This window comes from Pseudoxanthomonas kaohsiungensis, from assembly GCF_010211765.1.
Taxonomy (GTDB): domain Bacteria; phylum Pseudomonadota; class Gammaproteobacteria; order Xanthomonadales; family Xanthomonadaceae; genus Pseudoxanthomonas; species Pseudoxanthomonas kaohsiungensis.
The window spans coordinates 55758-112910 of the sequence record NZ_PDWO01000013.1 but is presented as its reverse complement, the minus strand read 5'-3'; the positions used below and the strand labels follow the sequence as shown (position 1 = coordinate 112910).

At 70.7% G+C, this 57153-nt stretch carries 48 protein-coding genes, 1 tRNA gene and 1 pseudogene (2 of these 50 running past the window's edge); 29 read left to right on the top strand and 21 right to left on the bottom strand.

Annotated features, from left to right (window positions below; all coding sequences use genetic code 11):
• On the bottom strand, positions 1 to 485 hold the 5' portion of the coding sequence (locus CSC66_RS13570) for a response regulator transcription factor (protein ID WP_162377934.1). 268 nt of this gene lie to the left of the window's left edge; only the first 485 of its 753 coding nucleotides appear in the window; the start codon lies at positions 483 to 485; its stop codon lies beyond the left edge, outside the window.
• Positions 486 to 642: 157 nt separating this feature from the next.
• Between CSC66_RS13570 and CSC66_RS13565 the strand changes: the two genes are divergently transcribed.
• Positions 643 to 1854: an NAD(P)/FAD-dependent oxidoreductase gene (locus tag CSC66_RS13565; RefSeq protein WP_162377933.1), complete on the top strand. Its 1212-nt coding sequence runs from the start codon at positions 643 to 645 to the stop codon at positions 1852 to 1854.
• A gap of 120 nt (positions 1855 to 1974) precedes the next feature.
• Here CSC66_RS13565 and CSC66_RS13560 read toward each other — a convergent pair whose 3' ends face one another.
• Together CSC66_RS13560 and CSC66_RS13555 are read right to left on the bottom strand one after the other, a co-directional pair.
• Positions 1975 to 2217 carry a hypothetical protein gene (locus CSC66_RS13560; RefSeq protein WP_162377932.1) on the bottom strand — a complete coding sequence of 81 codons (243 nt, stop codon included), beginning with the start codon at positions 2215 to 2217 and terminating at the stop codon, positions 1975 to 1977.
• Positions 2218 to 2254: 37 nt separating this feature from the next.
• On the bottom strand, positions 2255 to 2452 hold the full coding sequence (locus CSC66_RS13555) for a hypothetical protein (protein ID WP_162377848.1): 198 nt from the start codon (positions 2450 to 2452) through the stop codon (positions 2255 to 2257).
• Positions 2453 to 2632: 180 nt separating this feature from the next.
• Here CSC66_RS13555 and CSC66_RS13550 point away from each other — a divergent pair, with 180 nt between their 5' ends.
• The gene (locus tag CSC66_RS13550; RefSeq protein ID WP_162377931.1) at positions 2633 to 3070 is read left to right on the top strand and encodes a response regulator; all 438 of its coding nucleotides are present in this window, start codon (positions 2633 to 2635) and stop codon (positions 3068 to 3070) included.
• Between the two features lie 15 nt (positions 3071 to 3085).
• Here CSC66_RS13550 and CSC66_RS13545 read toward each other — a convergent pair whose 3' ends face one another.
• The 6 genes and pseudogenes from CSC66_RS13545 to CSC66_RS13525 all read right to left on the bottom strand — a co-directional run bounded on the left by CSC66_RS13545 (position 3086) and on the right by CSC66_RS13525 (position 13654).
• Complete coding sequence (locus CSC66_RS13545; protein WP_202935651.1) at positions 3086 to 4252, bottom strand: endo-1,4-beta-xylanase; 1167 nt, start codon at positions 4250 to 4252, stop codon at positions 3086 to 3088.
• Positions 4253 to 4302: 50 nt separating this feature from the next.
• Complete coding sequence (locus tag CSC66_RS17630) at positions 4303 to 5040, bottom strand: ThuA domain-containing protein (RefSeq protein ID WP_238394401.1); 738 nt, start codon at positions 5038 to 5040, stop codon at positions 4303 to 4305.
• Positions 5041 to 5088: 48 nt separating this feature from the next.
• Positions 5089 to 7881: pseudogene (galB, locus tag CSC66_RS13540) on the bottom strand (beta-galactosidase GalB); the annotation flags it as partial.
• 71 nt (positions 7882 to 7952) lie between these two features.
• Complete coding sequence (gene uxaC, locus CSC66_RS13535; RefSeq protein ID WP_162377929.1) at positions 7953 to 9377, bottom strand: glucuronate isomerase; 1425 nt, start codon at positions 9375 to 9377, stop codon at positions 7953 to 7955.
• 33 nt (positions 9378 to 9410) lie between these two features.
• Positions 9411 to 12272 (bottom strand): glycosyl hydrolase 115 family protein, encoded by a 2862-nt coding sequence (locus CSC66_RS13530; RefSeq protein WP_162377928.1) that lies wholly within the window; start codon positions 12270 to 12272, stop codon positions 9411 to 9413.
• A gap of 77 nt (positions 12273 to 12349) precedes the next feature.
• Positions 12350 to 13654, bottom strand: coding sequence for an MFS transporter (locus CSC66_RS13525; protein ID WP_162377927.1), 1305 nt, complete (start codon positions 13652 to 13654; stop codon positions 12350 to 12352).
• 389 nt (positions 13655 to 14043) lie between these two features.
• On the opposite strand from CSC66_RS13525, the gene CSC66_RS13520 reads away from it, so the two are divergent.
• The 5 genes from CSC66_RS13520 (at position 14044) to CSC66_RS13500 (ending at position 21681) form a co-directional block, all read left to right on the top strand.
• On the top strand, positions 14044 to 17001 hold the full coding sequence (locus tag CSC66_RS13520) for a TonB-dependent receptor (RefSeq protein ID WP_162377926.1): 2958 nt from the start codon (positions 14044 to 14046) through the stop codon (positions 16999 to 17001).
• Positions 17002 to 17128: 127 nt separating this feature from the next.
• Positions 17129 to 18613, top strand: coding sequence for an MFS transporter (locus tag CSC66_RS13515; protein ID WP_162377925.1), 1485 nt, complete (start codon positions 17129 to 17131; stop codon positions 18611 to 18613).
• Positions 18614 to 18636: 23 nt separating this feature from the next.
• Positions 18637 to 19671 (top strand): glycoside hydrolase family 43 protein, encoded by a 1035-nt coding sequence (locus tag CSC66_RS13510; RefSeq protein ID WP_162377924.1) that lies wholly within the window; start codon positions 18637 to 18639, stop codon positions 19669 to 19671.
• The gene (locus CSC66_RS13505; protein WP_162377923.1) at positions 19661 to 20506 is read left to right on the top strand and encodes an aldose 1-epimerase; all 846 of its coding nucleotides are present in this window, start codon (positions 19661 to 19663) and stop codon (positions 20504 to 20506) included. Before CSC66_RS13510 ends, CSC66_RS13505 begins: the two co-directional genes overlap by 11 nt.
• Before the next feature lie 239 nt (positions 20507 to 20745).
• Complete coding sequence (locus CSC66_RS13500; protein ID WP_202935650.1) at positions 20746 to 21681, top strand: formylglycine-generating enzyme family protein; 936 nt, start codon at positions 20746 to 20748, stop codon at positions 21679 to 21681.
• Between the two features lie 124 nt (positions 21682 to 21805).
• Here the strand turns inward: CSC66_RS13500 and CSC66_RS13495 are convergent, their stop codons facing one another.
• The 5 genes from CSC66_RS13495 to nirK all read right to left on the bottom strand — a co-directional run bounded on the left by CSC66_RS13495 (position 21806) and on the right by nirK (position 25129).
• Complete coding sequence (locus CSC66_RS13495) at positions 21806 to 22045, bottom strand: hypothetical protein (RefSeq protein WP_162377922.1); 240 nt, start codon at positions 22043 to 22045, stop codon at positions 21806 to 21808.
• 103 nt (positions 22046 to 22148) lie between these two features.
• Positions 22149 to 22604: an azurin gene (gene azu / locus CSC66_RS13490; RefSeq protein ID WP_162377921.1), complete on the bottom strand. Its 456-nt coding sequence runs from the start codon at positions 22602 to 22604 to the stop codon at positions 22149 to 22151.
• Positions 22605 to 22663: 59 nt separating this feature from the next.
• On the bottom strand, positions 22664 to 23269 hold the full coding sequence (locus CSC66_RS13485; protein ID WP_162377920.1) for an SCO family protein: 606 nt from the start codon (positions 23267 to 23269) through the stop codon (positions 22664 to 22666).
• Entirely contained in the window at positions 23266 to 24045 is a 780-nt protein-coding gene (locus tag CSC66_RS13480; protein ID WP_162377919.1) for a formylglycine-generating enzyme family protein, read from the bottom strand. Before CSC66_RS13480 ends, CSC66_RS13485 begins: the two co-directional genes overlap by 4 nt.
• Positions 24046 to 24064: 19 nt before the next feature.
• Positions 24065 to 25129, bottom strand: a complete 1065-nt coding sequence (gene nirK, locus CSC66_RS13475; protein WP_162377918.1) for a copper-containing nitrite reductase — start codon at positions 25127 to 25129, stop codon at positions 24065 to 24067.
• Positions 25130 to 25340: 211 nt separating this feature from the next.
• On the opposite strand from nirK, the gene CSC66_RS13470 reads away from it, so the two are divergent.
• Positions 25341 to 27398, top strand: coding sequence for a TonB-dependent copper receptor (locus CSC66_RS13470; RefSeq protein WP_162377917.1), 2058 nt, complete (start codon positions 25341 to 25343; stop codon positions 27396 to 27398).
• On the opposite strand, the gene CSC66_RS13465 is transcribed toward CSC66_RS13470, so the two are convergent.
• Both CSC66_RS13465 and CSC66_RS13460 read right to left on the bottom strand, forming a co-directional pair.
• Complete coding sequence (locus CSC66_RS13465; RefSeq protein ID WP_162377916.1) at positions 27388 to 28620, bottom strand: hypothetical protein; 1233 nt, start codon at positions 28618 to 28620, stop codon at positions 27388 to 27390. The two genes, CSC66_RS13470 and CSC66_RS13465, sit on opposite strands and share 11 nt — an antisense overlap.
• Positions 28617 to 28871: a DUF2249 domain-containing protein gene (locus CSC66_RS13460; RefSeq protein WP_162377915.1), complete on the bottom strand. Its 255-nt coding sequence runs from the start codon at positions 28869 to 28871 to the stop codon at positions 28617 to 28619. The genes CSC66_RS13465 and CSC66_RS13460 overlap by 4 nt, the downstream gene beginning before the upstream one ends.
• A 163-nt stretch (positions 28872 to 29034) precedes the next feature.
• On the opposite strand from CSC66_RS13460, the gene CSC66_RS13455 reads away from it, so the two are divergent.
• On the top strand, positions 29035 to 29304 hold the full coding sequence (locus CSC66_RS13455; protein ID WP_162377914.1) for a hypothetical protein: 270 nt from the start codon (positions 29035 to 29037) through the stop codon (positions 29302 to 29304).
• 168 nt (positions 29305 to 29472) lie between these two features.
• On the opposite strand, the gene CSC66_RS13450 is transcribed toward CSC66_RS13455, so the two are convergent.
• Positions 29473 to 31770, bottom strand: a complete 2298-nt coding sequence (locus CSC66_RS13450) for a nitric-oxide reductase large subunit (RefSeq protein WP_162377913.1) — start codon at positions 31768 to 31770, stop codon at positions 29473 to 29475.
• A gap of 118 nt (positions 31771 to 31888) precedes the next feature.
• On the opposite strand from CSC66_RS13450, the gene CSC66_RS13445 reads away from it, so the two are divergent.
• On the top strand, positions 31889 to 32428 hold the full coding sequence (locus tag CSC66_RS13445; RefSeq protein WP_162377912.1) for a hypothetical protein: 540 nt from the start codon (positions 31889 to 31891) through the stop codon (positions 32426 to 32428).
• Positions 32429 to 32607: 179 nt separating this feature from the next.
• On the opposite strand, the gene CSC66_RS13440 is transcribed toward CSC66_RS13445, so the two are convergent.
• Positions 32608 to 33387, bottom strand: a complete 780-nt coding sequence (locus tag CSC66_RS13440) for a helix-turn-helix domain-containing protein (RefSeq protein ID WP_379655827.1) — start codon at positions 33385 to 33387, stop codon at positions 32608 to 32610.
• Positions 33388 to 33406: 19 nt separating this feature from the next.
• The gene (hemN, locus tag CSC66_RS13435; RefSeq protein ID WP_162377911.1) at positions 33407 to 34807 is read right to left on the bottom strand and encodes an oxygen-independent coproporphyrinogen III oxidase; all 1401 of its coding nucleotides are present in this window, start codon (positions 34805 to 34807) and stop codon (positions 33407 to 33409) included.
• Between the two features lie 174 nt (positions 34808 to 34981).
• Here hemN and CSC66_RS13430 point away from each other — a divergent pair, with 174 nt between their 5' ends.
• The 16 genes from CSC66_RS13430 (at position 34982) to CSC66_RS13355 (ending at position 53438) form a co-directional block, all read left to right on the top strand.
• Positions 34982 to 35554, top strand: coding sequence for an ANTAR domain-containing response regulator (locus tag CSC66_RS13430; RefSeq protein ID WP_162377910.1), 573 nt, complete (start codon positions 34982 to 34984; stop codon positions 35552 to 35554).
• A gap of 24 nt (positions 35555 to 35578) precedes the next feature.
• Positions 35579 to 36652: a CmpA/NrtA family ABC transporter substrate-binding protein gene (locus CSC66_RS13425; protein ID WP_162377909.1), complete on the top strand. Its 1074-nt coding sequence runs from the start codon at positions 35579 to 35581 to the stop codon at positions 36650 to 36652.
• Between the two features lie 722 nt (positions 36653 to 37374).
• Positions 37375 to 38544 (top strand): nitrate/nitrite transporter, encoded by a 1170-nt coding sequence (locus tag CSC66_RS13420; RefSeq protein WP_202935656.1) that lies wholly within the window; start codon positions 37375 to 37377, stop codon positions 38542 to 38544.
• A 3-nt stretch (positions 38545 to 38547) separates the two neighbouring features.
• Entirely contained in the window at positions 38548 to 39036 is a 489-nt protein-coding gene (locus tag CSC66_RS13415) for a GNAT family N-acetyltransferase (protein ID WP_162377907.1), read from the top strand.
• Positions 39033 to 41504 (top strand): nitrite reductase large subunit NirB, encoded by a 2472-nt coding sequence (gene nirB, locus CSC66_RS13410; protein WP_162377906.1) that lies wholly within the window; start codon positions 39033 to 39035, stop codon positions 41502 to 41504. Before CSC66_RS13415 ends, nirB begins: the two co-directional genes overlap by 4 nt.
• 1 nt (position 41505) lies before the next feature.
• The gene (gene nirD / locus CSC66_RS13405; RefSeq protein ID WP_162377905.1) at positions 41506 to 41883 is read left to right on the top strand and encodes a nitrite reductase small subunit NirD; all 378 of its coding nucleotides are present in this window, start codon (positions 41506 to 41508) and stop codon (positions 41881 to 41883) included.
• The gene (locus CSC66_RS13400) at positions 41883 to 44648 is read left to right on the top strand and encodes a nitrate reductase (protein WP_162377904.1); all 2766 of its coding nucleotides are present in this window, start codon (positions 41883 to 41885) and stop codon (positions 44646 to 44648) included. The genes nirD and CSC66_RS13400 overlap by 1 nt, the downstream gene beginning before the upstream one ends.
• A gap of 80 nt (positions 44649 to 44728) precedes the next feature.
• The gene (gene cobA / locus CSC66_RS13395; protein ID WP_202935655.1) at positions 44729 to 45475 is read left to right on the top strand and encodes a uroporphyrinogen-III C-methyltransferase; all 747 of its coding nucleotides are present in this window, start codon (positions 44729 to 44731) and stop codon (positions 45473 to 45475) included.
• 256 nt (positions 45476 to 45731) lie between these two features.
• Complete coding sequence (locus CSC66_RS13390) at positions 45732 to 45899, top strand: periplasmic nitrate reductase, NapE protein (protein WP_162377902.1); 168 nt, start codon at positions 45732 to 45734, stop codon at positions 45897 to 45899.
• A 9-nt stretch (positions 45900 to 45908) separates the two neighbouring features.
• Entirely contained in the window at positions 45909 to 46403 is a 495-nt protein-coding gene (gene napF, locus CSC66_RS13385) for a ferredoxin-type protein NapF (RefSeq protein WP_238394398.1), read from the top strand.
• Positions 46400 to 46705, top strand: coding sequence for a chaperone NapD (locus CSC66_RS13380; protein WP_162377901.1), 306 nt, complete (start codon positions 46400 to 46402; stop codon positions 46703 to 46705). The genes napF and CSC66_RS13380 overlap by 4 nt, the downstream gene beginning before the upstream one ends.
• Positions 46702 to 49197 carry a periplasmic nitrate reductase subunit alpha gene (gene napA, locus CSC66_RS13375; RefSeq protein WP_162377900.1) on the top strand — a complete coding sequence of 832 codons (2496 nt, stop codon included), beginning with the start codon at positions 46702 to 46704 and terminating at the stop codon, positions 49195 to 49197. Before CSC66_RS13380 ends, napA begins: the two co-directional genes overlap by 4 nt.
• 10 nt (positions 49198 to 49207) lie before the next feature.
• Positions 49208 to 49774, top strand: coding sequence for a nitrate reductase cytochrome c-type subunit (locus tag CSC66_RS13370; protein ID WP_162377899.1), 567 nt, complete (start codon positions 49208 to 49210; stop codon positions 49772 to 49774).
• Between the two features lie 3 nt (positions 49775 to 49777).
• Positions 49778 to 50377: a NapC/NirT family cytochrome c gene (locus CSC66_RS13365; protein WP_162377898.1), complete on the top strand. Its 600-nt coding sequence runs from the start codon at positions 49778 to 49780 to the stop codon at positions 50375 to 50377.
• A 95-nt stretch (positions 50378 to 50472) separates the two neighbouring features.
• Positions 50473 to 51987, top strand: coding sequence for a DcaP family trimeric outer membrane transporter (locus CSC66_RS13360; protein ID WP_162377897.1), 1515 nt, complete (start codon positions 50473 to 50475; stop codon positions 51985 to 51987).
• Positions 51988 to 52049: 62 nt separating this feature from the next.
• A complete protein-coding gene (locus CSC66_RS13355) occupies positions 52050 to 53438 on the top strand; it encodes a metal-dependent hydrolase family protein (RefSeq protein ID WP_162377896.1) in 1389 nt (462 codons plus the stop codon).
• 56 nt (positions 53439 to 53494) lie between these two features.
• On the opposite strand, the gene CSC66_RS13350 is transcribed toward CSC66_RS13355, so the two are convergent.
• A tRNA-Met gene (locus tag CSC66_RS13350) sits at positions 53495 to 53571 on the bottom strand.
• Between the two features lie 111 nt (positions 53572 to 53682).
• Here CSC66_RS13350 and CSC66_RS13345 point away from each other — a divergent pair.
• From CSC66_RS13345 to bfr, 3 genes are all read left to right on the top strand, one after another.
• On the top strand, positions 53683 to 54282 hold the full coding sequence (locus tag CSC66_RS13345; RefSeq protein ID WP_162377895.1) for an RNA pyrophosphohydrolase: 600 nt from the start codon (positions 53683 to 53685) through the stop codon (positions 54280 to 54282).
• Positions 54283 to 54382: 100 nt separating this feature from the next.
• Complete coding sequence (locus CSC66_RS13340; RefSeq protein ID WP_162377894.1) at positions 54383 to 54580, top strand: (2Fe-2S)-binding protein; 198 nt, start codon at positions 54383 to 54385, stop codon at positions 54578 to 54580.
• Between the two features lie 106 nt (positions 54581 to 54686).
• A complete protein-coding gene (bfr, locus tag CSC66_RS13335; RefSeq protein WP_162377893.1) occupies positions 54687 to 55157 on the top strand; it encodes a bacterioferritin in 471 nt (156 codons plus the stop codon).
• Here the strand turns inward: bfr and CSC66_RS13330 are convergent.
• On the bottom strand, positions 55130 to 57153 hold the 3' portion of the coding sequence (locus CSC66_RS13330; protein WP_379655828.1) for a hybrid sensor histidine kinase/response regulator. Its footprint extends 601 nt past the window's final position; 2024 of the gene's 2625 nt are visible here — the last part of the coding sequence; the start codon falls outside the window, past its right edge; the stop codon is at positions 55130 to 55132. The two genes, bfr and CSC66_RS13330, sit on opposite strands and share 28 nt — an antisense overlap.

Genomic DNA, 57153 nt, shown 5'->3' with positions numbered 1-57153 from the left:
GTCCCGATCGGCGAGACCATCAGTTCCTGGCCGGCGCGGGTGACGCGGTGGCTGGCCGGATCGAACACCAGGTCGCCCACGGTCAGGACCTGCTGGCCCAGCTCCTTGCGGTTGCGGCGCATCACCGCGCGCAGGCGCGCATCCAGCTCCTGCGCGGCGAACGGCTTGGTCAGGTAGTCGTCGGCGCCGTTGTCCAGGCCGGCGAGCTTGTCGTCCAGGGTGTCGCGGGCCGTGAGCATGATCACCGGGGTCGAGTTGCGCGCTTCGCCACGCAGGCGGCGGCACACTTCCAGCCCGTCCAGGCGCGGCAGGTTGCCGTCCAGGACGATGGCGTCGTAGTGGTTCTCCGCGGCCAGGCGGTAGCCCTCCAGGCCGTCGGCGGCGTAGTCGACATCGAAGCCCTGGCTTTCCAGGTAGTTGCCGAGCGTCTCGGCGAGGCTGCGGTTGTCCTCGACGATCAGGACGATTCCGGTGGTCTGGCGCATGGTCGGTTCCGGGGTGGGAAGTTCAGTTTGGTGAAACTGCCGAACCGGCCGTCGTGGCTGCGTGAAGCCCACGCCATCGGGAGCCGGTGCGACCCGCGGCCTTCACCCGGCGCACCGGCCTGCGCTGGGAGCATGCGTGCCCACTTCGGAGTCAGGCATGGATCTCAAGAGCGGTTACCCGTACTGGGCGGTGAAGAACGGCTTGATGAAGCCGTTCCCGCGGCTGGAGGCCGACCAGCGCTGCGACGTGGCGATCGTCGGCGGCGGCATCACCGGCGCGCTGATCGCGCGGGCGATGGCCGGCGAGGGGCTGGACGTGGCGGTGGTCGAACAGCGCGACATCGGCTGGGGCAGCACCGCCGCCAGCACCGCGCTGCTGCAGTACGAGATCGACACCCACCTGGTCGACCTGGCCAGGCGCCACGGCGAGGCGCAGGCCGCGCTCGCCTACCGCGCGTGCGTCGATGCGCTGGAGCAGCTGCGCGCGATCGCCGCGCCTTGGCGCGACGTGGAGTTCGCGCGCAACGGGAGCCTGTACTTCGCCAGCCGGCGGCGCGACGTCCGTGCCCTCCGCGAGGAGCATGCCGCGCGCACCCGGCACGGGATCGCGGTCGAGTACCTCTCGCGCGAGGCGCTGCGCCGCGAGTACGGCCTCGATGCGCCCGCCGCGCTGCTCAGCGCCGACGGCGCGCGGGTGGACCCGTACCGGCTCGCCCACCGCCTGCTGCAGCGCCTGCAGGGCGAGGGCGTGGCGGTGTTCGACCGCACCCGGATGCTCGATTTCGAGGTCGGCACGCGTACGGTGACGTTGCGGATGGAGCACGGGCCGGTGGTCCGCGCCGGCCACCTGGTCCTGGCGGCCGGCTATGCCAGCCAGCACTGGCTGGCCGAGGCGGTGGCGCGCAACCGCAGCAGCTACGCGCTGATCAGCGATCCGCTGGGCGAGGGCGAGCTCGGTTTCCTGCAGGACACGCTGCTGTGGGAGACGGCGCGCCCGTACCTGTACGCACGCTCGACCGCCGATCGCCGCTTGTTGCTGGGCGGTGAGGACGACGCGGTCGACGTGCCCGCGCGACGCGACGCACGGGTGGAGAAGAAGGCGCGCACGCTGCTCAAGCGCTTCGGCGCGCTGTTCCCGCAGCTGCAGCTGACCCCGGCGTTCTCCTGGGCCGGCACCTTCGCCGAGACCGGCGACGGGCTGCCGTTCTTCGGCCCGCACCGGCAGTGGGGGCCGCGGGTGCATTTCGCGATGGCCTATGGCGGCAACGGCATCACCTACAGCGTGCTGGGCGCGGGGCTGCTGGCCGCGCTGGTCAAGCGTCGATCGCATCCGCTGCAGGCGTTGTTCGGATTCGGGCGCGGAGCATGAGTGCAACGGCATTCCGCGTCCCCGACGCGCGAACCGACCCGGACGCGGCGTGGGCCGCGTGTGGCCACCGGCGCCCGGCCGCCTGCCGATTGCCCCCGCCGGGCCGGGTCGCCGCGGCCCTCAGTCGCCGGTCGGGCAGGGCTCGCCCTCGGTCTCGCCCGGCACCAGGCCGGCGGCGGCCAGCATGCAGTTCAGGCGGCCGGTGACGTAGGCGCGGTGTTCCTCCGGCACGGATTCGTTGAGGGGCCCGGCTTCACGGGCGAACGCGGCCAGCACCTGGTCGGCGGGCAGCTGCCCTACCAGCATCGGCAGCCGCTGCTGCAGGCGCTCAAGTTCGGCATCGATGTCGGGACGCGTATGCATGGCGGCGCTCCGGTCGGGACCGATGGCGGCGGCAGGCTCAGCGCGGGACGGCCGTGCCGGCATCGGGATAGTCGTGTTCGGGATCGGGCCGGTCGCTGCGCGGATCGTCGGGCTGGTCGTGGTCCTTCCAGCGTGCCTTGTCGTTGCGCAGCTTGTCGGCGGCGGGCACGTGCGCCTCGTCGCTGCGACGGTTGGGGCGGGTGGCGGGCGGGGTCGTGGCTTGGTCGCGCGTCATCGCGTGCTCCCGGGTGGGCGTGGGCCGATTGCACCGCGAACGCCGTCATCGGGCGGTGAGTCCGGGGTACAGGAAAGGCAAATCGCCGGCGCCGTTCAGCCCCCGGTCGTGGTGATGAACAGGCGAGGCCGGCCATGCGCTACCCTCATGCCACGTCACAACGCCACAACGGATGCACCCATGGACAGGTTCAAGACGATCCTGCTGGTCGAAGACAGCCCCGCCGATGCGGAGATGGCCATCGACGCGCTGCGCGAGGCCAAGCTGGCCAACCCGATCGTGCATGTCGAGGACGGCGCCGAGGCGCTGGACTACCTGCACTGCAAGGGCGCGTTCGCGGGCCGCTCGCCCGAGAACCCGGCGCTGGTGCTGCTCGACATCCACATGCCGCGGGTGAACGGGCTGGACCTGCTGCGCCAGGTCCGTGCCGACGAGCGGCTGCGGACCATGCCGGTGGTGATCCTCACCTCGTCGCGCGAAGACCGCGACCTGGTCGACAGCTGGAACCTAGGCGTGAACGCCTACGTGGTCAAGCCGGTGGACGACAGCCAGTTCCTCGACGCGGTCAAGACCCTGGGCTACTTCTGGGCGGTGGTGAACGCCGGGCCGGAGCAGTAGGCCGGCGGCGCGCGCTCAGTCGCGCGCGGGCACGGCCAGCACCGCCTCCAGCGCCGGCTTGGGCCGGTAGTCGCGGTCGAACAGCAGCGGGTAGTTGGTCCGGTGCGGGATCGGGTAGCCGTTCTTCCACGACATCGCATCGTGCACGCCCCATACGCTGACCCGGTCGATCACATCGCGGCGGCGGTGGAAGAGTTCGAACAGTTCGGCGTAGCGCGCGGCCAGCCGCTCCTGCACCGCAGCCGGCAGGCCGTCCCGGTACGGATCGAGGAAGCGCTTGAACTCGGGCAGCTGGAACTGCGGATGCATCATGCCCTGGCCGATGATCTGGCCCTCCTTGGTCAGCGGCAGCACGTCCACGTCCAGCTCGGTGATCATCACCTTGACCCCGAGCGCGGCGTAGGCGTCGATCGCCGCCTCGATGTCGGCCGTGGCCGGGTAGTCCAGGCCCCAGTGGCCCTGGATGCCGATGCCGTCGATGCGGATGCCATGCGCCTGCAGCATCTTCACCATGCGCACGATGCCGTCGCGCTTCTCGGGTCGCCAGGCGTTGAAGTCGTTGTAGTACAGCTCGGCATCCGGCGCGTAGCGGGCGGCATGGGTGAAGGCCAGGCGCATGAGTTCGTCGCCATCGCCGATGCCCTTGACCCAGGTGGTGTCGCGGTACCGGCCGTCCTCGCCGATCTGCTCGTTGACCACGTCCCAGGCATCGACGCGCCCGGCATAGCGGCCGGCGACCGCCTCGATGTACTGGCGCATGCGCTCGGCCAGCGCCTCGCGCCCCACCGGCGTGCCATCGGCCTGTTTGAAGAGCCACTCAGGGGTCTGGTTGTGCCAGACCAGGGTGTGGCCGACGATGAACATGCCGTGCTGCTCGCCGAACGCGACGAAGGCGTCGGCGGCGGCGAAGTCGTACTCGCCCGGACGCGGGTTGAGCACCTCGGCCTTCATCGAGTTCTCCAGCGTGATCGCGTTGAAGTGCCGCGGCACCAGCGCCTGCGCGCGCGCGTCGCGGCCGCTGACGATGTCGTCGTTGACCGCGGTGCCGAGCAGGAAGGCGTCGGCGAAGGCCTGCTTCAGCGGCGGTGCGGCGGAGCGCTGCGGCGTTGCGCCGTGGCCGGCGGGAACGACGCCGGCCAGCAGCGCCAGCAGGGTCAGGGTCATGGGGTAGTGCCTGCTCATCGGGTGGTCCTTGCGGTGGCGCCGTGCGGACGTCGGCGCATGGCCGTGGATCAGTCGCAGCCGTCGCGGCGGGCCTCGGCCGCCCAGCCGAGCGCGCCATCGATCATCCGCAGGTGCAAAGGTTCGGCATAGGTTTCGGCCTTGTGCCCGAGCGCGGAATAGAACACGCGGCCCTGGCCGATGCAGCGGGTCCACACGACCGGGTGGTCGCCCATGCGCTGGCCCGGTTCGGGTGCGTAGCTGCCTTCGTCCAGGCGCGCCAGGATCCGGGTGCCATGGCCACTCGGCACGCGGTCGAAGGCGTACCACTCCTCCTCGCGTTGCCAGCGTGCCGGCAGCGGGCGCATCGCCGGGTGCGCCGGTTCGGCGACCTCGACCACGCCCTGCTGGAACTGCGGCGAGTAGGTGTGGCCGATGAACTGCGCGCCGAGCACGGTATCGACGTACCAGCGCCAGTCATAACGGGGATCGCCGCCGGCGCCGTGCAGGGCGAGCAGGCTGCCGCCCTGCTCCAGCCAGTGGCGGAAGGCGTCGCGCTGGGTGGGCAGGAAGATGTCGCCACTGGTGCTGTTGAGCACGACCACGTCGAAGCGGGCCAGCGCGACGGGATTGAACACTGCGGCATTCTCGGTGACGAACACGTCCCAGCCGCGCGCTTCGGCCAGCGTGCGCACTGCGGCATTGGCGGCCTGGATCTGCGCGTCGTCGCGGAAGCCATTAGTCTTGGAGAACACCAGCACCGCATGCTCGCGCCCGAATGTCGGCAGCTCCGGCGGCAGCGTGTCCATCACCGGCGTCGGCCAGTGGCGCGGATCCTTGACGTAAGGCCGGCCACCGACCTGCAGCGTGGCGCTGGCGCCCCGCAACCTGCCGGACTCGGCGCGCACGGTGAGCGTGCCCTGGGCGCCGGGCGTGCCGGCGACAATCGCCAGCGCCAGGCCGCCGAAGGCATCGCGCCCGGGCGAGGGAAACGGGGTCATGTCGGTGGCGTCGCCGTTGTCGGTGGCGACGATCCGGCCAGGGCCGTCGACGCTGAAGCGGATGCGGTCGCTGGCGTCGGGCACCGGGTTGCCCTCGGCGTCGACGATGCGCACCGTGGCGAAGGCCAGGTCGCGGCCGTCGCCGGCGATGTGGCCGCGGTCGAGCGACAGCTCCAGCCTCGCCGGCGCACCGGCGGTACGCACGGTTTCGCTGGCCCACGCCTTGCCGTCGCGGTACGCCTGCACGCGCACTTCGCCGGGCTGGTAGACCACCTGGTCCCAGCGCAGGCGGTAGTCCTCGGCACCCGGCGCGCGCCCTGCGGCCAGGTTCGCCGCGGCGGTCTTCTTCCTGCGTCCCTGCGAGACGCCGTTGACGAACAGCTCGGCTTCGTCGCCGGAGGTGAACACATGCACCGGCGTCACCGCGCCCTCGCGCCCCGGCCAGGTCCAGTGCGGCAGGATGTGCGCCATCGGCAGGTCCGGGCGCCAGCGCGACTGGTAGAGGAAGTAGCGGTCCTTCGGGAAGCCGGCCAGGTCGACGATGCCGCTGTAGGAGCTGCGCGAGTCGTAGTACGGCGTGGGCTCGCCCAGGTAGTCGAAGCCGTTCCAGACGAATTCGCCGGCCACGTAGGGATGGCGGTCGAGCGTGGCGAAGACCTTGTCGGCGCTGGAACCGAAATCCACCGCGTGCAACTCGTAGCTGCTGACCTGGCGGATCGTCGAATCGCCGCCGCGGCCGTCGCGCACCGGTGCGCTCATCTGCTGCGACACCGGGAACAGGTACACGCCGCGGCTGCTGAAGGCCGAGGCGGTCTCGCTGCCGAAGATCACCTTCCCCGGGAACGCTTCCCGGAACGCCGGGTACGAAGGTGGCGTGCGGATCCGCTCGGTGCCCTCGAACTCCGGGTCCTGGCGGATGCCTTCGCCCTGGTAGTTGAGGTTGATGACGTCGAACGCCGCGGGGAAGGGCATGTCGGCCTTGGCCCAGTTCATCGAGGCGGTGGCCGGGCGGGTCGGATCCTCCTCGCGCACGATCCGCACCAGCGCGCGGCCGATCGCCGCGCCGGCCTCGCCGTCGTACTGCTCGCCGACCTCGTTGCCGACGCTCCACAGGATCACCGAAGGATGATTGCGGTCGCGGCGCAGCATCGCGCGCAGGTCGGCCTCGTGCCACTCGGGGAAGACCAGGTGGAAATCCAGCGGGGTCTTCTTCTTTTCCCAGGAATCGAACACCTCGTCGACGACCAGGAAGCCCATGCGGTCGGTGAGCTCGAGCAGCTGCGGATCGGGCGGGTTGTGCGCCAGGCGGATGGCGTTCACGCCCATCCCGCGCAGGATCTCCAGCTGGCGCTCGGCGGCGCGGACGTTGAACGCCGCGCCCAGCGCGCCGAGGTCGTGGTGCTGGTTCACCCCGCGCAACGGGATGTGCTCGCCGTTGACGACCACGCCGCGGCCGGGATCCCAGCGCACCTCGCGGATGCCGAAGCGGGTTTCGTAGCGGTCGACGATGCGGCCGTCCCGTGCCACGGTAGTGATGGCGGCGTAGCGGTGCGGTTGCTGGGTCGGTGGCGGGCCCCACAGGCGCGGGTTGTCGATGCGCGTGGACGACTGCAGGCGCGCGCTGGCGCCGGCGGCTACGTCCAGGGATTGCGGCGGGATCCGCGCGACCGGCTCGCCCTGCTGCGCGCCGGATGCATCGAGCGCGAAGATTTCGCTGGCCACCTGCAGCCGTGCGCCGTCGCCGCCGGTATTGTCCACGTCCACGCGCAGGCTCACCGTCGCCGACGCCTCCGACACCGCGCTGGTGGTCACGTAGGTGCCCCACTGGCCGACATGCACCGGGTCGGTCACGGTCAGCCACACGTCGCGGTAGAGGCCGCCACCGGGGTACCAGCGCGCCGATTCGGGCGGGTTGTCCAGGCGGATGGCGAGCTGGTTGCGGCCGCCGAATTCCACGTACGGCGTCAGGTCCACGCGCCAGGAGTTGTAGCCGTAGGGCCAGCCACCGACCAGCCGGCCATTGAGCCACACGGTCGCGTAGGACATCGCGCCGCCGATGTCGAGGAACACACGGCGTCCGGCCATGGCGGCGGGAATGTCGAGCGCGCGGCGGTACCAGCCCACGCCCCAGCTCGGCAGCCGGCCCATGCCGCCGTACGGCCCCTCCTCGATGAACGGACCGGCGATGGCCCAGTCGTGCGGCAGGGTCACCTCTTCCCAGCCGCTGTCGTCAAAGCCCGGCCGCAGGAAAGCCACGTCGCCGACCTCCGGCGCGGCCGCCGGTCGCACGTGGCGTCGCGCCGGATCGGCGATGAAGGCGTTCGCGGTGGGCAGGATCCAGGGCTTGAGTACCGGCCGCGACGCGGCGACCTTCACGGCCGCGTCCGGGCGGGCATCGGCGACTTTGCCGTCCGCGCTCTGCACCACCTCCGGCCGCACGTCGTAGTCGAGCCTGCCATCGACGCCGGGCGGGTCGCCACGGTGGAAGCGCCAGCCGTCGTCGAGGCGGAGGTGTTCGCGCGGAAGCGACCCGGCGGGCGCGGCCGATGCCGGCATGGCCAGGCACGCGACCATCACCACACCCAGCCAGGCGGCCACCGTAGAGCGGGGCTTGCCCCGCTGTGCCTTGCCTGTGCCCGGCACGGTCATCGGAGGGCAGCGGGGCAAGCCCCGCTCTACGTGTCGTGACCCCGGCGGACACAGCGCAGGCGCTGGCGCGCTCACAGCCGGTACGCGCGCTTGGGCAGGTGGTAGGCCAGGTCGATCGCCACGTCCATCGCTTCGTCCTCGTCGATCCGATGCTCGGCCACCAGCCTGGCCAGCACCGCGCAGTCGATGCGGCGGGCGACGTCGTGGCGTGCCGGAATCGACAGGAACGCACGGGTGTCGTCGTTGAAGCCGATGGTGTTGTAGAAGCCGGCCGTGGCCAGGGTCTGCTCGCGGAAGCGCCACATGCCTTCGGGCGCGTCGTGGAACCACCAGGCCGGCCCGAGGAACAGGCACGGGTAGTGGCCGGCCAGCGGGCCGAGCTCGCGCGAGTAGGTGCTCTCGTCGAGGGTGAACAGGACCAGGGTGAAGCCGGGCTCGTTGCCGAAGCGGTCCAGCAGCGGCTTGAGCGCGTGCACGTACTCGGTGCGCAACGGGATGTCGGCGCCCTTGTCGCGCCCGAAGCGCTCGAACAGGCCGCGGTTGTGGTTGCGGAAGCAGCCGGGATGGATCTGCATCACCAGGCCGTCGTCCAGGCTCATCGCCGCCATCTCGGTCAGCACCTGGGCGCGGAAAAGCTCGGCCTCGGCGGCGGTGAAGCGGCCGGACACGACCTTGGCGAACAGCATGCGCGCCTCGTCGGGCGGCAGGTCGGCGGTTGCGCAGGTCGGGTGGCCGTGGTCGGAGGAGGTCGCGCCCATCGAGGCGAAGAATGCGCGGCGCTGCCGGTGCGCGCGCAGGTAGCCCTGCCAGCTGTGCACGTCCTCGCCGGTGAGCTCGCCGAAGCGGCGCAGCGCCTCGGGGAACTGCTCGTGCTCCGGGTCGACCACCGCATCGGGGCGGTAGGCGGTGATGACGCGGCCCTTCCAGCCGCTGGCGCGGATCGCGGCATGGTGTTCGAGCGGATCCAGCGGCGACTCGGTGGTGGCGATCACCTCGATGCCGAAGCGCTCGAACAGCGCGCGCGGCCGGAACTGCGGGGTCTGCAGCGCGGCGGTGATGGTGTCGTAGTACTCGTCGGCGGTGCCGGCGTCCAGGCGCGTGCGCAGGCCGAACACGTCGTGGAAGACATGGTTGAGCCACATCGACGAGGGCGTGCCGCGGAACAGGTGGAAGCGCTCGGCGAACACGCGCCAGGCCGCGCGCGGATCGACCGCCCCTCTTGATCCATCCGCCCGGGGAATGCCCAGCGCGTCCAGCGGCACGCCCTGGCTGTAGAGCATGCGGAACACGTAGTGGTCCGGGACCAGCAGCAGCTCGGTGGCGTTGGCGAAGGCCTCGTCGCCGGCGAACCAGGCCGGATCGGTATGCCCGTGCGGGCTGATGATCGGCAAGCCGGCGACCTGGGTATACAGGCGCCGCGCGATCGAACGCTGCGCCGGGTCGGACGGGAACAGGCGGTCGGGATGCAGGTGCAGGGGCTTGGCGTCGGAGGTCATGGCGGATCGATCCTGCGGAGCGGGAGGTGCGCGTCAGCGGCGCGTGCTTTCGGGCGGCCCGAGGGTGGTGGGTGGCAGCGGCCGGCGCACGACCTCGATGCGCTGGAACACCAGGCCCGGGTCCACCAGCCACAGCTTGAGCGTGTTGGCGCCGGCGCGCACGCGGTGGCGCGAGGTCGCCGCATGGGCGTTGTCGATCACCGCCGCCTCCCAGGCGCGGAAATCGGGATCGCCGGGGGTCGGATCCAGGCGCATGCGGACCACCTGCGGGCTCTCGTCGTCGATGGACAGCGCGTAGCGCAGGCCGCCACGGTGGCGGATGTCCAGGGTCGGCGAAAGAACCACCCTCACCTCCACCTCGCCGTCGTGGTCCATCACCAGCGGATACTCCAGGCGCGCGCCGTCGCCGCCGGGCGTGGCCGGGGCGCCGGTCGCCGGCCAGGCGGTGACGCCCGACAGGGTGCGGCCGAGGTTCGGCACCACCTGCCACTGGCCGTCCGCCGGCGCCACGGCCTGGGCATGGTGCTGGGCCTCGATCGCGACCACGCCGTTGCCCTCGACGAAGCCACGCGCGCCGCGGTGCGCCGGTGGCTTGTGCACCGGCACGACGACGGTGACCTCGGTCCAGTCCTTGCCGCGGATGTGGATCCGGCCCTCGTGCTCGCCTTCCGGCAGCGCGGCCCAGTCGACCCTTATATCCAGCGCTTGCGTGTCGACGACCTCGCCGGAGGCGGGCGACACCTTCAGCCATGGGGTGCGGGTGGAAGCGGTGAAGCCGATGGGCTGACGGCCGCCATTGAACACGACCACCTCGCGGGTCGGCGCGGCGACCGGGTCGAGCACCGGCAGGCGCGCGCTGGCCAGCGGCACCGGCCAGCGCCGCGCATCGCCCTCGATGGCCACGCCGGTCACGCCCTTCTCGGGGACGTCGACCGTGGCCAGCGCCGGCAGGAGGTTGCGCTCGGGCGACTGCCAGTGGGTATAGCCGATGCGCGGCTGCGACATCATGCTCGTCCACTTGCCGCCGGCGATCTCGTGCTCGTAGACGCGCTGCAGCTCGGCGTCGCGCGCGAACAGCTCGCGCGCCTTGTCGGCCCAGGCATTGGCCGAGGCGCGGCCCTGCGCGGCGTAGAGGCGGTTGCGGCCCACCGCCACGTGCAGGTGGTTGAGGTTGGCGCTGGCCAGCACCGGATACTCGACCAGCTGGTACCAGGCATCGCGTTGGCTGGCGGGGATCTTCGCGCCGAGCAGCAGGGTGCGCCCGACCAGCGCGTTCCAGCCGGCGAGCACGCGCTCGGCTTCGCGCTCGTGGACCAGGCTCCAGGTGTCGGGCGAGATCAGCTCGGGTTTGCGGCGCGCGTTGTACTGGGTGTAGCGGGTGAGTATCTCGCCGATGTCCTTCGCGTGCTCCGGCCCGAACTGCTCGGCCGCCCAGGCCGCCGGATAGCCTTCGATCCATGCCAGGTCGGCCGCGTCCGGGTCCCAGGCCTGGTCGAGGAAGGCGCTGATCGGCAGTTCCATCGGCTTGATGTCGCCGACGTTGACGACCCACAGCCGCTCCACGCCGTGCGCCCACGCCAGCCGCATCTGTTCCCAGCTGCGCTCGACCTGGGTGGTGTTGAGCCACTTGTAGTTGCGCGGGCCGCCGACGTAGTCGAAGTGGTAGTACACGCCATAGCCGCCGGCGCGCCGGCTGGCCGGGTCGGGCAGCCGGCGGATGTTGCCCCAGTTGTCGTCGGCGAACAGCAGGGTGACGTCGTCGGGCACGCGCATGCCGGCGTCGTAGTAGTCCTGCACTTCCTTGTACAGCGCCCAGACCTGCGGGGTCGCCTCGGCCGGCTTGCCGGTGGCGTCGGCGATGATCCTGCGCTGGTCGGCGACGATGCGTTCGAGCAGGGCCGTGGCGGTGCCTTCGGTCATGGCTTCGTCGCCGTCGCCACGCATGCCCAGGGTGGCCACCGCCTCGCGGCCCTGCAGGCGCTCGATCCCGCCACGCCAGAACCGCTGGAGCGTGGCGGCGTTCTTCGTGTAGTCCCACGGTCCCTTGCCGTAGCGGTCCCACTCGTCGTGGGCGCGCATCATCGGTTCGTGGTGGCTGGTGCCGATGACCACGCCGTACTCGTCGGCCATCTCCGCGTTGCGCGGATCGTCGTCGTAGAACGCGCGCGGCTGCCACATCGCCGGCCACAGGTAGTTGGCCTTGTGCCGCAGCAGCAGCTGGAACACGCGCTCGTAGAACTGGTGGTTCGGACCGCCGTAGGTGGCCCTGATCCAGCCGCCCAGCGCCGGTTCCTCGTCGTTGATGAAGATGCCGCGGTACCGGACCTTCGGTGCGTCCACGAAACGGCCGGGCGCGACGTGCAGGGTGGGGCGGACGGGGGGTGGCACGTCGGCCCACCAGATCCACGGCGACACGCCGATCCGGCGCGACAGTTCGTACAGGCCGAAGGCCGTGCCCCGCCGGTCGGCACCGACCACCAGCAGGGCGCGGTCGATGCCCGGTTCGGGATTGTCGACCACCTGCAGGAGGTAGGCTTCCCAGGTGCCGGCGACGCCGGTGGTGTCCACCTGGCCCTCGCGCACGATCCGGTCGATCCGCGCGCTGTGGCCCAGGGTGCCGGCGATGACCGCCATGGGCGGGTCCGCGGCGTCGGCGGCCGGGCTGCCGGCGACCGCGGCCAGGTCGTCGCGCAAGGCCTGCGCGGCGCGCTGCACCGCGGTGAAGTCGCCTGCATCGACCAGCACCGGCAGCGGCGTGCCGCGTTCGATCAGCGCAAGGCCGCCGTCGCCGCGCGCTTCGCATACGGCGGCCGGCGCCGCGCAGTCGCGGGCGGCCAGCGCGGTGCCCGGCAGCAGGGCGGCGCAGAACATCAGGGCGAGGCGTTGCAGCATCATCGCGGGTCTCTCGGTACCTGCGGACCGCGGCGACACGGGAACATCGCGGTCACGCCATGGACGGGTTGGGCGCGGGCCTAGCCGCTGGGCGGCCGCGGCATGTCGAACGGCGCCGGTTCCAGCCGGGGCGCCAGCAGGTGCACGCACAGCAGCGCGACCAGGTAGGCCGAGCCGGCGATGAGGAAGATCGTGGCGTAGCTGCCGGTGGACTGCAGCTGGCTGCCGGTGAAGTACGACATGCCCATGCCGCCGAAGGCGCCGGCAAAGCCGCCGATGCCCACGACCGATGCCACCGTCTGCCGCGGGAACATGTCCGAAGGCAGGGTCAGCACGTTGGCCGACCAGCCCTGGTGGCCGGCCATCGCCAGGCCGATCAGGCCCACCGCCAGCCACAGGTTGTCGACCTGGGTGACCAGGATCACGGGCGCCACGCACAACGCGCACACCAGCATCGCGCTCTTGCGCGCGCGGTTCGCGCTCCAGCCCAGGCGCATGAAGCGCCCCGCGAGCCAGCCGCCGGCGATGGAGCCCACGTCGGCCATCAGGTAGACCACGATCATCGGCAGGCCGATCTTCGCCAGCGACAGCTCGTACTCGGACGCCAGGAACTTGCCCAGCCAGAACAGGAACAGCCACCACACCGGGTCGGTGATGAACTTCGCCGCGACGAACGCCCAGGCCTGGCGGTGGCGCAGCAGCTGCAGCCACGGTACCTTGACCGCCGGTTCGGGCGGATCGCTGCGGATGTGCGCCAGTTCGGCCGCCGACAGCTTCGGGTGCTGGTCCGGCGTGCGGTAGAACACCAGCCATGTCACCAGCCAGGCGGCGCTGAGCACGCCGGTGCACAGGAACGCCGCCTGCCAGCCCCACGCCGCCGCCACGATCGGCACCATCAGCGGCGCGACGATCGCGCCGATGTTGGAACCGGCATTGAAGATGCCGACGGCGAACGCGCGCTCGCGCCGCGGGAACCACTCGGCCACGGTCTTGATCGCCGCGGGGAAATTGCCGGCCTCGCCCAGGCCGAGCATGAAGCGGGCGACGACGAAGCCGGCCACGCTGGCCGCCAGTGCATGGCCCATCGCCGCCAGCGACCACACGCTGATCGCCAGCGCATAGCCGATCCTCGTGCCGAAGCGGTCGATCAGCGCGCCGGCGCAGAGCAGGCCGATCGCATAGGCGCCCTGGAAGGCCATGACGATGTAGCCGTACTGGATCTCGCTCCAGCCGATCTCGTCCTGCAGGAACGGCGCCAGCACGCCCAGTACCTGGCGGTCGATGTAGTTGATCGTGGTCGCCGCCAGCAGCATCGCGCAGACGCGCCAGCGGTAGCGTCCGCCCGGCCGTGCCGCCGCGGTCGCGGCCGCGGTACCGCTGCTCATGCCGCTGCCTCGCCGACGCGCCGGCCCAGTCGCAGGTAATGCATGTCACGCCCCTCCCAGGGTTCGGCCCGGGGGCCGTGATTTCTGATAGCGCTATCATTAACACAGCGCGGTGCGCTTGCCCAACCAGCGGCGCGCGGGTGTGCAACTCAGCAGAAAAACCCTGCAAAACATGGTGCATCGCATCATGCAGGCAGCGGGTTGGGGCACGCCAGGGAGGTCATGTTGCTGTGCAGCGTGCGCGCCAACTGATGGTAGCGCTACCATCCGGGCCACGTCGGCAGGGCGGGTTCTGGACACATGTCCACCGGTTCCTGCATCCATGAAACGCCATTCGCCGGCCGCCATCCAGGCAGCCGGTACATCACCAGAAACGGGAGGGGAGTACGGTGCAAGCACGAATTGCCAGAACCACGCTGTCGCGCGCGTTGAGCGCGGCCATCCTCGGCATGGCAGCCGCCACCGCCATGGCCCAGGAGCAGGCCGCAACGCCTGCTGTGCAGGAATCCGCGCCGGCCGAGCAGGTCACCGACCTGGACAGCGTGGTGGTGAAGGGTTTCCGCCAGAGCCTGCAGTATTCGACCGAAGCCAAGCGCGACTCGACCGGCTTCACCGACTCGATCTTCGCCGAGGACATCGGCAAGTTCCCCGACACCAACATCGCCGAGTCGCTGGCGCGCGTGCCGGGCATCCAGCTCAACCGCGACGTGAACGGCGAAGGCCTCAACATCGCCATCCGCGGCCTGCCCAACAGCTTCACCAAGACCACCATCAACGGTGCGTCGGTCGCCACGGCCTCGATCGGCCTGGACGCGACCAACCAGAACCGCGAAGTCGACCTGAACCTGTTCCCGACCGAGTTCTTCAACCAGGTCACCGTGTACAAGTCGCCGACCGCCAGCCTGGTCGAGGGCGGCGCGTCGGGCGTGGTCGACATGCGCAACTCGCGCCCGTTCGACATCGCCGGCAACCAGATCACCTATTCGCTGCAGGGCGACCACAACACCAATTCCGGCGGCGTGAGCCCGCGCGGCTCGGTGATCGGCAACTGGACCAACGAGGAAGGCACCTTCGGTGCGCTCGTGGGGCTGACCTCCTCGCGCGGCAAGATCGGCGTGGAAGGCTACGAGACCATCGGCTGGACCAACCCCAACCTGACCAATGCCCAGTGCGGCAATGGCGGCGCGGCCGGTGGCTTCCCGGCGCTGGGCCAGCCCTGCAACGTGACCGGCGGCAACGGCTGGCGCATTCCCGACGTGGTTCCGAACAACCCGTCGACGATCGCCGCCGGGCTGACCCCCGGAACGCCCATCGACGCGGCCTGGCTGCAGGCCAACAACCCCGGCCTGACCCCCGCCCAGATCGGCGAGGCGCTGATCCCGCGCCTGGGCCGGCCGGTGCACATGAGCGGCGATCGCGACCGCGACGGCTTCCTCGGTTCGTTCGAGTGGCGGCCCAACGATTCCATGCACTTCTGGCTCGACTCGATGTACACCAAGGCGCGCCGCACCAACAGCCGCGTCGACATGAACCTGGTCGGCCGCAACGGCGGCATGATCCCGCTGGACATGCAGCTGGACGAGAACAACGTCGTCACCAGCGCCACCTTCACCAATGCGCAGTTCTTCCTCGAGCACCGCGAGTACATCGAGGACGTGCAGTACTGGCAGGTCTCCCCGGGCGCGCGCTTCTGGTTCGGCGAGGCGCAGGACATCAGGCTCGACGTGCAGGCCAACACCAGCCGCAGCTGGATGTTCCGCGAATCGCCCACGATCCTGGTCAACTCGCCATTCACGACGCTGGAATACACCAACGGCGGCGACATCCCGTCGTGGAACACCGGCCTGGACCTCAATGACCCGAACCTGGGCTGGACCTGGGTGGGCGGCCGCCTGAACGTCCAGAACGAGAAGCGCGTGACCGAGACCAGCGGCCTGCGCGCGGACCTGCAGTTCGGAGAGGACACCAGGAACGTCAAGGTCGGCGTGGCCTGGGACCAGAACGAACGCCGCATCCAGGGCTTCGACAACAGCGCCGCCTGGGAAAACCTGGTCTGCCGGGGCCTGAACCCCGACGGCAGCGTGCCCGACCCCCGCCCGGCCTGCGCCGGCGGCCCGCTGGCCCTGGTATCCAACGCGGAACTGGCCGGCTACCTGCGCCCGGGTCCGTTCGGCTTCATCGTGGTCGACGCGGACCGCTTCAAGAACGACACCAACTACGCGTTCTACCGCGACAATGCGCCCGAGTCCGCCGGTCCGAACACCGGCGGTTCCACCGGCGGATTCGACGAGGACACTTTCGCCGCGTACATGGAAGTGAACGGCGAATCGGAAATCTGGAACCGCAACCTGCGCTTCAACTTCGGCGTGCGCTACGCCCAGACCGACCAGGTCGTGTCCGGCCCGGTCACCATCGGTGGCGTGCGCCAGTGGCAGTCGCTGGACAGCGACTACAGCGAGTGGCTGCCGTCGTTCAGCGCCGCGTGGGACGTGGCCGATGACGTGGTCCTGCGCATGTCCGGCTCGCGGACCATGACCCGTCCGAACCCGAGCTCGATGCTGCCCGCCACCACCTTCACCGACCAGTCCGCGCAGGTGGCCAGCCAGGGCAACCCCGACCTGACCCCGTACATCTCCAACAACTTCGACCTGGGCGGCGAGTGGTACACCGGCGACGAGGGCTTCGTCGGCCTGACCCTGTTCAACAAGCGCATCGAGGGCTACACCTTCCAGGGCGTGACCACCCGTCCGTTCACCGACCTGGGCATCCCGTTCGAGGACCTGACCGACACCCAGCAGCTGGCGATCAACAACCGCGGCGGCCCGAACGTGGCCACCGTCAACGTGAACCAGCAGGTCAACGCGGACGCCGAGCTCGAAATCCGGGGCTGGGAAGCGATCTGGGTGCAACCGCTGAGCTTCGTGCTTGACGGCCTGGGCTTCATGGCCAACTACACCGACATCGACATCAAGACGCTTGGCGCCGACGCCAACGCGCTGGGCGGCAACGTCTACGGCGTGTCGCCGTCGATGTGGAACGCCACCGCCTACTGGGAAAACGACATAGCCTCCGCGCGCCTGTCGTACACCTGGACCGAGGGCGCCACCGGTACCGGTCCGAACCAGCAGGGCATCCCGTTCGCCCAGATCTATGGCGAGGATCGCGGCCAGCTCGACTTCTCCTCGTCCTACACGCTGGACTGGGTCGCCGGCAAGCCGCAACTGACCTTCAACATCCTCAACATCACCGGCGAGGAACGGCGCTCCTACTTCGCCTTCCCCAATGCGGTCAACGACTATTACGATCCGGGTACCACGTACACCATCGGCATCCGCGGCACCTTCTGAGCCACGGAGCGCATGACGCGGCGGTAAGCAGCGGCCCGTTCCCGCGTAATGCCGGGGCGGGCCGCTTCCATGCGGGGTGCGGGTTGCGGTCCGTGCCCCATATCAACCAAGGCCAGTCCGAGTGCACATGAGCAGCAACCAGGAAAAACTCTCCGTCACCGAGAAGGTCGGCTACAGCCTGGGCGACCTGGCCGCCAACCTGATCTTCCAGACGCTGGTCACCTTCCTGGCGTTCTTCTACACCGACGTGTTCGGGATCCCGGCCGGCACCGCGGCGACGATCATCTTCGTGGTCGGCCTGGTCGGCGCGTTCGGCTTCACCCCCCTGGTGGCGGTGCTGGCCGACCGCACGCGCTCGCGCTGGGGCAAGTTCCGGCCGTGGATCCTGTGGACGGCGGTGCCCTTCGGCGTGCTTTCGCTGCTGGCGTTCAGCACCCCGGACCTGGGCCCGCAGGGCAAGGTGTTCTACGCGGCCGCCACCTACACCCTGCTGGTGCTGGTGTACGCGGCCAACAATCTGCCGTACGCCGCGCTCAGCGGCGTGCTCACCGGCAGCATGGCCGAGCGCAACAGCGTGTCGGCCTACCGCTTCGTGGCGGTGATGATCGCCCAGCTGGTGGTGCAGTCGCTGCTGCTGCCGCTGGTGCTGATCCTGGGCGGCGGCGACAAGGTGCAGGGCTTCCATAACGCGATGATGCTGTTCGCGGTGGTGGGAACGGTGTTCCTGCTGATCACCTTCTTCACCACCCGCGAGCGGATCGTGCCGGCGCCGGAGCAGAAGTCCAGCGTCGTCCAGGACCTGTCGGACCTGGTCCGCAACCGTCCCTGGGTGGTGATGCTGCTGCTGACGATCCTGGTCTTCACCACCCTGGCGCTGAAGGGCGGCATGTACGTCTACTACTTCCAGTACTACCTGGACGAGGCGGCGCTGGCGGCGTTCCTGCAGGGCATCGGCTTCAACGCCTTCATCGCCGGGCTCAACAACGTGCTCACCGGCATCGGCCTGACCTCGTTCCAGTGGCCCGATGACGCGCCGACCTCCGCGTTCAGCCTGTTCAACGCCGGCGGGATCATCTTCATGATCATCGGCATCGGCTTCTCCAAGAAGCTGGCCGACCGCTTCGGCAAGCGCGACGTGTTCGGCGCGGCGCTGTTCCTGTCCACGCTGTTCATGCTCGGCTTCTACATCTATCCGCCGGACGCGATCGGCGTGGTGTTCGGGTCGCAGATCCTGCATGGGTTCTTCTACGGCATCACCATCCCGCTGCTGTGGGCGATGATCGCCGACGTGGCCGACTACTCGGAGTGGAAGAACAGCCGCCGCGCCACCGCGATCATCTTCTCGGCCATGCTCTGCGGCCTGAAGCTGGGCCTGAGCATCGGCGGCGCGCTGGTCGCCGGCATCCTGGCCCACTATGCGTACGTGGCCGGCGCCGAGACCCAGTCTCCGCAGGCCGTCGACGGCATCCGCCTGGCGGTGAGCGTGTATGCCTCGCTGCCGTTCCTGGCCTGCGTGGCGCTGCTGTTCTTCTACGAGATCAACAAGCCCATGGAGTCGCGCATCGAGCGCGAGCTGGCCCAGCGCCGGGCCGCGTCCGGAGCGTCGGCATGAACACACGAGGAGCCGAAACGGCAATGGCAGACCAACCCTCAAACGAAACGCCCGCGCTGGACGAGGATCTGAAGGACCTCGCCGCCCGCGCCATCTCCCAGCCGCTGGTCACGCACATCTACACCGCCGATCCATCGGCGCACGTGTTCGAGGGCAAGCTGTACGTCTACTGCTCGCACGACATCGAGGGCGGGGTGGCGTTCAACGACGACGGCGCGCACTTCTGCATGGAGGACTACCACGTCCTGTCGATGGACTCGCCCGACGGCCCGGCCACCGATTGCGGGCTGGCGCTGCACGTGAGCGAGGTGCCCTGGGCCGAGCGGCAGATGTGGGCGCCGGATGCCGCCTGCCGCGATGGCCGCTACTACCTGTACTTCCCCGCCAAGACCGCCGAGGGCCTGTTCCGGATCGGCGTGGCGGTCGGCGAGCGCCCGGCCGGGCCGTTCACGCCCCAGCCCCGGCCCATCGATGGCACCTACTCGATCGATCCCTCGGTGTTCGCCGACGACGACGGCGAGCACTACCTGCTGTTCGGCGGCATCTGGGGCGGCCAGCTGCAGAAGTACCGCGACAATGCCTACGATGCCGGCAACGAGGAGCCGCGCGACGGCGAACCGGCGCTTGGTCCGCGCATCGCCCGCCTGCGCGCGGACATGCTGGAGCTGGACGAGCCCACCCGCGAAGTGCAGATCCTCGACGAGCAGGGCCGGGCCCTGCGCGCGGACGACCACAACCGCCGCTACTTCGAAGGGCCCTGGCTGCACAAGTACGAGGGCCGCTACTACCTGTCGTACTCCACCGGCAACACCCACCTGCTGTGCTACGCGGTCGGCGACAACCCGTATGGCCCGTTCACCTACCAGGGCCAGGTGCTGCGCCCGGTGGTCGGCTGGACCACGCACCATTCGATCTGCGAGTACGAGGGCCGCTGGTACCTGTTCTACCACGACTCCCTGCTGTCGGGCGGCGTCACCCACCTGCGCTCGGTGAAGATGGTCGAGCTGCAGCACGATGCGGAAGGACGCATCGTCCCGATCAATCCCTATGGTGTCTGACGAAGGCGGCGATGGGTCGGCCGAGGCAGGCGATCCCGAAGCACCGCTCGCCCCCGGGCCGTTGCTGCGCATCGGCAGCGGCGAACTCCAGCTGGAAATCGCCCCGCAGGCCGGCGGGCGCATCGCGCAGATCCGCTACCAGGGCGTGGAGCAACTGGTGGGGCCCGACGACGGCTTCCCCGCGGCCATCGCCTGGGGCAGCTATCCGATGCTGCCGTGGGCCGGGCGCATCCGCGACGGCCGCTTCGAATTCGCCGGCCGGCAATGGCAGGTGCCGGCCAACCTGGGCGGGCACGCGATCCACGGCGTGTCGATGTGGCTGCCCTGGCAGGTCGAGGCGCACGCTGCCGACCGCCTCGAGCTGTCGCTGGCGTTGCCGCGGGACCAGCGCTGGCCGTTCGGTGGCAGCGCGCTGCAGCGGATCGAGGTCGGCCCGCGCAGGCTGGCCATGACATTGTCGGTGGGCGCCGGCGACCAGCCCATGCCGGTCGCCTTCGGCTGGCATCCGTGGCTGCGCAAGCCCGAGCGGATCGAGTTCCATCCAGAGGCGATCTATCCGCGGGACGGCCATGGCATCGCCACGATGCCGCCCGTCGCACCGACCCCCGGTCCCTGGGACGACTGCTTCGTCAACACGCAGGAAGTCATCGTCCATCGCCACGGCCAGCGCCTGCGGCTGAGTTCGGACTGCGACCACTGGGTGGTCTACGACGAGACCGCGCACAGCACCTGCATCGAACCGCAGACCGGGCCGGCCGACGCGTTCAACCTCGCGCCGCGGGTGCTGCAAGCGGGCGAATCGCTGCAGGCCTGGTTCCGGATGGAGTGGGACTGAGCCGCGTCCGCCGTTCGCAGCCACGTACCGGTCGCGTTCTTCCATGGGCCTGGCATCTGCGCCGTCGGCGACGCGCTGGCCGGGATGACCGGAGGGACCGCCGGAGACCATCCTGTGCCCCTCCCGCGTGACCACCGGACCGCCCGGTGTTTCGCACGATCGCGGTCGGCCCGATGGCGACGGTGCATGCGCCGGTATACGCTGGCGGGCGTGGCCCGGACCGGGGCAGGGAGGCAGGCATGGCGTTGTCGCTGGACGGCATGGTGCGCATCGGGGGCGGGGCCTTCACCATGGGGTCGGACCACCACTACGCGGAGGAGAAGCCCGCGCACAGGGTGCGGGTGGATGCTTTCTGGATCGACCGCCATGTAGTGACGAACCGTGACTTCGCCCGCTTCGTCGATGCCACGGGCCACGTGACGCTGGCCGAGAAGCCGGCCGACCCGGCGGCCTACCCCGGTGCCGATCCGGTACTGCTGGCCCCTTCTTCCGTCGTGCTGGTGCCGCCGCCGGGACGGGTCGACCTGGCCAACCACTACAACTGGTGGCAATACGTCGCCGGCGCGGACTGGCGCCATCCGCGCGGGCCGGGCAGTTCGATCAAGGGCCACGAGGACCACCCGGTGGTGCACGTGGCCTACGAGGACGCGGCGGCTTACGCGCAATGGGTCGGCAAGGAACTGCCGAGCGAGGCCGAGTGGGAGTACGCCAGCAAGGGCGGCAACGACGGCACCGAGTTCGCCTGGGGCGACGAACTGGTCCCCGGCGGCCGCTACATGGCCAATACCTGGCAGGGGGAGTTTCCCTGGGAGAACCTGCGGCTGGACGGGTGGGAGTTCACCTCGCCGGTGGGCGCGTTCCCGGCCAATGGCTACGGCCTGCACGACATGATCGGCAACGTGTGGGAATGGACCAGCGACTGGTACCAAGAGCATGGCGCCATCGTGCGCAGCTGCTGCACCCGGGAGAATCCGCGCGGCGGCGACCGCGACGACAGCATCGATCCGCGCAGCCCGCAGGTACGCATCCCGCGCCGCGTCACCAAGGGCGGATCGCACGCCTGCGCGCCCAACTACTGTCGGCGCTACCGTCCTGCCGCGCGCATGGCGCAGCCGGTAGACACCTCCACCAGCCATGTCGGCTTCCGCTGCGTCGTCCGCGAACGCAGGGACTGAGTCGCCGCTCCCGCGTTGCCGCCAGCATCCGCGCAACGGCGTTGCCGGCCGGTAAGCGGCAGGCCTCCACGGCAGGGAAATGATCTTCGCCGTTGCGCGCGCAAGGCGGCGCACCGCAGCCGCTTCAACCGCTGCAGCCACCGCAGCAGACCGAGGGGACGATTGCGATGTCGCCTTCCTGGACCGCGAGCCCGGTCGCGCGCAGGAGGGCGGCGACCTCGTCGCGGCCGGCGCAGGTGGAGATGCGCAGGTGGCCGGTAGCCGGGTCGCGATCCACCACGACGGCCGGGTCCGCCTCCAGCAAGCGCTGCTCGATGCGGGCTACGTCGACCTGGCGGCCTTGGAGGGGGATGTCGAGTTGCATGCGCGCGCTCCACGACGCCGCTTCCGTCGCAAGGCGGGCGGCGGGAAAAAAGGACCGTGCCGCCGTCGACCCGGCGGCACGGCGCAACCACCGGGGAGGTGGGTTACTTGGTGGCGACCAGCTTGCCCTTCATCAGGGTGGAGTGGCCTGGGAAGCTGCAGAAGAAGCTGTAGTCGCCACCGGCGGTGAGCGCCTTGCCGGGGAAGGTGACCTTGGTCTTCTCGCCGCCGCCGATGATCTTGGTGTGCGCGATCGCACGGGCATCGCCCGCGGGGACGTAGTCCTTGGCGGCACCGGCCTTGATCCCGTCGCGCGCCAGGCCCGCCAGGTCGGCGGTCTTGGAGATTACGACGTTGTGGCCCATCGCGGTGGCCGGCAGCTTGCCGGTGTGGGTCAGCTCGATGGTGATGGTGGCGCAGCCGGCCGAAACGGTGGCTTCCTTGAGGTCGAACTTCATCGCGTCGTCGCCCTTGAGCGCGATGGTGCAGTTGCCCGCGGCGTGGGCCATGCCGGCGGCGCCGAGCAGGGCGAGGGCGAGGAGGGTGCGGGTGGCGTTCATGGGTTACTCCTGTTGCGGTGTGGTGGGAGGATGGGGTCGGGACGGCGCACGCGCCGTCGTCAGGGGGACGATGCCACGGCGAGGCGGACCTGCTCGACGAAGGCCGGGTCGGGCGCGATGCCCTCGACCTCCGAGCGGGCCAATTCTCGCCCCTGTGCATCGAGCAGGACCAGCACGCTGGTGTGGTTGATGCTGCCGTCCTCGCGGAAGCGGTAGCGCACGTCCAGCACGCTGGCCAGCGCGCGCACGTCGTCGGTGGCCGGGCGCAGGAAGCGCCAGCCCTCGGGCACGCGATGGTCGCGGGCGACCCGCGCCAGCGCCGCGGGCGTGTCGCGCTGCGGGTCCAGGCTGATCATCGCCACGCCGAGGCGCGCGCCGCTGGCCGCGGGCAACTGCTTCTGCACCGCCTTGGCGTTCTCGATGATCAGCGGGCACATCAGGTGGCAGTTGGCGTAGAACATCGACACCAGCTGCGGCCTGCCGGCCAGGTCCGACCATTGCAGCGGACGGCCGTGCGCGTCGATGGCGCGCGCGTCGAGCTGGTAGAGCGAGTCGCCCGGGAGGGCAGCGGCATCGCGGTCAGCCGCCTGCAGCGGGCAGGCGGCCAGCACGGATACAAGCGCCAGCGCCACCGGGGCGGGCAGGCGCGGAAAGGACAGGGTCATGGCTGGCTCCTTGCACAGCGGAAACCGAGGTTGCCGAGGGTGTCGCGTGGTTGCAGCGCCGACAGCAGGACGAAGCGCTTGACCACGCCGTAGTCGCCCGGGTCGCTGAAGGCCAGCGCGGTGGCGCCGCAGTAGCGCAGGTTGTCGCCGTCGTCCTGGCCGCGGCGATCGCCTTCACCAAGCAGGGAGGCGAAGTCCGCGCTCCATTCCCAGTACGCGCCGTGCAGGCCGCGCACGCCATAGGCATTGGCCGGCGAATCGGCCTGCGCATCCATCGCCCTCGGCGTGCCGTCGTCGACCTGGCGCATGCGCCAGCCGCGGTCGCCGCGTGCGTCGCGGCGCGCCGGTCCGGCGGCCGCGGCGTACTCCCACTCCAGAAAGGTGGGCAGGCGCGCACCCTGCTCGCGGCAGTACGCGTCGGCGGCGTACCAGGTGACATGGACCACCGGCGCATGCGGGTCGATGGCGGCGCCGGGCGCGTCGGCCTGGGCCCAGTGGCCCAGGTAGCCCGGGCTGGAAAACAGCGACGGCGCGCGGTCGCGCCGCCAGCGCGGCTGGCGCGCGAGGAAGGCGGCGAACTGGGCATTGCTCACCGGCCGTTCCATCAGGGCGTAGGAGGCGACCGGCAGCGTGCCGGCCGCTTCCTCGAAGCGCACCGAGGAACGGAAGTCCCCACCCGGGATCGCCCGCCAGGCGATCCCTTCGTCGTGCTGCGGCCCGGCGGCGGCGAGGGCCGGGGCCAGGGCCAGCAGCAACAGGGGCGGTTTCCAGTCCATCGCTTCTTCCCGGGGCCTCTTACTTGCTGCCCTGCGGCGTGCCTTCGGGGTACTCGATGTCGTGCTGCTGCCCGGTGTAGATCGCCGGGTTCTTCTCGCCGTCGACCTTGAGGATGCCCAGCGCGCCCTTGTGGAAGGCGCGGAAGATGCTGTGGTCGACCAGCACGAAGTTGCCGGGCACGTCGGCCTTGAACTCCACCACCGCCGAGCCGCCGGCGGGGATCAGCGTGGTCTGCACGTTCTCCTGGTACTTGGTGCCACCCTCGACGTAGACCTTGTCGAAGATCTCGCCGATGACATGGAAGCTCGACACCAGGTTCGGGCCGCCGTTGCCGACGAACATGCGGATCTTCTCGCCCGCCTTCGCGGTCAGGGCGTTGTCGCCGGTCAGCGCGCCGACCGAGCCGTTGAAGACCACGTAGTCCGGGTGCTCGGCGATGCCCTTCTCCAGGCTGAAGGGTTGCAGCCCCGGCTCGCCGTGGGCGCCTTCGGTGTAGAAGTCGCCCTGCATGACGTAGAACTCCTGGTCCACCGGTTCCAGTCCTTCCTCCGGCTCGACCAGGATCAGGCCGTACATGCCGTTGGCCACGTGCATGGCCACCGGGGCCATGGCGCAGTGATACACGTACAGGCCGGGGTTGAGGGCCTTGAACGTGAACTGCGTTTCCTTGCCGGGCAGGGTGAAGGTGGCTTCGGCGCCGCCGCCCTGGCCGGTGACCGCGTGCAGGTCGATGTTGTGCGACATGTGCGAGCTGTGGTGGTTCTTCAGCTTGAACTCGACCGTGTCGCCTTCGCGCACGCGGATGAAGCTGCCCGGCACCGTGCCGCCGAAGGTCCAGAAGTTGTAGGTCACGCCGTCGGCCAGGGGCATGTCCTTCTCGACCATCTCCAGGTCGACGACGACCTTGGCCGGCGTCTTGCGCGTGATCGGCGCCGGCACGTGCGGCGGGGCGGTCAACACCGCCTGGATGGTTTCCAGCGGTGCGCCGGCGGCGGGCCCGGCGGCGCCGGCGTGGCCGGCGAGCGTGGCAGCGATCGCGCCGGCGAGGGCGCAGGCGAGCAGGGGATGGTGGCGGGTCTTCATGGTCTTCTCTCTTCGGTCGTTGTTCACGGCACGAAGGTTGGGGCCAGGGCGGCGCCCATTCATTGATCTGCATCAAGCCGGCGCAGGCGCCGGCGTTCCGGTTGACGCAGGTCAAGCGAACGGCGGAGTGGACGTTTTGTCCAATGGCGGCGCGCACGCACCGGCCCAGAATCGCAACCGACAAAACGGACCGATCGGGAAGGAACGACCCATGAAGCGCGCACTGCTTGCCGCGGCCCTCGCCGCCGCGGCCACCCCGGGACCGGCATCGGCCGCGCCGGACCATGCCCATCCCGCGCAGGACGCCGCGGTCGCCACGCTCGACGGCGTGGTGGTGCTGGGCGTGGCGCCGATCGCCGCCAGCACTTTCGTCACCGATCCCAGGCTGCCACGGCAACCGGTGCCGGCCAGCGACGGCGCCGACTACCTGAAGACCATTCCCGGGTTCTCGACCCTGCGCAGCGGCGGCACCAATGGCGATCCGGTGCTGCGCGGCATGTTCGGCTCGCGCATCGCGCTGCTGACCAACGATGGCGCGCTCAGCGGCGCCTGCCCCTCGCGGATGGACAATGCGATGTCCTACATCGCGCCGGAAACCTACGACCGGCTGACCGTTGTCAAGGGTCCGCAGACGGTGCTGTGGGGCGGCGGCGCTTCGGCCGGCACGGTGCGGTTCGAGCGCGAGATCCCGTACTTCGACCGCCCCGGCGTGCGCGCGCAGGGCAGCCTGCTCGCCGGCAGCCGCAACCGCAACGACCAGGTCGCCGACATCAGCGCCGGCACTACCGCCGGCTACGCGCGGCTGTCGGCCAACCGCTCGGAGGCCGACGACTACCGCGACGGCAACGGCGACGAGGTGCCGTCGGCATGGCGCAAGTGGAACGCGGACGCGGCGCTGGGCTGGACGCCCGACCCGGACAGCGTGCTGGAGCTGTCCGCCGGCACCGGCGATGCGCAGGCGCGCTACGCCGGCCGCGGCATGGACGGCGCGCGCTTCCGCCGCGACGGCACCGGCCTGCGCTTCGAGAAGAAGCACATCGGCGGCGTGCTCGACGCGGTGGCGGCCAACGTCTACCGCAACGAGGTCGACCACGTCATGGACAACTACAGCCTGCGCGATCCCGACCCCGGCAGCAGCATGCCGATGCCGATGGCCAGCAATGTCGGCGACACCACGCAGGGCGGGCGCGCGGCGCTGACCTGGCAGCGGGACCGCTGGGAAGTGACCGCCGGCGTCGACGGACGGCAGAGCGAGCACCGCAAGCGCAGCGCGACGGGTCGCGGTGCGTACCTGGCGCAGCCGTGGACCGACGACGCGCGGTTCCGCACGCTGGGCGCGTTCGCCGAGTCGCACTGGCACCTCAGCGACGTGCACCACCTCATGTCGGGCCTGCGCATCGACCGTGCCCGGGTCGAGGACCTGCGCGCCACCACCGGCAACGGGATGATGCCGATGCCCAACCCCACCGCCGGCCAGCGCCGCGGCGATACGCTGCCCGGCGGATTCATCCGCTACGAGCACGGCATGGACACGGCGGCCGGCTGGTACGCCGGCATCGGCCATGCCGGGCGCATGCCCGACTACTGGGAGCTGTTCTCGCCCACGAGCGGCCCGGCGGGCGCGCCGAACGCGTTCGCCGGCGTGCAGCCCGAGCGCACCACCCAGCTCGACGCAGGACTGCAGTGGCGCCGCGGCGGCGTCGAGGCGTGGCTGACGGCCTACGCCGGCCGCATCGACGACTACATCGTGTTCGACTACCTGGGCGGCGGCATGATGGGTTCGACCACGCGCGCGCGGAACCTCGACGCCGACATCGCCGGCGGCGAGGCCGGCGTGGACTGGAAGCCGCGCGACGGGCTGAAGCTGTCCGGCGTCCTGGCCTATGCGTGGGGCGAAACCGGCGAAGGCCCGCTGCCGCAGATGCCGCCGCTGGAAGCGCGCCTGTCGGCCAGCGGCGAGCGTGCGGCATGGTCGTGGGGCGCGCTGCTGCGCATCGCCGCCGCGCAGGAGCGGGTCAAGACCGACCAGGGCAATGTCGTGGGCCGCGACCTCGGCCCGAGCGCCGGCTTCGCGGTGTTCTCGATCAATGGCGGGTACCGTTTCGACGAGCGGCTGCAGCTGGCCGCCGGCATCGACAACCTGTTCGACCGCGCCTACAGCGAGCACCTGAACCTGGCCGGCAACAGCGCCTTCGGTTACCCGGCCGACCCGGCGCGGATCAACGAGCCGGGACGCACCGCCTGGGTCAAGCTCAACTTCAGCTACTGAGCGGCGTCCGCCAGCAGCGCCATGCGCCGCGCAGCGTTGCCGCGTAGGCCCAGGCCATCGCAATGCCAGCCGCGCCGGCGATCGTCGGCCGGGCCACCGCGGCGACCGTCGCCAGCGACGCCAGCACGTGCAACGTCCAGACCCGGCGCTTGTCCGGTGCGGGGAATAGGCTGCCGACGCCGGGGATCCGCGTTCCGCGCGGCACCTGCTGGCGTAGCCGGATCCAGGCCAGGAACGCCACGATCTCCAGCAGCATCCCTACCACCAGCAGGGGCAGCGCCACGGCGAGCACCAGCGCCGCCACCGCCAGCGTGCGGTCGAACGCGAGCGGTTCCGGCCAGGCGGCGATAGCAACTGCGAACAGCAGGGCGATGCAGCCGCTGGCCCAGAAGCGCCGCAGGACCGGGCCGCGGTGGTGCGGCGCCCGCCATTGCCGCCACCACGCGGCCAACGCCAGTGGCGCCAGCGGCAGCGCGACCACGCGCCACGCCGGGGTGGGCACGGCGCCGGCGGCGGCTGCGGCGGCGACCACCAGCGCGGCGGCCAGCAGCGCCCAGGCGATCGCGACCTGCCGCGTCGTCCATGCCGCGGTGCCTTGCAGCATGGGCATCGCGGTCGCGCCCACCGCCACCAGCAAGCCGAGCATCCAGCCACCGATGCCGGTGGCCGCGTGCAGGTCGACCAGCGGCCAGGCCAGTGGACCGAGCCAGCCGTGGCGCGCGGCGAGCAGGCGCAGGCCCATCGCCATCGTCGCCAGCAGGGCCAGCAGCGCGGCGGCGATGCCCGCGCGCGTCGCGAAGGGGCCGCTGCCGCGTGCCAACCCGGCCAGCGCCAGGGTGGCGAATGCGCACAGCGATCCACCCAGCAAGACTGCCGCCAGCGATGCCGGCACCGCCGTGCCGGGGACCAGCGCGGGCAGCAGCGCGGCGATGCCGGCGTTGAACGCCAGGTGCAGCGCCGGCACGGCGCGCCGTCCCGGCATCGGGCTTCCCGCCGCCACCGGCAGGAACTGGACCAGGCTGCCGAGCATCGCGTTGCCCAGCACGCCCAGTGCGAGGACGTGGACCAGCACCAGCGTGGCCGGCGTCCAGCGCGAGGCCATGATTTCCGTGCCATGCAGCGCGAGCCACGCGCCGGCGACCACGCCCCAGGCCGGCGCGGCCAGCAGGAAGCGAAGCGGCAGCGATGGCGGCGGCGCCTGGCCGAAGGCCAGGCCGGTCATCGGCCGTCGGCGCGGTCCAGCAGGTGCGCTTCCTGGCCGCGGCAGATGGTCACCATCGCGCCGCCCTGCTCGAGGTCGAGCACGCGCCACGCGTAGCCGTCGGCTTCGAGCATCGGCAACAACGGCAGGGGACGCATGGGGGTCAGCGCCACCAGCCGCCAGCCGTCCGGGAGGATCGGCAGTGCCTGGAGGATGCGCTCCATCGGTTCGGGTGGCGGCCTGTCGCGCAGGTCCAGGTGCAGCACGCTCATGCGAAGGCTCCAGCGCGGGTGTGGATCGAGTGTGCGTGCGCGCGCCGGTACGCGCCTTGACACCGGTCAAGGCTGCTCCGGCCGCCACTGCCTACAGTCGACGGCATCGTCCATCACCGCCATCGGCGCCCATGCGCCACCCACCCGCCACCGGAGCCGCCGCATGACCAGCCTGCCCGATACCTTGTCCGACCCGACCGCGCGGCTGTCGCGCCTGGCCATGATCAACGCTGCGTTGCGGCGGCTCGACCCCGATGCGCAGGTCGCGCTGGAAGCGGCGAGCGGGCGGATGAAGGTGCTTACCGTGCTGCCCGAGGCCGAGGTGGTGCGGATCCTGCGCGAACTGGGCGAGCCGGCCACGCTGTCCACCGCCGCGGATGACGCGGGCGCGGACGCGTGCTGCGGTTGCGGCTGCCGCAGCGGGCAAGGCTAGTCGAGCTCGCGCGGCGGAGCCGGCGGCGCAGCACCGCCGGCTCGCCGCCCGATGCTGCGCTCTACCGGCGCCACGCCGGACACCGGATTCAATCCATCGGAAGTTGGCCTGCAACGCATCGGGGCCGCACGTAGGCGGCCCCGATGGATGTAGCCGTTGCTGCGTGGATCAGTACTTGGCCGTGATCGCGGCAGCAGCCACCGCGGTCGCCGAAGGCACCGGCGCTTCGCGCTTCGGCGCGACCCACAGGCGGAACACGAACCAGGCCAGGGCGACCGCGCCGACGCTGAACAGCGTGTCGGCCGGCACCCGCATCCACACCAGCAGGTCGACGATCGGCTGCTGCATGAACTCGGCCGAGCGCGCGTACCAGTAGCCGTGCTTGATCGCGGCGTTGAGCTGCAGGATGCCCAGCGGCAACAGGGTGAAGGCGGACATGCCGGCCAGGCCGATGTTGAGCGCCCAGAACGAAGTGCCCAGCAGCTTGTCGCTCCACTTCAGGTCCGGCTTGAGGCCGCGCAGGCAGAACAGCATCAGGCCGATGCCGAGCATGCCGTACACGCCGAACAGCGCGGTGTGGCCGTGGTTGGCGGTCAGGTTCAGGCCCTGCATGTAGTACAGCGGCAGCGGCGGGTTGATCAGGAAGCCGAACAGGCCGGCGCCCACCAGGTTCCAGAACGACACCGCCAGGAAGAACATGATCGGCCACTTGTACCTGGCCATCCACGGCGTGGCCTTGCCCAGCCTGTAATTGTGGTAGGCCTCGAAGCCGACGTAGGCCAGCGGCACCACTTCCAGCGCCGAGAAACTCGCGCCCAGGGCGATCACCGCCGTCGGCGTGCCGGTGAAGTACAGGTGGTGCAGGGTGCCCAGCACGCCGCCGGCCATGAACACGATGGTGGCGAACAGCACGGCGATGGTCGCGGTGCGGGTCTGCAGCAGGCCCAGGCGGGTGAACAGGAAGGCGATCACGGCCACCGCGAACACCTCGAAGAAGCCCTCGACCCACAGGTGCACGACCCACCAGCGCCAGTATTCGACCATCGACAGGTGGGTGTGTTCGCCCCACATCAGGCCGGCCGCGTAGAAGATGCCGATCGCGACCACCGACAGGAACAGCAGGCTGACGATCGACTTGGATTCGCTGCCGTGGCGCATCGCCGGCCACAGCGCGCGGCCGACCAGGGTCAGCCACAGCAGCAGGCCGATGAACAGGAACCACTGCCAGAAGCGGCCCAGGTCGACGTACTCCCAGCCCTGGTGGCCGAACCAGAAGTTCTTGTCCAGGCCCAGCTTCTGCATGACCGCCAGCCACTGCCCGGCGAAGGAGCCGACCACGATCACGATCAGGCAGGTCCACAGCACGTTGACGCCCAGGCGCTGGAACCTCGGTTCATGCCCGGAGATCGCCGGGCCGATGTACAGGCCCATGCCCAGCCACGCGGTCGCGATCCACAGCACCGCCAGCTGCGTGTGCCAGGTGCGGGTGAGCGCATAGGGCAGGATCTCCGACAGGGCGAAGCCGTACGCTTCCTGGCCTTCGACCTGGTAGTGCGCGGTGGTGGCGCCGAGCAGGATCTGCACCAGGAACAGCGCGATCACCACCCAGAAGTACTTGGCGGTGGCGCGCATCGACGGGGTGACCTTGATCGAGGCCAGCGGGTCGCTCTTGGGCAGGACCGGTGCCATCTCCTCGCCATGGTTGGCCGCGTAGTGCCAGCCGAGCAGGCCGATGCCGGCGACCAGGAACAGCACGCTGAACACCGTCCACATGAACAGGTTCGACGGCGGCGTGTTGCCGACCAGCTCGTCGTGCGGCCAGTTCGCGGTGTAGCTGATGTCCGAACCCGGGCGCTCGGTCACCGAGGACCAGGCCGCCCAGAAGTAGAAGCCGCCCAGCTGGCGACGGTGCTCGGCGTCGGGCACCGTGTCGTTGCGCATGGCGTACGCCTCGCGCAGCCCGGCGGTGGCCGGGTCGGTACCGAACAGGTCGACGTAGTGCGCGGCGACGGTGCGGATCGCGGCGGCGCGGTCGGCGTCGATGGTGATCGTGCCGGTGGCCGCGTCGTAGGTATTCGGCCGCAGCAGGTCCTGCACGCGGCGTGCGTAGGCGGCCTGGGTGGGCGCGTCCAGCTTCTTGTAGCTGTCCACGCCGTGTTCGCGCTGCGCCCACCGGTCGAGGATCGCCTCGGCCTCGCGGTGCAGCCAGTCCGCGCCCCAGTCCGGGGCGACGTAGCCGCCGTGGCCCCAGATCGAGCCCAGCTGCTGGCCGCCGATCGACTGCCACACCTGGCGGCCGGTCTCGATGTCCTGGCGGGTGTAGACCACGGTGCCGTCGGTGCTGACCACCCGTTCGGGCATCGGTGGCGCCTGGCGGTGGATCTCGCTGCCGACCCACAGCAGGGCGGCGAACGAGGCGATGAGCAGGACCGCCAGGCCTGCCCAAAGCTTGCGGGTGGAATTCATGGCGCGGTTCTCTCCTGCGGGGAATGGCCGCATGTTCGGTGCGCACCGCGGCCGGCTCCATGACGCAGGTCAAGCCGGGGCCGATGGCGCGCCGCGTCGATGTCGGCCGCCGGAGCGGGTGCCGGGGCCTGCCGACGAGCTCGCCGGCATCCGCGACACCTTCCTGCTCAAGCCTTACCCGGGAGCGTGCGCGCTGGTGATGCTCGCCGCCCCGCACAAGGGCAGCCCGACCGCGTCCAGCCTGGCCGGCCGCCTGGCGCGGGTGCTGGTTGGCCGGCGCGCGCCGGAGATCCAGGCGCTCAAGCGGCTGGCGCGCGACCATCCGCACGCGGTCCGCCCGGAAGTGGCCGAAAGCTACCGGTTCGCCCGGCTCAACAGCATTTCCACCCTGCAGGCGATGCAGCCGGTGCGGCGCGCGGGCGAATCGCTGCTGCCGGTGGCCGGCGTCCGTTACCACACCATCGCCGGCGACCTCCACGGCCAGGGCGGCGATGGCGTGGTTCCGCTGGCCAGCGCATGGCTGCCGGGCGCCGACTCGACCCGGGTGGTCGACCACGGCCACACGCTCTACAGCGACCCGGAGGTGATCGCGCAGGTCCTGGGCATCCTGCACGAAGAGCGCCTGCGGCCGTGCGATGCAGCCGCGACGCCACCATGAGCGGGGCTGGAGGCCCGGTGCGAGCCAATCGCCTCGAACCAGCAGCCATGCGTCTGACAGTCCGTCCCCCACGTAGAGCGGGGCTCGCCCCGCTGTTTCCCGCCCGCGGACGCAGGCAGCGGGGCAGGCCCCGCTCTACGTAAGCGCGTGCGGCGAAGCGCAGCGGGGCAAGCCCCGCTCTACGAACGCAACACCGCCAGGGCCAGCGCTTCCAGCCGCGGCAGGTCGACGATCTCGACGTCGCGCTGCTTGATGTGCAACAGGCCGTCCTGCTCGAAGCGGCGCAGCACGCGGCTCACTGTCTCCGGCGCCTGGCGCAGGTAGTTGGCGATGTCGGTGCGCGACATGGTGAGCTGGAAGCGGCGCGGCGAGAAGCCGCGCGCGGCTAGGCGCCGCGACAGCCCGATCAGGAACGCGGCCATGCGCTCGTCGGCGCTGTTGTCACGGGCGAACAGCGAGGCCACGCCGATGTCATGGCTCATCAGCCGGAACAGGTGCTGCTGCAGGTTCGGCAGGCGCTGGGCCAGGGTCGCGATCCGCGGGAACGAGAACCGGCACAGCATCACCGTGTCCAGGGCGATGGCGTTGCACGGGTAGCGGTCGCCGTGGATCGCGTTGAGGCCGATGACTTCGCCCGGGAGATGGAAGCCGAGCACCTGCTCGTGGCCGTTGCGGTCGACCTGGTAGGTCTTGACCGTGCCGGCGCGCACCGCGGCGATGGCGGTGAACGGGTCGCCCTCGCGGAACACGTGCTCGCCGGCATGCAGCGGACCGACGTGCTCGACCAGCACGTGCAGGTCCATCAGCGCGCTCTTGTCCATGCCCTCGGACAGGCACGCCTGGGAGAACGCGCAGGTGGTGCAGAAGGTGAGGGCGTCGCCGTCGTCGGCCAGGACCGCGGGGCTGGTCCGCGGGAATACCGTTCGCGCGGGCGGGCCCGGCGGGCGCGATGGGCTCACGCAGTGGCTCCCGGCGCACTCAGACGGTGCGGGAGTAACGGGGCGTGGCCGCGTCGGCGGTGGTGGCGAGGTAGCGGTCGAAGCACATGGCGATGATACGCAGCAGCAGCCGTCCGCGCGAGGTCGCGCGCAGGCCCCGGGCATCGAGCTCCACCAGCCCGTCGTCGCGCAGTGCCGGCAGCTGCGCCAGCGCGTCGGCGAAGTACTCGCGGAAGTCGATCATGTGGCGCTGGCCCAGCGCGTCGTAGTCCAGCGCGCCGTGGCACATCAGCGCCTGGATCACGTCGGCGCGGATGACGTCGTCCTCGTCCAGCGCCATGCCGCGCCAGACCGGCAGGCGCCCGGCGTCGATGGCCTGCTCCCAGCCGGCGATGTCGCGGGGGTTCTGGCTGAAGCTGGCGCCGATGTGGCTGATCGCGCTCACCCCCAGCCCGACCAGGTCGCTCTCGGCGTGCGTGGTATAGCCCATGAAGTTGCGGTGCAGCCCGCCCTCGCGCTGCGCGCGCGCCAGTTCGTCGTCGGGCAGGGCGAAATGGTCCATGCCGATGTACTGGTAGCCGGCCTGGCCGAGCCGCTCGATCGCCAGGCGCAGCAGGTCGAGCTTGGCTTCCGGGCTGGGCAGCTCCGCGGCGTTGATGCGCTGCTGCGGGCGGAACAGGTTCGGCAGGTGCGCATAGCCGTAGATCGCCAGCCGGTGCGGGCGCGCCTCCAGGGTGATGTCCAGCGTGCGCGAGAAGCCATCGAGCGTCTGCTTCGGCAGGCCGTAGATCAGGTCGACGTTCACCGAGCGGAAACCGTGGGCGCGGCAGGCCTCGATGATGCCCAGGGTCTGCTCCACGCCCTGCACGCGGTTGACCGCCTGCTGCACCGCCGGGTCGAAGTCCTGCACGCCGAGGCTGGCGCGGTTGAAGCCGGCCTGCGCCAGCTGTCCGACCTCGGCGGGCGTGATGAAGCGCGGATCCAGTTCGATCGAGCAGTCCATGCGCTCGCCGGCGGCGAAGCGGAAGTGGTGGCGGAGCACGTCCAGCACCTCGGCGATCTGCTCCGGGGAGAGGAAGTTGGGCGTGCCGCCGCCGAAATGGACCTGCTCAACGTCGCGGTCGCGGTCGAACATCGCCGCGGCCATCGCGATCTCGCGGTACAGGCGGGTGAGGTAGGCCGCGCCGCGCGCGCTGTCTCGGGTGATGATGCGGTTGCAGCCGCAGTAGAAGCACGGGCTGGTGCAGAACGGGATGTGCAGGTACAGCGAGATCGGCCGCGGGATCGGGTCGCCGTTGGTGGCCGCGGCCATCCGGCGCAGGTCCACCTCGCCGAAGCCGGCGCCGAACTGCGGCGCGGTCGGATAGGAGGTGTAGCGCGGCCCGGGCTTGTCGTGGCGCCGCAGCAGGTCCGGGTCGAACAGGGGGGGCAGGCTGGCCATGCGGACAGGCTAGGGGCGCGCCGCCCGGCTGTCCTTGATGCAGGTCAATCCGGCCCCGGGCGGCGCCGCGGCTCGTGGCCGCGGAAGTCTCCGGGCCCGGGCGGGGCTCGCCGACGGTTAATGTTGCATGGCAACATCGAACCCGCCCCCCTCCGCCCGGCCCGCCCGCGCCCCATGCTCCGCGTCCTGCTGGTCAACGATACGGACAAGCCCATCGCCGACCTGGCGCAGGCGCTGCGCGCGGCCGGCTACGAGGTGCTGCCGCACGTGGCGGTCGCCGCCCGGCTGCTCAAGGCGGTGCAGGAGCAGCAGCCGGACGTGGTGATCCTGGACGTGGAATCGCCCTCGCGCGACACGCTCGAGCAGCTGGCGATGCTGCACCGGCACGCGCCGCGGCCGGTGGTGATGTTCTCGGCCGACGGCGACGACGCCCTGATCCGCGACGCGGTCGGTGCCGGCGTAGCCGCCTATGTGGTCGACGGCCTGTCCCCGGCGCGGCTGGCGCCGGTGCTGAGCGTGGCGCTGGCACGGTTCGAGCAGCAGGCACACGTGCGCCAGCGGCTCGACGCGCTGGAACGCACCCTGGAAGACCGCAAGGATATCGACCGCGCCAAGGCGCTGTTGATGGAACGGCGCGGGATGGGCGAGGCCGAGGCCTACGCCGCACTGCGCCAGCAGGCGATGAACCAGGGCCTGAAGCTGGCCGACGTGGCGCGCCGGATCGTGGCCATGGCCGACCTGTTGTAAGCCTGCGATGAGAAGGAACCGAGCATGACGACCCGCGCCGCCAACGATCCCCGCACGCTCGAGATCGGCTTCATGCCGTTGCTCGACGCAGCGCCGCTGGTGGCCGCGGTGCACCTGGGCCTGGACCGCCGGCATGGGCTGGCGCTGCGCCTGCACCGGCAATCGTCCTGGGCGACGCTGCGCGACCGCCTGCTGTCGGGCGAGCTGGACGCGGCCCACGCGATGGCCGCGCTGGTGCTGGCGGTGCAGACCGGCATCGGCGGGCCCCAGGCCGACCTGGCCGTGCTGACCGGCTTGAACCGCAACGGCCAGGCGATCACGCTGTCGCCGCCGCTGGCCGACGCGCTGGCCGGCGCCGCCAGCGACGGGCCGTCGCTGGTGCAGGCGCTGCGCTCGCTGCCGCGGCGGCCGGTGTTCGCGCAGACCTTCCCGACCGGCACGCACGCGCTGTGGCTCTACCACTGGCTGGCGGCGCAGGGAGTGGACCCGATGCGCGACATCGAGGCGGTCACGCTGCCGCCGCCGCAGATGCCGCAGGCGCTGGCCGACGGCGACCTGGACGGCTTCTGTGCCGGCGAACCCTGGGGCGAGCAGGCCGAGGCCACCGGTGCCGGGCGCCGCGTGCTGCGCAGCGGCCAGCTGTGGCCGGGACATCCGGAAAAGGTGCTGGCCTGCCGCCGCGACTTCGCCGCCCTGCAGCCGGAACTGGCGACGGCGCTGACCGCGGTGGTGCTCGATGCCTGCCGCTGGCTCGACGCCGGCGCGGACCATCGCCGCCAGGCGGCGCGGTGGCTGTCGGTGCCCGAGGCGATCGGCCTGCCGGTGGCAAGGCTGGAAGCCTGCCTGGTCCCGGATGGCAGCCTGCCGCCGCACCAGGCGCTGCAGTTCCATGCCGATGGCCAGGCCAACTACCCGTGGCGGGCGGACGGGGAATGGTTCCTGGGCCAGTTTCGCCGCTGGGGCTGGCTGCCGCCTGCCGGCGATGGCGATGCGTGGCTCGACGACGTCTACCGCCTCGACACCTGGCGCGCCGCCGCGCGCGAGCTGGGCGTGCCCGTGCCGGCGCGCGACGCCCGCGCGGTGTTCCCGCCCCCGTAGAGCGGGGCTCGCCCCCGCTGCTCCTCGCCGATGCGGCGCCACCGCACGTGGCCAGCCGGGCAAGCCCGGCTCTACGACGGCATCCCTCGCCCCGCTGCTTCTTGCCGATGCGGCGCCAGCAGACGTGGCCAGCCGGGCAGGCCCGGTTCCACGACGGCACCCGTAGAGCGGGGCTCGCCCCGCTGCTTCTTGCCCGATGCGGCGCCAGCAGACGTGGCCAGCCGGGCAGGCCCGGTTCCACGACGGCATACGTAGAGCGGGGCTCGCCCCGCTGCTCCTCGCCGATGCGGCACCACCGCGGTGACCTGCCCGCATGAGCCGCGTTGGTGCGTACTGCACGATCGCGGTGCTCAACGCACCCGCAGGGTGCAACGTGGATGCGGTCCGCCGGCGCGCGTGGCGATCGGCGGGCGCGCCAGCGCACGCCAAGTGCATGAAAACAATCCGGTTCCGTGGCTGATGCTGCGCTGCGCCAGAAACTGGCACGGCCATTGCGTTGCAACAAAGCGCAGGTGCAACGGCGCGCCTGCCCACAACCCGATCACGTAGCCCAGGCCAACGGCGGCCGCGGCCACGCAGACAACGGCGTCTTCCCGGTGCGAACCGGGAGGCGCCGTTTTTGTTTTCCCGCTCACCCGTCCCACCCCCGCTCCAGCGAGCGGCCAATCCGGAGATGGCCTGGCATGAACCGATCCTTCTGGAAAGCCGGACACGCACCGACCCTGCTGTCGGCGTTCCTCTACTTCGATGTCAGCTTCATGGTCTGGTACCTGCTGGGCCCGCTGCAGGTGCAGATCGCGCAGGCGCTCGCGCTGGACACCCAGCAGCGCGCGCTGATGGTCGCCGTGCCGATCCTGTGCGGGGCGGTGCTGCGCCTGTTCCTCGGCCTGCTGGCCGACCGCATCGGCGCCAAGCGTACCGGCGTGATCGCCCAGGTCGTGGTGATCGTCGCGCTGCTCGCCGCCTGGCGGCTCGGCGTGCACAGCTTCGGCCAGGTGCTGCTGCTGGGCGCGATGCTGGGCGTGGCCGGGGCGTCGTTCGCGGTGGCCCTGCCGCTGGCCTCGCGCTGGTATCCGCCGGAGCACCAGGGCACGGCGATGGGGATCGCGGGCGCGGGCAATTCCGGCACCGTGTTCGCCGCGCTGTTCGCGCCGGTGCTGGCGACCGCGTTCGGCTTCCAGAACGTGTTCGGCCTGGCCGCGATCCCGCTGCTGGTGGTGCTGGCGGTCTTCGCCGCCTGCGCCAAGGACGCGCCGGTGCCGGTGGCGCGCAAGAGCCTGGGCGATTACGGGCGTGTGCTGCTCGGCAACCGCGACTCGTGGTGGTTCATGTTTTTCTACGCGATCACCTTCGGCGGCTTCGCCGGCTTCGCCAGCGCGCTGCCGGGCTACTTCCACGACCAGTTCGGCTTCGCGCCGAAGATCGCCGGCTGGGCCACCGCGGCGTGCGTGCTGGCCGGCTCGCTGATGCGCCCGCTGGGCGGGGTGATCGCCGACCGCATCGGCGGCACCCGCTCGTTGCAGATGGTCTATGTCGCGGTGACCGTCCTGGTGTCGACCGCGGCGCTGGGCATCGGCGGCGCGCAGGCGACGGTGGCGCTGTTCGTGCTGACCCTGCTGTGCCTGGGCGCCGGCAACGGTGCGGTGTTCCAGCTGGTGCCGCAGCGCTTCGGCGCCGAGATCGGGCTGATGACGGGGCTGATCGGCATGGCCGGCGGCGTCGGCGGCTTCCTGCTCGCGGCCGGCCTGGGCGTGGTCAAGCAGCATGCCGGTTCGTATGCGCCGGGGCTGTGGGCCTTCGCGGCCATCGCCCTGGCCGCCTCGCTGTGCCTGGTCGGGGTCAAGCAGCGCTGGCGCCTGCACTGGGCCGCCGCCGGCGCGGCGCGGGTCTGAGCGATGGACCTGCAGATCCGCATCGACCCGCTGACCGGGCCGGAGGTCGCCGCGCTGCTGCGCGAGCACCTGGACGAGATGCAGCGGATCTCGCCGCCGGAGAGCGTGCACGCGCTGGACCTGGCCAAGCTGCGCCAGGCCGACATCACATTCTGGAGTGCGTGGTCGGGCGGCGGGCTGGTCGGCTGCGCGGCGCTGCGCGAACTGGATGGCTGGCACGGCGAGGTCAAGTCGATGCGCACCACCGCCGCCCATCGCGGTCGCGGGGTGGGCGCGGCGCTGATGCGGCAGATCTTCGAGCAGGCCGAACAGCGCGGCTACCGCCGGCTGAGCCTGGAGACCGGCTCGCAGCCCGAGTTCGCGCCGGCGCGCGCGCTTTACCGGCGCTTCGGCTTCGCGCCATGCGGGCCGTTCGCCGGCTATGCCGAGGATCCGTGCAGCACCTTCATGACGCGCACCCTCGCCGGTGCGCACAACCGGGACGAACGATGAAGAAGCCAAGACTGGTGGTGGTGGGCAACGGCATGGCCGGCATCCGCACCCTCGAGGAGCTGCTCAAGCTGCAGCCGGACATGTACGAGATCACCGTGTTCGGCGCCGAGCCGCACCCCAACTACAACCGGATCCTGCTCTCGCCGGTGCTGGCGGGCGAACAGACCTTCGACGAGATCGTGCTCAATCCGCTGTCCTGGTACGCCGACAACGGCATCACCCTGCATCTGGGCAAGGAAGTCACCACGATCGACCGCGTGCGCCGCCGGGTGGTCGCCGCCGACGGAACCGAGGCGGAGTACGACCGGCTGCTGCTGGCCACCGGCTCGGTGCCGTTCATCCTGCCGGTCCCGGGCAAGGACCTGGAAGGCGTCATCGGCTACCGCGACATCCACGATACGCAGACGATGATCGACACCGCCAGGCAGAAGAAGCATGCGGTGGTGATCGGCGGCGGGCTGCTCGGCCTGGAGGCGGCCAACGGCCTGAAGCTGCGCGGCATGGAGGTGACCGTCGTGCACCTGGCCGGCTGGCTGCTGGAGCGCCAGCTCGACCCGGTCGCCGGCGCGTTGCTGGAAAAGTCGCTGGCCGAGCGCGGCCTGGCGTTCCGGCTCAACACCGCCACCACCGAGATCGTCGGCGACGCCGATGGCCGGGTGGCGGCGGTGCGCTTCTCCGACGGCGAGCAGATCCCGGCCGACCTGGTGGTGATGGCCGCCGGCATCCGCCCGAACACCGCCCTGGCCCAGGCCGCCGGCATCCACTGCAACCGCGGCATCGTGGTCAACGACACGCTGCAGACCTACGACCCGCGCGTGTACGCGGTCGGCGAGTGCGCCAGCCACCGCGGCATCGCCTACGGCCTGGTGGCGCCGCTGTTCGAGCAGGCCAAGATCTGCGCCAACCACCTGGCGACCTACGGCATCGGCATCTACAAGGGCTCGGTGTCCTCGACCAAGCTCAAGGTCACCGGCATCGACCTGTTCTCCGCCGGCGACTTCATGGGGGGCGAGGGCACCGAGGAGATCGTGCTCTCCGACCCGGCCGGCGGGCTGTACAAGAAGCTGGTGATCCGCGACGACAGGCTGGTCGGCGCCTGCCTGTACGGCGACACCGGCGACGGCGCCTGGTACTTCCGCCAGATCAAGGACGGCAGCGCGATCGGCGAGCGCCGCGACACCCTGGCCTTCGGCGAGACCGCGCTGGGCGATGCCGGGACCGCCGGCCAGGATCGCGCCGCGAGCATGGCCGATGGCGACGAGGTCTGCGGCTGCAATGGCGTCTGCAAGGGCACGATCGTGAAGGCGGTGCGCGAGCAGGGCCTGTTCACCGTGGACGAGGTCAAGAAGCACACCAAGGCGGCCAGTTCCTGCGGATCGTGCACCGGCCTGGTCGAGCAGATCCTGATGAACTGCCTGGGTTCCAACTTCCAGGAGACGCCCAAGACCAAGGCGGTGTGCGGCTGCACCGCGCTGACCCATGGCGAGGTCCGCCAGGCAGTCCGCGAGCACCATCTGGTCAGCCACGCCCAGGCGTACGCCTTCATGGAGTGGCGCACGCCCAACGGCTGCGCCACCTGCCGGCCTGCGATCAACTACTACATGCTCTCGACCTGGCCGCGCGAGGCGGTGGACGACCCGCAGAGCCGCTTCATCAACGAGCGCGCCCACGCCAACATCCAGAAGGACGGCACGTTCTCGGTGATCCCGCAGATGAAGGGCGGGGTGACCAATGCCAGCGAGCTGCGCCGGATCGCCGACGTGGCCGACAAGTACGCGGTGCCGATGGTCAAGGTCACCGGCGGCCAGCGCATCGACCTGCTCGGGGTGAGGAAGGAGGACCTGGTCGGCGTGTGGAAGGACCTGGGCATGAACTCCGGCCACGCCTACGGCAAGTCGATCCGCACGGTGAAGACCTGCGTGGGCAGCGAGTTCTGCCGCTTCGGCACCCAGAACAGCACGCAGATGGGCATCGACCTGGAGACGATGCTGGCCAACATGTGGAGCCCGCACAAGGTCAAGCTGGCCGTGTCCGGCTGCCCGCGCAACTGCGCCGAGTCGGGGATCAAGGACGTGGGCATCATCGCCGTGGACTCGGGCTGGGAAATCCACGTCGGCGGCAACGGCGGCATCAAGACCGAGGTCGCCCGCTTCCTGTGCAAGGTACGGACCGCCGAGGAGGTGAAGGAGTACACCGGCGCGTTCCTGCAGCTGTACCGCGAGGAGGCGTACTACCTCGACCGCACCGTGCACTACATCGAGCGGGTCGGCCTGGAGTACGTGAAGCAGAAGGTGGTCGAGGACGCGGCCAGCCGCCGCGCGCTGTTCGAACGCCTGCTCTACGCACTGGAAGGCCTGCCCGATCCGTGGGCGGCGCGCATCGCCGGGACCCAGGCGCGCGAGTACGCGCCGCTGACGCTCGAATCGCCAAAGCCCGGCCGGCGGATCGCCGTGGCCCTGGAGGAATGACATGGACGCAACCGTCGAGGACTGGGTCCGCGTGTGCGCGGTCGAGGACATCCCGCTGCTGGGCTCGCGGGTGCTGAAGCGCGAGGGCGGCGACGACATCGCCCTGTTCCGGCCGGCGGCGGCGCGGGTGTTCGCGCTCGCCGACCGCTGCCCGCACAAGGGCGGGCCACTGTCGCAGGGAATTGTCTCCGGCGACACCGTGACCTGCCCGCTGCACGGCTGGAACATCCAGCTCGACAGCGGCCAGGCCTGCGCGCCGGACGTGGGCTGCGCGCGCCGGTACCCGGTGCAGGTGCGCGACGGGTACGTGTGGCTTTCGCCCGGGCCGGTCGCCGACGTGGCTGCACCGCCGGCCAGAGTGGCCGAGGCGGTTGCCTGATGGATGGCGCCGGCGCCCCGCTGCAGCCCGGCGAGCGCCGGACCACGCGCTCGACCTGCTGCTACTGCGGCGTCGGTTGCGGCGTGCTGATCCACAGCGAGCGCACCGCCGGCGGCGAGCGCATCACGGGCGTGGAGGGCGATCCGCAGCATCCCGCCAACTTCGGCCGGCTGTGCAGCAAGGGGCTGGCCCTGGCCGACAGCGCCCGCCGCCTGGATGGCCGGGTGCTGGCGCCGGAGGTGCGCGGCCAGCGCCACGAGCCGCGCCGCGCGGTCGACTGGGCGCTGGCCCTGGACACCGTCGCCGAGCGGCTGGCCCGGATCGTGGAGCGGCATGGTCCGGACGCGGTGGCGTTCTACATCTCCGGCCAGCTGCTGACCGAGGACTACTACGTCTTCAACAAGCTGGCCAAGGGCCTGATCGGCACCAACAACATCGACACCAACTCGCGCCTGTGCATGTCCAGCGCGGTGACCGGCTACAAGCTGGCGCTCGGCGCCGACGGCCCGCCGACCTGCTACGAGGACCTCGAGCTGGCGAAGACGGTGCTGTTCGCCGGCAGCAATGCCGCTTATGCGCATCCGGTGCTGTTCCGCCGGCTGGAGGATGCGAAGGCGCGCGATCCCGGGGTGCGCTGGATCGTGGTCGATCCGCGCCGCACCGACACCGCCGCGATGGCGGACCTGCACCTGGCGATCCAGCCCGGCACCGACGTGGCCCTGTTCAACGGCATGCTCCACCACCTGGTGTGGGAAGGCCTGCTCGACCAGGCGTTCATCCACGCGCACACCAGCGGCTTCCCCGCGCTGAAGGCCCTGCTGCGCGAGTACACCCCGCGCATGGCCGCCGAGATCTGCGGCATCCCGGCGCAGGACCTGGTCACCGCCGCCGAGTGGTTCGGCCGCAGTCCGGCGGCGCTGTCGCTGTACTGCATGGGCCTGAACCAGTCCGCGCACGGTACCGACAAGAACCTCGCCCTGATCCAGCTGCACCTGGCCACGCGCCAGATCGGCCGCCCCGGCGCCGGTCCGTTCTCGCTCACCGGCCAGCCCAACGCGATGGGCGGGCGCGAGGTCGGCGGGATGGCGACGATGCTGGCCGCGCACCGCGAGATCGCCGACGAGGACCATCGCGCCGAGGTCGAGGCGCTGTGGAAGCTGGCGCCGGGCAGCCTGTCGGGCAAGCCGGGACTGGCCGCGGTCGAGCTGTTCGAGGCGGTGCGCGCCGGCAAGGTCAAGGCGGTGTGGATCGCCTGCACCAACCCGGTCCATTCGATGCCCGACATCGGACAGGTGCGCGAGGCGCTGCAGCGCGCCGAGTACGTGGTCGTGCAGGAGGCGTTCGCCGACACCGATACCGTGCCCTATGCCGACGCGTTGCTGCCGGCCAGCACCTGGGGCGAGAAGGAAGGCACCGTCACCAATTCCGAGCGCCGCATCTCGCGGGTGCGCGCGGCGGTCCCGCCGCCGGGGCAGGCCCGTGCGGACTGGTGGATCGTGCGCGAGGTCGCGCGCCGGGTCGAGGCGCGGCTGGGGGCTCCGGGCGCGCAGCCGCTGTTCCAGGCCGACGCGCCGGCGGCGATCTTCGAGGAGCATCGCGCGCTGACCGTCGGCCGCGACCTCGACATCGGCGGACTGGACTACGCGAAGCTGGAACAGGAAGGCCCGCAGCAATGGCCGTTTCCGGCCGGGCAATCCCGCGGGCAGGCCCGCCGCTACGCCGACGGCGTGTTCGCCACGGCCGACGGCCGTGCGCGTTTCCATGCCACCGCGTACCAGCCGGTGGCCGAGCCGACCTCGGCGCGCTATCCGCTGCGCCTGCTCACCGGCCGCCTGCGCGACCAGTGGCACGGCATGTCGCGTACCGGCCGGGTGCCGCAGCTGTTCGCGCACAGTCCCGAGCCCGGCCTGCGCATGCATCCGGACGATGCCGCCCGTCGCGGCCTGAAGGCCGGCGAGCTCGTGCGCATCGCCAGCAAGCGTGGCGCGCTGGTGCTGCCGCTGGAGCTGTCCGACGAGGTGGGATCCGGCACCGTGTTCGCGGCCATGCACTGGAGCGGGCAGCACCTGTCCAGTGGCGGCATCAACGAGGTCAGCCAGCCGGCGTTCGACGCGCGCTCGCGCCAGCCCGAGCTCAAGCACGCGGCGGTGCGGGTGGAGAAGGCTGCGTTCGGCTGGCACCTGCTGGCCGCGCGCCGTGGCGACGCGCTGGCACTGCGCGCGGCGGTGCAGCCGCTGTTGAGGGATTGCGGTTACGCCAGTCTGACGCTGCAGGCCGGGCCGGGCGCGGACGATGGCGTCGCCTGGCTGGTGATGCGCGCCGCGGCCGAACGGGCGATGCCGGCGGAGTGGCTGGCGGCGCTGGATACGGCATTGGCGCTGGGCGCGGGCCCCGACACCCTCGAGTACCGCGATGCGCGCCGCGGACTGCTCAAGCGCGTCGCCTGGCGCGTCGAGGCCGGCGCGAACTTCGTCGACGGCCTGCTGTGGACCGACGCGCAGCCGGGCGGCGAATCGCTGCTGCGCACGGCGCTGGGCGGGGGCGCCTGGGGGGGCCCGCGCCTGGCCGCGTTCGCCGCCGTCGCCGAGGTCGCGCGCGACCCGGTGGTGTGCGCCTGCCGCCAGGTCACCGAATCGGCGATCCGCGCCGAGGTGCGTGCCGGCGCCGACGTGCCCGCGCTGAAGCAGCGCCTGGGCTGCGGCACGGTCTGCGGCTCCTGCCTACCCCAACTGACTCGCCTCGCCCGCGAGGTCGCCAGCGCATGAATCCTCCTTCCTCCCCGGAGCCCGCGATGCCATCCACCACGTCACCCCTTCCTTCCGGGCCGCGCCGCATTCCGGCCGAAGTGGTGCTGCTGTCGGCCGGTCCCGGCGACCTGGAGCTGCTCACGCTCAAGGCGGCGCGCGCGCTGGCACAGGCCGAAGTGCTGCTGCTGGACGAGCTGGTCAATCCGCAGATCGTCGAGCTGGCGCCGCAGGCCCGCGTGGTGCGGGTAGGCAAGCGCGGCGGCTGCCGCTCCACGCCGCAGGCGTTCATCTGCCGGCTGATGCGGCGCTACGCCCTGCAGGGCCTGCGCGTGGTCCGGGTCAAGGGCGGCGAGGCGCTGCTGTTCGGCCGCGCCGGCGAGGAGATCGACTTCCTGCGCGATGCGGGCGTGCCGGTACGCGTCGTCAACGGCATAAGCGCCGCTTTCGCCGCCGCCGCCTCGCTGGGCGTGTCGCTGACCCACCGCGAGCATTGCCATGGCATCACCTTCGTCACCGCGCATACCGCCGACCACGGCGAGCCGGACTGGGAGGCGCTGGCGCGCAGCGGCACCACGCTGGCGATCTACATGGGCATGGGCAGGATCGCCTCGATCGCCGCCGGGCTGCTGCGCCACCTGCCGGGCACGACCCCGGTGGCGATCGTGCAGGCGGCCAGCCAGCCCGACGAAGCGCGGCTCTGCGTGGAGCTGCGCGACCTGGCCAGGGCAGCGCCGGAGCGCGCTGGCGCGCCGGGCGTGATCCTGGTCGGCGGGGCGCTGGCCACGGCGCAGGCGGACGCGGCCGGCGCAAGGGCGGCACCGCTGCTGCGCGCCGCGAGTGCCTGAGTACGGCGCCTGCGCCTGCGGCATGCGCGCGCTGCACCGCGCAGCACGTGCGTCCGGATGCCGGCGGACCGCGCACCGCAGCGCGGTGCGGTGGGGAAGCGCGCACTGCGGTGCAGTGCAACATCACGCCTGCCGCGCACGCGCGTGCTTCGGCGGGACGTGACGTGGTTCACCGCGATGCGGGCGCCGGCGCCGCCGGCGTGTGGTAGCCTCCACCCAGCACTGCTGCGTACCCATTCCCAGACAGGGCAGGCAAATGGAGCAGGACAGTCAGGAGGTCCGAGCGACCCGCAACCAGGAGCGCCTCGCGTTCCTGCTGGTGGTGGCGGTGATATTCCCGCTGCTGGCGATCATGATCGTGGCCGGCTACGGCTTCCTGGTCTGGATGTGGCAGCTGCTGTTCGCCGGCCCGCCGACCGGTTGAGCGATCGCCATGTCGATGCTGACCCGACGCTCCCTGCTGTTCGGCCGCCAGGCAACTGAAGCGCCCGCCGTTCGCCCGCCCTGGGCCGTGCCCGAATCCGATTTCGCCTCGCGCTGCACCCGCTGCGATGCGTGCGTGCGCGCCTGCCCGGAACAGGTGCTGGTGCGCGGCGGGGACGGACTGCCGCGCTTTGTGGCCACATCGGGCGAATGCACGTTCTGCGGCGATTGCGTGCAGGCGTGCGAAAGCGCTGCGCTGGATGCGTCGATCTCGCCGCCGTGGGAGCTGAACGCGCGGGTGGGGGATGGCTGCCTGTCGGCGCGCGGCGTGGTCTGCGCCAGCTGCCGCGAGGCCTGCCCGGAAACGGCCATCCACGTGGCGCCGGGCGCGCGCGGCCCGGCCGTCGTCGACGCCGAGCGCTGCACCGGTTGCGGCGCCTGTGTCGGCATCTGCCCGGCCGGTGCCATTGCATTGTCGAGCGAACCGCTGGAGATGACCGCATGAAGGCGAATGGCCGGGACGACGAAGTCCATATCGCGAGCTTCGTGGTCCAGCACCGCGAGGGCGCCGGGCCAGCGCTGGCGGCGATGATCGCCGCGCATGCCGATCTAGAACTTGCCGTGCCCGGCGATACCCGCAGCGTCGTGCTGTGCGAGTCCGCCGATCGCCACGCGGTGATGGACCGCGTGGACCAGTTCAAGGAGGTGCCCGGCGTGCTGAACGTGCTGCTGGTCTACCACCACGCCGAGCCGGGCCACGCCCTCGACGAACCCCTTCCCGTTGCCGACGCGAGTACACCCGCATGAGCACCACACGCCGTGATTTCATCCGCAGCAGCGCCGTCGCCACCGCCGCGGCCGCCGCCGGCCTGCCGCTCCCCGGTGGCGGCAGCAACGTCATCACCGAGGGCGACCTCACCTCGCTGAAGTGGAGCAAGGCGCCCTGCCGCTATTGCGGCACCGGCTGCGGGGTCAACGTGGCCGTGCGCGACGGCCGCGTCGTGGCCACCCACGGCGACGTGCATTCGGAGGTCAACCGCGGCATCAACTGCGTCAAGGGCTACTTCCTCTCGAAGGTCATGTACGGCGAGGACCGCCTGACCAAGCCGCTGCTGCGCAAAAAGGGCGGCGTCTACGCGAAGGACGGCGACTTCACCCCGGTGGAGTGGGAGGAGGCTTTCGACGTGATGGCCGAGCAGTTCAAGAAAGTGCTCAAGGCCAAGGGCGGCGATGCGATCGGCATGTTCGGCTCCGGCCAGTGGACGATCTGGGAGGGCTACGCCGCCAACAAGCTGATGAAGGCCGGCTTCCGCAGCAACCACATCGATCCCAATGCGCGCCATTGCATGGCCTCGGCGGTGATGGGCTTCATGCGCACCTTCGGCATGGACGAGCCGATGGGCTGCTACGACGACATCGAGGCCGCCGACGCGTTCGTGCTATGGGGCTCGAACATGGCCGAGATGCACCCGATCCTGTGGACCCGGGTCACCGACAGGCGGCTGTCGCATCCGCACGTCAAGGTCGCGGTCATGTCCACGTTCGAGCACCGCAGCTTCGAGCTGGCCGACATCCCGATCGTGTTCAAGCCGCAGACCGACCTGGTCATCCTCAACTACATCGCCAACCACATCATCCAGACCGGCAGGGTCAACAAGGCCTTCGTCGACAGCCGCCTGAACTTCAAGCGCGGCAACCAGGACATCGGCTACGGCCTGCGCCCGGACCACCCGCTGGAGCTGGCGGCCGAGAACGCGGACGACCCGGGCGGCGGCGAAGCAATCACGTTCGAGCAGTTCGCCGAGTTCGTGAAGCCGTACACGCTCGACAAGGCCGTCGAGATGAGCGGGGTCGAGCGCGGCTGGCTGCAGCAGCTTGCCGAGCTCTACGCCGACCCGGAGGTGAAGGTCACCTCGTTCTGGACCATGGGCTTCAACCAGCACACCCGCGGGGTGTGGGCCAACAACATGGTCTACAACATCCACCTGCTGACCGGGAAGATATCCACGCCCGGCAACAGCCCGTTCTCGCTGACGGGGCAGCCGTCGGCCTGCGGCACCGCGCGCGAGGTCGGCACCTTCAGCCACCGCCTGCCGGCGGACATGCTGGTGGCCAACCCCGAACACCGCAAGCACGCCGAGGAGATCTGGAAGGTCCCGCACGGCCTGATCAACCCCAAGCCCGGCTACCACGCCGTGCAGCAGAACCGGATGCTGCGCGACGGCAAGCTCAACGCCTACTGGGTGCAGGTCAACAACAACATGCAGGCGGCGGCGAACCTGTACGAGGAGACGTGGCCGGGCTACCGCAACCCCGACAACTTCATCGTCGTCTCCGACGCCTATCCGACCGTGACCTGCCAGGCGGCCGACCTGATCCTGCCCGCGGCGATGTGGGTGGAGAAGGAAGGCGCCTATGGGAATGCGGAACGTCGCACCCAGTTCTGGCACCAGCTGGTCGACGCGCCCGGCGAGGCCAAGTCCGACCTGTGGCAGCTGATGGAGTTCTCCAAGCGCTTCACCACCGACGAGTGCTGGCCGGCCGAACTGCTGGCCGCCAACCCCGCGTTCAAGGGCAAGACGCTGTTCGAGGTGCTGTTCCGCAACGGCAACGTCGACCGCTACCCGGTGTCGGACATCGAGGAGGGCTACGCGAACCAGGAGTCGGAAGCCTTCGGCTTCTACGTGCAGAAGGGCCTGTTCGAGGAATACGCCGCGTTCGGGCGTGGACACGGGCACGACCTGGCGCCGTTCGACATGTACCACCAGGCCCATGGCCTGCGCTGGCCGGTGGTCGACGGCAAGGAGACGCGCCGGCGCTACATCGAGGGCGCCGACCCGTACGTGAAGCCGGGCGAGGGCCACAAGTTCTACGGTTTCCCCGACAACCGCGCGGTGGTGTGGGCGCTGCCGTACGAGCCACCCGCCGAGTCCCCCGACGCCGAGTACGACATGTGGCTGGTGACCGGGCGCGTGCTGGAGCACTGGCATTCCGGCTCGATGACCATGCGCATTCCCGAGCTGTACCGTTCGTTCCCGGCGGCGGTCGTGTTCATGAATCCGGATGATGCGCGCGCACGGGGCCTCAAGCGTGGCGACGAGGTGCGCGTGGTGTCGCGGCGCGGCGAGATGCGCTCGCGGGTGGAGACGCGCGGGCGCAACCGCATGCCGGTGGGCATGGTGTTCGTGCCCTGGTTCGACGCCGGCCAGCTGATCAACAAGGTCACGCTCGACGCGACCGACCCGATCTCCAAGCAGACCGACTACAAGAAGTGCGCCTGCAAGGTCGTGATCGCCTAGGAGGCATGCCATGCGCAACAAACCCCTGATCGTCGCGGTCGCCCTGGTCGCCCTGCTGTCGGTGCTGGCATTCGCCGCCGGCTGGATGTTCGGCGGCCTCAAGCGCCCGGCACCGGTGCAGGCATCGGCCGCCACCTCCACGCCGGTGGACGCGCGGGCCATCTTCATCCCCGGCGGCAGCGAGATCGATGCGCTGCGCCGCGGCGTCCCGGTCAACCAGGAAGGCCATCCGCCACCGATGGCGCGGGTGCAGAACACCGACATCCGCCGGGTGCGCAACTACCCGATGCAGCCGCCGACCATCCCGCACACCATCGATGGCTACCAGGTCGACAAGAACAGCAACCGCTGCATGCTGTGCCACGCGCGCGCCAATGCCGCGACCTTCCAGGCGCCACCGGTCAGCGTGACCCACTACATGGACCGCGACGACCAGTTCCTGGCGACGGTGTCGCCCAGGCGCTACTTCTGCAGCCAGTGCCACGTCGTCCAGACCGACGCGCCGACCCTGGTGGCCAACGGCTTCAAGGACATCGATACCGTCCTGGCCGCCGAGCCGCCGCCGGGAGGGCAGTGAGCCATGTGGGCATGGACCAAGCGGCACGCCCTGGGGTTCTGGCGGACCTTGCGTTCGCCCAGCCGCTACTACAGCCTGGGCTTCCTGACCGTGGCCGGCTTCGTCGCCGGGGTGATGTTCTGGGGCGGCTTCAACACCGCGCTGGAGGCCACCAACACCGAGGAGTTCTGCACCAGCTGCCACGAGATGCGCGACAACGTCTTCCAGGAGCTGAAGGGCACGATCCACTACACCAATCGTTCCGGCGTGCGCGCCACCTGCCCGGACTGCCACGTGCCGCACAACTGGACCGACAAGATCGCGCGCAAGATGCAGGCGTCCAAGGAGGTCTGGGGCAAGATCTTCGGCACCATCAATACGCGCGAGAAGTTCCTCGACGAGCGCCTGGTGCTGGCCACGCACGAATGGTCGCGGCTCAAGGCCAACGATTCGCTGGAGTGCCGCAACTGCCATGACTTCGATTCGATGGACCTGACCCGGCAGAGCCCGCGCGCCGCGCGGATCCACCGGCTGTGGCTGGGCACCGGTGAGCGCACCTGCATCGATTGCCACAAGGGCATCGCCCACCAGCTGCCCAACATGGCTGGCGTGCCGCAAGGATAGGGCCGGAGCGTACACGCCCGTGCCACGTGGTGGCTTGGCGCCGTGGAAGGCGCGGCGAAGGCCGCGTGCGTCCGCGGCCAGCAGGGAGGTGGAGCATGCGCAAGGCTCGGGTTGCGGCAGGGGTGGCCTGGCTGCTGGCGTTCTCGTTCGCACTGCCCGCGCAGGCGCAGAAGACCGACGACGAGCGCGACGCGGAGATCGAGCGGCTGCGGCAGACGGTCGACCGGCTGGTGCGGAGGATCGAAGTGCTTGAAGCCGAGCGCCCGGTACCGGCCGCTTCGACACCCGCGTCCGCGGTTCCGGGGTCATCGCAGGCGATGCCGCCATCCGCAGGCGCGGGCGTGGCGGTGACGGCCGCGATGCCACCGGCAGCGGAACCACCGCCGCGGCCGCAGGCGATGGCAGCTGCCGCGCCCACCCATGCTCCGCCGGAACCGGTGCCGATGCCGGTTCCGGAGCAATCGCTGTTGCCCGCCCATCCCTCCTTCAGCGAGGACGAGCTGGCGACCTCGCGGGTGGACAACGAACTGGCCCCTGGCGATGACGGGCAGGAGGGATTCTTCCCCGTGCGCGGCACTTCGACGTGGTTGCGCCTGAGCGGATACGCCAAACTGGACGCCATGGTCGACACCGATGATGCCGGCGACAGCGACCAGTTCATCACCTCGACCATCCCGGCGGGCGCGCAGAGCGGCGACCACAGCTTCAACATGCACGCGCGCCAGACCCGCTTCACGGTGGAGGCGCGCCGGCAGACCGACTACGGCTGGCTGCGCTTCGTGCTGCAGAACGACTTCTACGGATCCGGCGGCTCGTATGGCTACAACCTGCGCCACGCCTGGGGCCAGCTGGGCAATACCTATGTCGGCTACGGGTTCTCGGCGTTCCTCGACCTGGACTCAGGGCCCGACACGCTCGATTTCGCCGGCCCGGGCGCGGTCCCGTTCGCGCGCCTGGCCAGCGTCCGCCAGTACGTGCCGCTGTCCAACGGCAACCAGCTGGTGTTCGCGCTGGAACATGCGCCACCGGAGATCACGGCCGCCGCGGGCGGGGCGCGGACGACCGCGCCCAACGTGGTCTTCGCCGCTCGCCACGAAGGAGCGAGTGGGCACATGCAGGTGGGTGCGGTGGTGCGCCAGCTTGCATGGCGCGACGACGCGGCCAGCGACGAGGCCCTGGCCGGCGGATTGACCGTCAGCGGCGCCTGGGGCGCGGAGGCGGGCAACTACATCACCTGGGGCGCGGTCGGTGGCCGCGGGATCGCCACCTATGTCGGCGACCTGGGCGGCATCGGGCTGGACGCGGTGGTGGACGACGGTTCGCTTGCGCTGCTCGACGAATGGGGCGGCTGGATCGGGTACGGCCATCCATGGAACGCGCACTGGCGCTCGACCCTGGCCTGGGGCCGGCTGTACCTGGACCGGAGCGATGCGCTGGCGCCGGACGCGTTCCGCCGCAGCGACTACGCCGCGGCCAACCTGATCTATGCGCCGCTGCCCAGCTGGAGCTGGGGCCTGGAGCTGGTCTACGGCAAGCTCCAGCAGCAGGACGGAACGGATGGCGACGCGTTCCGGCTGCAGACGTCGCTCAAGTATGACTTCATCAAGTAGGCGGCCTCTGCGGGCATGGAGATGTGACATGATCGCCTTGCCCTCCTTGTCGCGGAGATGTCATGGAATACCGTTCGCGCCCGCTGGTCGTCGCATTGGTTTTCCTCGTCGCCGGCCTGGCGGCAGGCAGTGTCCGTGCGCATGACCATTCCCTCGCCACCGCGGCGCAGGCGGCTGGCACCCCGGCGGCGCAAGCGCCCGGATCGGTGCTGTTCCGCAACGTGCGGGTCTTCGACGGTAGGACTGGGCGGGTATCCGCACCCGGCGACGTGCTGGTGCGCGGCAACAGGATCGAACGCATCGGTGCCGCACTCGCGTCCGAGCCGGCGAGCCGGGTGATCGACGGCGGCGGCCGGGTGCTCATGCCCGGCCTGATCGATGCGCACTGGCACAGCATGATGGCTGCCCCTTCGCTGGGTGCGATCCTCAACGGCGACCAGCGCTACCTGACCGCGATCGCCGCCGCCGAATCCACCCGCACCCTGATGCGCGGCTTCACCAGCGTGCGCGACGTCGGCGGCAATTCCTTCGGCCTGAAGCAGGCGGTGGACGAGGGCGTGCTGCCCGGCCCGCGCATCTATGCGTCGGGGGCGATGATCAGCGTGACCAGCGGCCACGGCGACTTCCGCCAGGCCAGCGACCTGCCGCGCACGATGGGCGTCCCGGGCTCGACCGACCTGGAAGGCGACACCGCCATCGCCGACAGCCCCGACGAGGTGCGCATGCGCGTGCGCGAGCAGCTGATGCGCGGTGCCGCGCAGATCAAGCTGACCGCCGGCGGCGGCGTGTCCTCGCCGCACAGCCCGCTCGACGCGATCACCTTCACCCCGGCGGAACTGCGCGCGGCGGTGGAGGCGGCCGGCAACTGGGGGACCTACGTCACCCTGCACGCCTACACGGCCGCGGCCGTGCGCGAAGCGGTCGAGGCGGGCGTTAAGGTCATCGAGCACGGCAGCCTGATGGACGACGCCACTGCCCGGTTGATGGCGCAACGCGGGATATGGCTGAGCATCCAGCCGTTCCCGGTCGAGCTGGGCAACGCCTTTCCGCCGGGTTCGGAGGAGCGGGCCAAGTTCGAGGAGGTATTCACCGGCAACAACCACGCCTACGAGCTGGCGAGGAAGCACAAGCTCAAGACCGCGTGGGGCACCGACGTGCTGTTCTCCGCGGCGCTGGCCACGCAACAGGGGGCGATCCTGGCCAGCCTCACCCGCTGGTACACCCCCGCCGAGGCCCTGGTCATGGCCACCGGCACCAACGGCGAGCTGCTGCAGCTGAGCGGCAAGCGCAATCCCTACCCGGGCACCATCGGTGTGGTCGAGGAAGGCGCGCTGGCCGACCTGTTGCTGGTCGACGGCGACCCGACCGCGGACATCTCGCTGGTCGCCCGGCCCGAGCAGAGCTTCAAGGTGATCATGAAGGACGGCGTGGTCTACAAGGACACGCTCTAGGCCGCGGCCGGGCAACAAAAAACCCCGCGCTGGCGGGGTTTTCCGTGGTTTCCGCATGGTGGCTATGGGTGGACTCGAACCACCGACCCCAGCATTATGAGTGCTGTGCTCTAACCGGCTGAGCTACATAGCCTCGCGGAGAACCGCGAATTCTTCACCTTCGCCGGCCGGCTGTCAATCCGGCGCTTGTCGGCCCGTCGGCCCCGTGGCACAGTCCAAGCCAGTCGAATTGGGAGTCCGCATCGTGATCGATCCGGACGGATACAGGCCGAACGTCGGCATCGTGCTAATGCGCCCGGACGGGCAGGTGTTCTGGGCGCGCCGCGTGCGCCGGGACGGCTGGCAGTTCCCGCAGGGGGGCATGCGCAGCGACGAGACCCCGACCGAGGCCATGTACCGGGAGCTGCAGGAGGAGACCGGGCTGTTGCCCGAGCACGTCGAACTGCTCGGCGCCACGCCGGGCTGGCTGCGCTATCGCCTGCCGGGCCGGGCGATCCGCCGCGGCGGGGACGGGCCGTTGTGCATCGGCCAGAAGCAGGTCTGGTTCCTGCTGCGCCTGGTCGGCGAGGAATCCCAGGTCCGGCTCGACGCGACCGATACGCCGGAGTTCGACCACTGGCGCTGGGTCGACTTCTGGTACCCGGTCGAGCACGTGGTGACCTTCAAGCGCGGCGTCTATGCCCGCGCCCTGCGCCACCTGGCGCCGCTCGCCGAGGGTGTGGGCGCCTCGCTCCGGCAGATGCCGGCCGCCGCCCAGCAGGCGTGGCTGCCGGGCAGCAGCGCCGGCCATGACCGTCCGCGGCGCAGGCCGAACGGTTCGCGGGGACGGCGTTCATCGGGCTGAATGGCGGCTGGGGAGACGGGCAGCGATGCGACCCCCTCTTAATTGACAACCATTCTCATTCTTGCTGGAATGACACCATCGCTCCAGCCGGTTCCCGCCCGTGTACGTCTGCCTCTGCAACGGAGTCACCGATCGCCAGATCCGCGAAGCCGTGGACAACGGTTGCGGCAGCATCGGCGAGTTGACCATGCGCACCGGCTGCGGCGCCAACTGCGGTTCGTGCCTGGATATGGCCGCCGACATGATCGCGCAGATGCAGGCCGAGCTGCCGTTGCCGGTACTGGCCTGCGCCGCCTGAGGGCAGCCCCGGCGATCGCGCCGGAATGAACACGATTCGCGTTACTTCGCCGCCGCCCGCGGCGCGATACAGTGCGCGCGGTTTCCGGCAGCAGGAGCGCAGCCCGATGAAAGGCGACGCCAAGGTCATCGAATACCTCAACAAGGCGCTCTACAACGAGCTCACCGCGATCAACCAGTACTTCCTGCACGCCAAGATGCTGAAGAACTGGGGCCTGAAGGAGTTGGCCGAGCACGAGTACAAGGAATCGATCGAGGAGATGAAGCACGCCGACTGGCTGTCGGAGCGGATCCTGTTCCTCGAAGGCCTGCCCAACTTCCAGGCGCTGGGCAAGCTGCGCATCGGCGAGACGCCGCGCGAGCTGCTCGAGTGCGACCTCGCCCTGGAAATGGAGGCGCTGCCGTTGCTGCGCGAGGCCATCGCACACGCCGATTCGATCGGGGACTACGTCAGCCGGCAGCTGTTCGTGAAGATCCTCGATTCCGAGGAGGAGCACGTGGACTGGCTGGAAACCCAGCTCGACCTGATCGGCCGGATCGGCGAACCGAACTACCTGCTCAGCAAGCTCGAGGACTGAGCGGGCGAGCCGGCGGTCGACAGCCAGCCCTGCAGGGCCACGCGCGCGCGCGCGAACTCGGCGATCAGCAGGGCCACGGCCACGGCCGGCCGCTCCAGCGCATGCGCGCGCGCGCCCAGTTCGATGCGCTTGGCCGCGGCCGACAGGGCCAGCGCGCCGACATTGGCGCTCGATGACTTCAGCGCATGCGCGGCCTCGCGCATGACCTCCAGGTCCGGCATCGCCGAGGCCTGTTCCATCAGCCGGATCAGGCGCGGCGCATCCTCGAGGAACAGGTTGACGATCGAAAGCGCCTCGTCGCCAGCGATCTCGCGCAGTTCGTCGAGCATCTCCGGCTCCAGCACCGGCGGCGGCGGCGCCTGTACGGTGGGCGCATCTTCCTCGGCCCGCGGCTCGGACGGGCCCGCGGACGCTTCGGGTGGCGGGCTGCCAGGCGGCGGAACGAAGATCGGCATGTCCGGCGCCATCGCCACTGCCGGAGGCTGGGCGGGAGCAGGTGCCGGCGCGGGGACGGGCGCCGGGACCGCTTGCGTCTCGGCCGGGCGGGCGAGCGCAGCGGGAGCTGCCGTCGCGACGGGCGCCGCCGGGGTCGCTGCCGGCGCCACCACCGGCCGGGATACTCCGGACGGCGGAGCGTCGGTGGCCGCAGGTGCCGCGGCGCTGGCCGCCGGCGCAAGTGCCGCCTTGGCAGCCGTGCGCGACGGTGCGGTGCGAAGCCAGCGGCGCAGGACGCCGTCGAGCTGGTCGCGCGCCACCGGCTTGGAAAGGTAATCGTCCATGCCGGCGTCGAGGCAGCGCTGGCGGTCGCCGGCCATGGCATTGGCGGTCATCGCCACGATCGGCAGGCGTTTTCCGGGGGCTTGGCCGGCTTCGTGTTCGCGCCAGCGCCGGGTCGCCGAATAGCCGTCGAGCACGGGCATCTGGCAATCCATCAGCACCAGGTCGTAGCTGCCGCTGGCCATGTGCGACAACGCCACCTCGCCGTTGGGCGCGGTATCGCACTCGTATCCCAGGACCGACAGCAGCTTCTGCGCGACCAGCAGGTTGACCGGGTTGTCCTCGACCAGCAGCAGGCGCGGCGGCGGACCGGCATGGACCGGTTCGGCAGCTGCGACCTCGACCGGTTCCGGCGCCGGGGCCGGCTCGCTGGCCGCTGGCGGCGGCGCCGCCCGCCCGGCCGGTTCGAGCAGGGCGCCGCGCAGGTCCACGTCGGGCGCCAGCCGCGGCAGCAGGTCGGTGCCGGCGCGCAGTTCCTCGGGGATCTCCTCGTCGCCGTACAGCCACAGCAGGCGCACGCCGGCATAGGCCGGCGTGCGCAGCAGGGCGCGGTGGAGGGCGCGGGCGCTGTGGCGCAGGCCGTCGTAGTCGGCGACCACCGCCACGAAGCCGGCCGATTGCCCCGGTGCCGTCTGCTGGCGCAGCCGCTCCAGCGCCTCCTGGGTGGTCTCGACGATGCTGACGGTCATGCCCCAGTTGGGCAGCAGCAGGGCGATGCGCTGGCGCAGGCGCAGGTTCGGGGTGATCGCGAGCACGCGGCGCGCGTCCTGCGAGGTCTGCCGTATCTGCACGTCGCCGATCACCTTCAGCAGCGGGATCTCGAACCAGAAGGTCGAGCCTTGGCCCGGCTCGGACTGCACGCCGATGCGGCCGCCCATCAGGTCGACGATGCGCTTGCAGATCGCCAGGCCCAGGCCGGTGCCGCCGTACAGGCGGGTGGTCGACGCGTCGGCCTGGGTGAAGGCGCGGAACAGCCGTTGCTGCTGCGCCTGGCCGATGCCGATGCCGGTGTCGCGCACCTCGAAGCGAAGCATGTGCTGGGCCGCGGTCTCGCCCAGCCGGCGCACGCCGAGCTGGATGCCGCCGCGCTCGGTGAACTTGACCGCGTTGCCGATCAGGTTGGTCAGCACCTGGCGCAGCCGCACCGGGTCGCCGCGCACCGGCAGGCGCACGTTGGGGTCGATCTGCAGGTCCAGGCGCAGGCCCTTGCCCTCGGCCT

Bases quoted from the DNA above. Each gene is read 5' to 3' on its own strand.
- CSC66_RS13565 (WP_162377933.1), top strand. From the start codon at position 643: ATGGATCTCAAGAGCGGTTACCCGTACTGGGCGGTGAAGAACGGCTTG.
- CSC66_RS13560 (WP_162377932.1), bottom strand. From the start codon at position 2,217: ATGCATACGCGTCCCGACATCGATGCCGAACTTGAGCGCCTGCAGCAG.
- CSC66_RS13555 (WP_162377848.1), bottom strand. From the start codon at position 2,452: ATGACGCGCGACCAAGCCACGACCCCGCCCGCCACCCGCCCCAACCGT.
- CSC66_RS13550 (WP_162377931.1), top strand. From the start codon at position 2,633: ATGGACAGGTTCAAGACGATCCTGCTGGTCGAAGACAGCCCCGCCGAT.
- CSC66_RS13545 (WP_202935651.1), bottom strand. From the start codon at position 4,252: ATGAGCAGGCACTACCCCATGACCCTGACCCTGCTGGCGCTGCTGGCC.
- CSC66_RS17630 (WP_238394401.1), bottom strand. From the start codon at position 5,040: ATGGACACGCTGCCGCCGGAGCTGCCGACATTCGGGCGCGAGCATGCG.
- uxaC (WP_162377929.1), bottom strand. From the start codon at position 9,377: ATGACCTCCGACGCCAAGCCCCTGCACCTGCATCCCGACCGCCTGTTC.
- CSC66_RS13530 (WP_162377928.1), bottom strand. From the start codon at position 12,272: ATGATGCTGCAACGCCTCGCCCTGATGTTCTGCGCCGCCCTGCTGCCG.
- CSC66_RS13525 (WP_162377927.1), bottom strand. From the start codon at position 13,654: ATGAGCAGCGGTACCGCGGCCGCGACCGCGGCGGCACGGCCGGGCGGA.
- CSC66_RS13515 (WP_162377925.1), top strand. From the start codon at position 17,129: ATGAGCAGCAACCAGGAAAAACTCTCCGTCACCGAGAAGGTCGGCTAC.
- CSC66_RS13510 (WP_162377924.1), top strand. From the start codon at position 18,637: ATGGCAGACCAACCCTCAAACGAAACGCCCGCGCTGGACGAGGATCTG.
- CSC66_RS13505 (WP_162377923.1), top strand. From the start codon at position 19,661: ATGGTGTCTGACGAAGGCGGCGATGGGTCGGCCGAGGCAGGCGATCCC.
- CSC66_RS13500 (WP_202935650.1), top strand. From the start codon at position 20,746: ATGGCGTTGTCGCTGGACGGCATGGTGCGCATCGGGGGCGGGGCCTTC.
- CSC66_RS13495 (WP_162377922.1), bottom strand. From the start codon at position 22,045: ATGCAACTCGACATCCCCCTCCAAGGCCGCCAGGTCGACGTAGCCCGC.
- azu (WP_162377921.1), bottom strand. From the start codon at position 22,604: ATGAACGCCACCCGCACCCTCCTCGCCCTCGCCCTGCTCGGCGCCGCC.
- CSC66_RS13485 (WP_162377920.1), bottom strand. From the start codon at position 23,269: ATGACCCTGTCCTTTCCGCGCCTGCCCGCCCCGGTGGCGCTGGCGCTT.
- CSC66_RS13480 (WP_162377919.1), bottom strand. From the start codon at position 24,045: ATGGACTGGAAACCGCCCCTGTTGCTGCTGGCCCTGGCCCCGGCCCTC.
- nirK (WP_162377918.1), bottom strand. From the start codon at position 25,129: ATGAAGACCCGCCACCATCCCCTGCTCGCCTGCGCCCTCGCCGGCGCG.
- CSC66_RS13470 (WP_162377917.1), top strand. From the start codon at position 25,341: ATGAAGCGCGCACTGCTTGCCGCGGCCCTCGCCGCCGCGGCCACCCCG.
- CSC66_RS13465 (WP_162377916.1), bottom strand. From the start codon at position 28,620: ATGACCGGCCTGGCCTTCGGCCAGGCGCCGCCGCCATCGCTGCCGCTT.
- CSC66_RS13460 (WP_162377915.1), bottom strand. From the start codon at position 28,871: ATGAGCGTGCTGCACCTGGACCTGCGCGACAGGCCGCCACCCGAACCG.
- CSC66_RS13455 (WP_162377914.1), top strand. From the start codon at position 29,035: ATGACCAGCCTGCCCGATACCTTGTCCGACCCGACCGCGCGGCTGTCG.
- CSC66_RS13450 (WP_162377913.1), bottom strand. From the start codon at position 31,770: ATGAATTCCACCCGCAAGCTTTGGGCAGGCCTGGCGGTCCTGCTCATC.
- hemN (WP_162377911.1), bottom strand. From the start codon at position 34,807: ATGGCCAGCCTGCCCCCCCTGTTCGACCCGGACCTGCTGCGGCGCCAC.
- CSC66_RS13430 (WP_162377910.1), top strand. From the start codon at position 34,982: ATGCTCCGCGTCCTGCTGGTCAACGATACGGACAAGCCCATCGCCGAC.
- CSC66_RS13425 (WP_162377909.1), top strand. From the start codon at position 35,579: ATGACGACCCGCGCCGCCAACGATCCCCGCACGCTCGAGATCGGCTTC.
- CSC66_RS13415 (WP_162377907.1), top strand. From the start codon at position 38,548: ATGGACCTGCAGATCCGCATCGACCCGCTGACCGGGCCGGAGGTCGCC.
- nirB (WP_162377906.1), top strand. From the start codon at position 39,033: ATGAAGAAGCCAAGACTGGTGGTGGTGGGCAACGGCATGGCCGGCATC.
- nirD (WP_162377905.1), top strand. From the start codon at position 41,506: ATGGACGCAACCGTCGAGGACTGGGTCCGCGTGTGCGCGGTCGAGGAC.
- CSC66_RS13400 (WP_162377904.1), top strand. From the start codon at position 41,883: ATGGATGGCGCCGGCGCCCCGCTGCAGCCCGGCGAGCGCCGGACCACG.
- CSC66_RS13390 (WP_162377902.1), top strand. From the start codon at position 45,732: ATGGAGCAGGACAGTCAGGAGGTCCGAGCGACCCGCAACCAGGAGCGC.
- napF (WP_238394398.1), top strand. From the start codon at position 45,909: ATGTCGATGCTGACCCGACGCTCCCTGCTGTTCGGCCGCCAGGCAACT.
- CSC66_RS13380 (WP_162377901.1), top strand. From the start codon at position 46,400: ATGAAGGCGAATGGCCGGGACGACGAAGTCCATATCGCGAGCTTCGTG.
- napA (WP_162377900.1), top strand. From the start codon at position 46,702: ATGAGCACCACACGCCGTGATTTCATCCGCAGCAGCGCCGTCGCCACC.
- CSC66_RS13370 (WP_162377899.1), top strand. From the start codon at position 49,208: ATGCGCAACAAACCCCTGATCGTCGCGGTCGCCCTGGTCGCCCTGCTG.
- CSC66_RS13365 (WP_162377898.1), top strand. From the start codon at position 49,778: ATGTGGGCATGGACCAAGCGGCACGCCCTGGGGTTCTGGCGGACCTTG.
- CSC66_RS13360 (WP_162377897.1), top strand. From the start codon at position 50,473: ATGCGCAAGGCTCGGGTTGCGGCAGGGGTGGCCTGGCTGCTGGCGTTC.
- CSC66_RS13355 (WP_162377896.1), top strand. From the start codon at position 52,050: ATGGAATACCGTTCGCGCCCGCTGGTCGTCGCATTGGTTTTCCTCGTC.
- bfr (WP_162377893.1), top strand. From the start codon at position 54,687: ATGAAAGGCGACGCCAAGGTCATCGAATACCTCAACAAGGCGCTCTAC.